A 41,805-nucleotide genomic window follows, 5' to 3' on the forward strand; every position below is an offset into this window, starting at 1 on the left:
GGACTAACCAAGCCCAGAAGGACTATGATCAAAACATAGATTATTTACTTTCAGAATGGTCTGAAAAAGTAGCGCAAAATTTTATTGATCAGGTTAATTTAACTATCCAGCTTCTTACAATAAATCCATATTTATACCAGCAGAGTAATTATCAAAATATTCGAAAAGCATTCATAACTAAACAGATTTTACTTTTCTATAAACCCGAAAATAAAAGGATAGTTCTAATAAGATTTTGGAACAATTCTGGATCAACGGAAAGCCTATTACTCTAACCTGAATCATGCATTAGCTAACAACTGAGTTTGTTACACTGCAAAATAAAAAAGCGCAAATCTATCGATCTGCGCTTTTCAAACTTTTTAGTTTCATTTCATAAAATCTTAAAGCAGGGCTTCTTGGAAAATTCCTTTGAAAAGGTCAGTTAGGGTTATGATTAAATCCCAACTGCCCTTTTTCTTTGCTTATGGTTAGATTTCGAGGTCAATTGTAGTACGGAAAAGTACAATTTTTTCAGTCAAGTATCTGGAATAACCGAAACATTTCCGGTGTGGGCACACTTATCCCATCAAGGTGCTTTGCACTGTTTTTTTAGGCTGCTTTTTGTTCTGGCGGACTTTCCTTTTCTGCCCTTCGTTTGGCTATTTTGACCGCATTTGCTGCCATTATCCCAAAAAATATCATCAGCTTCTCCCGCTTTTCTCCCTTTACCCTGATTTTTCTCAGCCCGTAGTACTCTTTGTGGGTACCGAACACACCCTCCATTACAGTTGCCCGCTGTCTGGATAGTTCAGAACTGAGTATTTTTTCTGACTTATCATGCTTTCTGGGGCCTTTTTTGGGAAAACAGGTGAAAATCTTGTGGTCAGTGCAGAAGCTGCGGTTTTTGTTTGTGGCATAGATCCTGTCTGCGCCGAGCTGTTTGGCAGGGCCGAAAAATCTCTTGTGCTTAGCTACAGAGAGCTTAAGCCTTGTACACTCATTGAAGGCATTGAAATCCAGTTTGTCGATAAAGGTGAGCCCGTCTACCTGAAGGATGTGGGCTTTGGCACCAAACTCTACCGGCCTGTTCTCCTTTCCCCTCACAATAGGCCTCAGATAAGGTTTGTGCAGGGATACTATCCTGTCCTTTAAAGCCGAAGGCGGATTGTCCAATAGAAACTCCTGCTGCCGATGAACCTTTTTTACTACAGCAAACCTTGCAAAATCCGCTGATCCCAGACCTGCCCCCTGAAATCTGTCCAGGATCTGCTGGAGTTGGCCGATCCCTTTTCCAAGAAGATAGACGAGTGCTTTTCCAAGAAGATAGACGAGTGCTTTTCTTCTTCTCAGTGTCTCCTTGAAACTGTTTTTCCTTTTTCTGGAGTAGCCCATCTGGGCAATTTTCTGCTCCCTGTATTTTGAGCGTGGTCTTGCAATGCCCATTTCCTTACATATGCTGAAAAGCTGTTTTTCGAAAACCCACACACAGCTTTCCCACAACAGTTTGACATCGGTCGGAAACCGGATGAATGATTCGTAACAGGAAGCATCCATCAGCAATACATGGCTGTTGTTGACATCCTGCTTCCAGTGGCTGATCAGCACTTCCTGGAAGTTCTCCCATTCACAGTGCTTTTCCAGGTAAGCCCTGATTCTTGTCATGATGGTCATGTCTTTGATCTGCTGGTTTTCAGCCAGTACTTTGCCACAGAAATACTGTAAAGACCAGTCTGTGTTATAGCGCTCCAATAATTGCCTGTCACTGATATTGAGGTAGGACTTCAAAAACATCAGTGCTAACATGCCTTTGCCCCCAAACCAGCTTGGAGCTCCCCTCCCTGAGCGTTCTTCGGGAAGGCAGGCGACTAAAGCATCCCATGGGATGGAATCATGTACCTGACCTAACAATGAATTCTTGAAAAAGTGATATTTTGGAGAATATCCGTCGAAATCTTTGAAAAGAGGAAGCTGGATTTTATCTTTCATCGTATTTTACTTTGCAACCTTAAAATACAAAAAAGTAAACCCCGGAAAAAGCTGGAAATAGCCGATTTCGGGGTTTTTATATTATGATTTTGTTATCAATACAGCTGAATATCAGCTGGTTATAAAGATATCAAGAAGGCCTAAAGCAACCTAAATTTAGCCAAACTCTAAAAATGAAGCTACTTCGGTCATCGGTCTTCGAACTTCGTTCTAAACTTTACTTCACCACTTTCAATATTCCCTGCATGGTATAAAAATGTCCAGGAACAGTACATACATAAGTGTATTCTCCAGGTTCTGTTGGAGCAATGAAATAAATTGTATTTGATTCACTTGGCTGAAGCAATTTGGTATGGACCAGTACTTTACTGGTATTTGGAATATAGTCTTTTTGCTGACCTTCCAACCCAAGTTTCATCGCAGCTTCTCCTACTTCTATGGCCGTTCCTGGCATCACGATTACTAAGTTGTGAAGCATATCATCAACATTCTGGAATACCAGTTTGACTTTGCTGCCAGCCTTTATCTGTACCTGAGCAGGATCGAACTTCAACCCCGGCTTGGTTCCCATATTGATGGTAATATCTGCTTTGCCATTCCAATCAGCCGGCATAGCAGTCACATGCTTACCCATTTTAGGAACAGCCGGCTTGTTGGCTGCCGCCTGCTTCTTTGCTGCCGCAGCCTGAACTTTCGCTTCAGCATCTGCCTGGGCTTTCGCCACGCTATCAGCCGCAGCTTTCATCATCATTTCATGATCATGACGGGCTTTGAACTGAGCCACATCCACTTTTTCACCTTCTCCGAAATTATTGAGTGTATAATAGCCTACGGTATGCAACAGTGGTTTTCCTTCTGTAGACTTTACACCCTCAGCTTTGATCTCATGAATGTATCCAAGACGCAAATTATCGACCACTAAACGAGCTTTCATTCCATCTTCGGACACTACTATTCCGATGATATTGCAATTCTCATTGTTAATCACAGGGCTACCGTAAGCTGCCTGATACTTATATGTAAATCCTGTCACTTGATAATTCGCAGGGTCTTCAGCTAATTCCTTATCTACAGGTTCTGTGAACTCGATCTCAAACCCATCAGGCTTAGACTTGATCGTCTTCATTTCAAAAGGCATTCTTCCTGTCCAGACCAATCGCTGCAGGCTGAACAACTCCTTCCCTGTAGAAGACCAGCCACGGCTTGTCATTCCTACAAACATGGAAGCATCATTTCCCCATACCATTCTCAATATACCTGATGAGAAACCCTCTCTGAATGGAAAAACAACGCCTTGGTAAACTCCATCGATTTTCTCAAAATCAACACGAGCGATATTACTTTGACCTTGATCACCCACAAATACCTGATTGGAAAAGGGACCAAATCCGCCCTCGGTATTATCATTCAAAAATCCTGAAGTAGAAATCCCCAAAATCCCATGAGGTAACCAAATGGCTGGTGCTTTGAGTCCAGGAACCCGCTGAGCCACATCATAGAATGGCTCTCCCGTATTAGGAATATCTTCTTTCTTTAGCGTCACTGGTGATCCCGGTAAATCTGACCAAGCCAAACTCTCTGCATTACCCAGAAAATCTCCTTTCTCTACGTGAGAGATTCTGCCTGATCCTACCCAGTCACCTTGGTTTTCGGTATAGAAGTAGTCTCCTTCAGCATTCATTCCGTACCCGGCTGGAGAGCGCATGCCTGCTGCAAAAGGAATCATTTCACCTTCAGGTGTGATCTCCAAAGCCCAACCTCTCCATGGCACCAAACTCACGCCATGACCTAGACTATTGCTCCAGCCCACATTGAGCGTGACAAGCATATTTCCATTTGGCAGGAATGTAGGTCCATAGGAATACTCATGGTAATTCCCTGATAGAGGCCAAGAGTAGATTTTCTCATAGACATCCGCTTGCCCGTCACCATCGGTATCACGTAAGCGCGTCAATTCACTTCTTTGCGTCACATAGATATCACCGTCTTTATAAGCAAGTCCTAAAGGTTCGTGCAAACCGGTGGCAAATTTCTTATAAACAGGTTGTTCGCTACCGGAAATATTAGGACTGGAAACTATCCAAACCTCTCCCCTTCGTGTGCATATAGCCAAACTACCATCTGGTAAAGTCGCCATCCCTCCTACTTCTAGAATCACATCTTCCGGAACAGGCAAAGAAATTAATTTGTAAAAATCATCCTCTGTCTCCGGCACCATCATAGGCGCGTTATCCTGGGCTTTTAATTCAACTTGTCCAATAAATAGGCAAGTCAAGGCAAAAGCAAATCCTTTTATACTAGTACGTCTCATTAGATTTTTCATGCTGCTTCCTATTTATTACCAAACGATTGAATAAGTAACCATACCCGCTCTATCTTTCAACTTCACAGGCAAAATAAGTTCTTTGGAACCATCTGCTGCATTCCTTACAATCGCTGATGTCTTCCCCTCAAATTCTATATAATAGGATTTGTCATCTATGGCGTAAAGCCCATTTGGCAGTTTTTCGATATTGGCTCCCTGAGCAACCAAACAATAAATTTGTTCAGTATCGCTTTCAGTTACCACACTCAAAGTATGAACCAATTTCTTTCCGAAATCTTTGGTGTCGAGAGTCTGACGAATAGCTACGCCTGGCATGTCATAGTTAATGACAGGAGTACCGCCTTTTTTCAATTCATACCCTTCAAATGTAAAGTCTTCTATTTCATCTGGCCAAGCCGCATCTTGTGAGGATAAAACAGCCAGACTTGGCTTGCCTCCAAATTCTATCACATTACCCAATGGCAACATCAACTGCGTTTCACCACGACCATACCACATAGGAGTAGTTTCGACAAAATCCCCTCTCCATACATTCAAAAGCTCTCCTCTGCTCAAATCAATCGTATAGTTTACTCCTCCAGGCTCTCCAACAGCCACCGTATGTGTACGTTTCTCACCATGATGCATGATAAATCCTCGCTGCATTTCAGCCTTGTCATTCACTCTCACTTCTATCTGCCCTACCGGATCATCAGCCCGTAAAGGAACATTAAGCGCTGTTTTGGCTATTCCATTTCCCTCTACAGTAAGGGTGATATCATTGCTTGGAGCATACCAGTGACCAAATGTTTTAAAGTAATTCAATTTTATTTTATGCACTCCCGCTGTCAATTGGGTAGAACCATTGGCTTTTCCAGTCACACCATCTACATAGACAACTTCTTTTTCATCGATAAACAGCTTGCCCGCTCCGTTGATCCTTCCAGGGGGTGTATCATCTGGAACCCAGGCTAGATTAAGGTTGAAGAAATATTCGCCTGCACTCGGAACCGTTAAAGTCCCTTCGATCGTCCCTGAAAACTCATTTCTTGTAGCTGGAGCTAAATGAGCTAAGACATCAATATTCATTTCTCCTTTTGGATTAGCATTCGCAAAATCATTGATCGTCTTAATGCTATCGTAGTACGTGAGTTTCATATCAGTCAAAGACACATTTTCAGAGCCATAGATCTTATAGCTAATATCCCGAATCGCAACTCCCCCATGATCTCCTTGAATAACCAAAGGTCCTAGCGCCTGCTCATCTTCGAAAAATGTCCCTTGTGTAGGACCAGTCACTTCGATGTTCTTTTGAACCAGTACACCATTTTGATGTACGGAAATAAATTTGGCATTTGAGACTTTTTGGCCTTGAGAATCGAAGCGAGGTGCTCTGAACATAATTCTCATGGATTGCCAAAGCCCAGGTGATCTACTTACATTCACCAATGGCGGATGTCCTTCATATCCTTCTCGTCCATTTCCTCTGCTCGCATCCCATCTTTGATAGATGGCTCCGGCATCTGAAAATTTAGGATCTTGCACAGCCCATGAATCAAACAACTGAATCTCATACCTTCCCTGAAGGTAAATACCTGAATTGCTTCCTTTAGGCATCATGAAATCAAGCTCCAGCTCAATATCTCCATGCTCAAAAGAAGTTTTGATCGCTTGCCCCCCCCCCTTCTGGATGGTATTCAGCAAAATACCAGTACCGTTTGTGATTTTAGATTTTCCTCCATTAAGATCATAGAACACATCTTCGACGATGGTCCAATTCTCGCTGGTAGGTTGGAATTCGCTCAAATTTTGGAGCGGTAGCACATTGTATGGAATAGGGCTCTCCTGTGCTTCAGATGCTATTGCCTTGATCATTAGGCAACAACAAATCAGAAATGTTTTAGTATTCATTTTAGGTTAAATAGGTTATTACCTCCAAAGATAACTTACTAACCATTTTAAAAAAATAGGATTATTTGAAGATAAATTTACTCAACTTGTATATATGCAATAAAAAAGCAGGAGAAAATCTCCTGCCCTTTATTTGAAAACTAAACCAACTATTATTTAACTACCACAATGAATTCAAAAATAATACATTTATAATCAAATCAAAATTCCAAATAAAAATTTGTTGAGATTATTTCTTCTCAGGAAAGTTACCTTGTTTAAATGCAATTCCTAATGCTAATCCTTGGCTAAATTGAATTTTACTATCCTGATCCAAATCGTAAATCATTAAACTAGTCAAACTAACATTAACCAAGTTGGATACTTTAGCAGTTAGTCCAAAGTCTAAGCGATGATCAATCGCATCAAAAGCCAAGGTTTCGTAGTTGGCATACATTTGATATCGCACCATCAGGGATAAGTTTTCAGAAAGCTTTTTGTTGTAGTCAGCCATTAAGCTGAAAGCTAGCCATTCAGTACGGACAGTCTCTCCGATATCTACACCATAATTATTAGGGACATTTAAATACAAATCAGTATCTGTGACGAAAGTCCATCTTGGTGAAAACGGGGAAAGCCTTAAGCTAAAGGAATCATTGGGCTTATATTCCACACCTAGGGAGGTAGTCAGATAAGCTGGATTGGCAAACTTGGAGATCAAAATTTTATTAGCACCCTCAGGGAATTCATAACCAGGTGCAAATTGTGAAAGGAAATTAACTGCGAAGAAGTAATTCCATTTGTCATTGATCTTATACCCAACTTTTGAATCAAGAAAAATACGGTCATTAGATTTACGTCCCTCCTCATCCTTATTTTTCACTACACCATAGATGAAATCCATCGTATTATCCCAAGACCATTTGTCTTTTGCATAATTTGCACGACCATTGAGGTAAACACCCAAAGCAAATGAGTTCACGCCGCCACCTTGCCAATTGCCACTAAAAGCAGCTTGATTGAGATTTAAACCACCGCTTATTTCTTTGAGCCAATAGCTCGTATCTTGAGGAGTTAACACCTCTTCACCTTGGGCAAATACATTCCCATAAAATAAAATAAAGAGGAAAAGTGTAGTAATTCTTTTCATAATTAGTAGATGTTGAAATATTTCAATATAAATAAAAACAATACAAATATGGAAAATGACTTGGAAAGGGAATTAATAATTCGTGATTATTTGGCAAGACAGCGTACAACTCTTGCAAACAATAGGACCCTATTGTCCTTTATTCGTACATCTCTTTACTTTTTGGTATCAGGAACAGCACTTTTTGAAGTGAACGAACTGGACCATGTAAGGGACTTGGGTTACTTGGCATTTGGATTGAGTTTGGTCTTTCTGATCATTGGATTTGTGGATTATTTCCGTATCCGGGTTAAACTTAAAAAGGGTAATTATCTAAAGATGTAAAAAATGACTTTTGAAATAGGTCTTGTTTTTTCAATTATTGGAATCGCGATCATTCTTTTTTTTACAGAGAAATTTACCATCGACACAGTTGCTATTGGTGTAATGGTTGCCTTTCTACTGACAGGGATTCTCAATGTTGAGGAAGGACTAGCTGGATTTTCCAATTCTGCCACTATCACTGTGGCAGCCATGTTTGTAGTTTCTGCGGCTATCTTCAATACAGGCCTTTTGGATAACTTCACACACAAGCTGAGTTCTCAAGCAGGAAAAGGCCATACCCACCTTCTCTTCACTTTAATGATGTCTGCGGGCTTTCTATCAGCATTCATTAGTGATACTGCTGTGGTAGCTTTGCTGATGCCGGCCGTAATACGGCTTAAGAAAACTGACAATATCCCACCATCCAAGCTGCTGATGCCACTCTCATTTGGCGCATTAATGGGTGGGATTTGCACATTATTAGGCACTAGCACCAATATATTAGTCAGTGGAATAGCAGAAAAAGCCGGATTGCCCTCCTTTGGTGTATTTGAAATGAGCTTAATGGGACTAGTTTTTTTCGCTACTGGATTAATCTATATGCTGACCATAGGAAGATGGCTTACACCATCCAGAAAACATAAATCAGAATTGGGTGAAAGTATCCAATTAGGAAATTATCTCTCGGAGATAGTAATTCTGAAAGATTATGGGCAGATAAATGAGCCGCTCTTCAAGCAGGCGCTTTTTGAAAAACTACCCATAAAACCATTGCAAATCATTCGATCAGATGGTAGAAAAGTACGTGTGTATCCAAACACCTCCATTCAGGAGGGTGATATCATCCGTATTAACTGCGACAAAGAAACCATAGAGAAAATTAAATCTACTCATGGTATAGAGCTAAAAGCAGACTTGAAATGGAATGTAGAAAACATCACCGACGAAGAAGAAAGACTCTATGAGGCGCTGGTCACGCCCAATTCATTTCTGATAAACAAGAGTATCAAATCGCTCAATTTTAAAAAATTATATAATCAGGTTTTGGTTATTGGAATCAGACATAGATCAGATATGCTCGAATCCCTTCTGGCCAAAACTGATTTACGAGCTGGTGACATTCTGCTCCTACGAGGTACAGAAGAATCAATCCAAAGTGTAGAAAACAGCGGTGACCTGCTCCTTCTCTCGGAGACTAAAAGCATAGCTTTAAACAAGACAAAAAGTGTTTTAACGCTGGTTGTATTAGCATTGATCATAGGGCTGGCTTCTTTCGAAGTATTCCCTATTGTAGTCACTGCAGTAGCCGGAGCGATTACTTTAATTATGCTGGGATCATTGAATACTGAACAAGCTTATAAGGCAATCGATTGGAAAGTAATTCTCATGCTTGCGGGGGTCTTATCCATGGGTGTAGCACTAGAGAAGACCGGTGGTTCACAACTTATCGGTGCTTCAATAGTAGAAAGTCTGGGACAATTTGGGCCAAGGGCTGTTATGAGCGCGCTTTTCGCGTTGACTTTTCTTATGACAAATGTGATGTCAAATAATGCAACTGCTGCACTCCTTGCCCCTATTGCAATCAGTATAGCTGTTGCCCTGGATGTAGATTCCAGACCTATGCTTATGGCAGTTACTTTTGCCGCAAGCTTGAGCTTTATGACTCCTATGGGTTATCAGACCAACACGATGATCTATACTCCAGGAAATTATCGATTTAGTGATTATATAAAAGTAGGCACTCCTTTGAACATTCTCCTCTGGATAGTAGCTACATTTGGCATTCCTTATTTTTTCCCATTTTAAGGTTGATAGAAGCGCTCTCTTTATCCATTATCAAAATTTCGCCATTTTTATGGCAACACATTTGAACTAAAAAACACTATGAAAATTTTCAGTATAGTATTAATAATTGCTGGCATTTTTATGCTTTTCAGCACTAGTTTTTCTTTCACCACAAAAGAAAAAGTTATCGATGCAGGTCCTATTCAAGTAAGTGCGGACAAGAAACGTGAGGTAAAGTGGCCGACCTATGCAGGTGGAGTTGTGCTTGCGGCCGGGGTGATTATGCTAGTTGTCAGCCAGAAAAAAAAGTAAGGCCCAAGGACACTCCTTTATCCTCAACTAACCCATTAGCTTTTGAAATTAGCCGCAGTAGATATTGGCTCAAACGCCATCAGATTACAAATTACCAGCGTAACTCAATACGAAGGAAAAATCAATTTTAAGAAAATAGAATACCTGCGTTTCCCCTTACGTTTGGGGTTGGATGTTTTTCATCACCACAAGATCTCTGACATCAATAGGAGAAAATTCATCAAATTGATGAAAGCTTTTAAGATTCTTATTGACTTATATGAAGTCGATGATTACATGGCTTGCGCTACTTCTGCGATGCGGGAAAGCGTCAATGGCAAAGAAATAGTCCTTGAAGTGAAGGAGGAAATCGGGCTGAAAATCAATATTATAGATGGAAATAAGGAAGCTGAGCTGATTAATAAATCTCTTAACAAATTCTTCGATGAAAAGACCTATTTGCATATAGATGTAGGTGGCGGTAGTACTGAGTTAAACATTTATAAAAATCAGGAGAAATTAGCTTCTAAATCATTTCAGATTGGTTCTGTTCGTGCCTTGGAAGACAAAGTAGCGACTCCAGTATGGAGCTCCATGGAAAACTTCGTCATTAAGCATTTAGAAAATTCCGCTTTAGTCACTTCTATAGGAACTGGAGGGAACATCAATAAGATTTTTGAACTTTCCCTTCCTCGCAAAAACAAGCGCTACCTAGACTTTGAAAAAATCGAGGAAGTACTGAACCACCTACAGACGCTGACTTTTGAAGAGCGGGTGAATAAGCTAAACTTAAATCATGATCGGGCTGATGTGATTATTCCTGCTGGGAAAATCTATCAACGTGTGATGCAAGCGGCAAAATCTAAAAAAATGATTGTCCCTGACTTGGGCTTAAAAGATGGGATTATTCAGATACTTTACGAGCGTAATAAAACAAAAAAGCCTCTTTAGCAGAGGCTTTTTTGCGTTAGTCTACTAGCTGCACTTGCATTACATTTTCCGCATCTAGATTGAAGAATTCTCGATGAACATTGAATTCAGGTTCATCTCCTACCGGATGCTTAGCTAGGTAGGTTCCATCTTCCTGCATCACATAAGAGTTCACATTGTCTTTGAGGTTGTAAGCAAGAATATTCATCAATTGCTTTTCAAGCAAAGAAGACTCTACTTTGAAGAGCGCCTCTAATCTTTTGTCAAAGCTACGTACCATCATGTCCGCGCTTCCAGCGTAGGTTTTGGTATCGCCATTGTTGTGGAAATAATAGATTCTGGAATGCTCCAAGAAATCACCCACAATAGATAGTACTTCAATATTTTCGCTCAACCCCACTCGACCTGGTCTCAAGCAACAAATTCCGCGAACAATCAATTTAATGGTTACACCAGACTGCGAAGCACGATACAAAGCATAGATCATCTCGGAATCTTCCAATGAATTGACTTTGATGAAAACACCACTTGGAAGACCATTTCTGGCATTTTCTGCCTCCTTCTCTATATACTCTATCAACTGGTTTCTCATATCACGGGGAGCCGTGATCAGATTTTGGTACTGAGATGGCATGGAGTGACCCGTGATTACATTAAAAAACTCTGACACATCATTGGCCAAAATCTCGTTGGTAGTCATCAGACCTATATCAGTATAGAGTCTAGCAGTATCTTCGTTGTAGTTACCAGATCCTAAGTGAACAAATCGCGTAATTTCACCTCCATCCCGTTTCACTATCAAGAGCAGCTTGGTATGGGTTTTCAAATGGGAAATTCCATAAATCACAAAACAACCAGCTTTCTGAAGTTTTTTAGCTTCTCGAATATTATTCTCTTCGTCAAATCTAGCTTTTACCTCAAAAAGTACAGAAACATGCTTTCCATTTTCTGCGGCTTTGAGCAAAGCTTTGGTAATTCTACTTTCCTTTGCTAGCCTGTAAATAGTCATTTTGATAGCCATCACATCTGGATCTTCCGACGCTTTCTCCACTAAATCCAAAATCGAATCTATATTGTTGTATGGATGATGTAGCAGAATATCCTTCTCCTTCAACACATCAAAAATATCTGCTATTCCTTCATCCGGGAAAGAAAGAGGCTTCACTGGATCTGGAATATGTGGTAAGCGTTCACGGAATTTTTTATTCCCCACGATCTGCCAGAGTCCTGTAAAATCAATCAGGCTGGCTCTTTTTATCAGAAATACTGAATCCATTTTCAGATTCCATCTTTCCAAAAGTGAATTCATCATCCACTTACTGTAGCCTTCTTCAATTTCTATCCTTACTACTCGGCCACTTTTTCTTTCCATCAATTTACGCTTCACTTCTTCAAGGAAGTTCGCGTCCATATCTTCACTCTCTTCTAAAGTAAAATCACCGTTTCTAGTAATTCTAAAAAGGCTGATTCCTTCGATTTCGACGTTTCTGAATAGTGAAACGATATTCTCTCTGATAACTTCTTCGATAGGAATAAGTAAAAGAGAGTCTTCACGCTCAATTTCGAAAAAGCGGGGAATATTAGCAGGAATCTGTACAAAACTCATCTTACGCATATCCTGTCTGTCGCCTGGACTGGTAGTTACCACTCCAAAAACCAAAAGTTTATTCATCAGAATCGGGAACGTACGATACCCATCATACACCATCGGAGTGAGCATGGGGTATATGGCTTTGACAAAATAATCATGAACTTTCTCTTGCTCCCTCTCAGTCAGCTTGGAAATATTGCAAAGATTCACTCCTTGTTCCTGAAGCTCCTGCATTACTACCTCAGAGAAATGCTCATGCTGATCAGTGTGAAAGGTATGACTCTCATTCATCAATTTTGCCTTGAAAGGCTCTTCTCTCAACCCTGAGTAATCAACTCTTTCCTTATCGTAATCAAGATAATTATAAAGTGATCCTACTCGAATCATAAAAAATTCATCCAGATTGGAGGCCGTAATTGCAAGAAATTTAAGTTTTTCAAAAACATTCCGATGTGTCTTTTTGGATTGATCCAACACACGCTCATTAAATTTCAACCAACTCAAATCCCTGCTTACCAGGTCACTCTGTTGTATAATCGAATCGTATTTTTCAACAACTGCCAATTTCATCGCATTCAAAGTTAATAGTTAGAAGCAAGATAAGTTTTGCTTGCTTATTTTGGGTTTACCATTGTGTTAACAATTAAAAAAAGGGGCTAAAAAGCCCCTTTGAATGATCAGGTATCGATTTTAGCGTATTTCGCATTTTTCTCGATAAACTCTCTCCGGGGGGCCACTTCATCGCCCATAAGCACGCTGAAGAGATGATCTGCTTCTGCGGCTGACTCAATATTTACCTGTTTGATCGTCCGAACATTTGGATCCATAGTAGTAGTCCAAAGTTGCTCAGGATTCATTTCACCGAGACCTTTGTATCGCTGAATGCCAACACTGTCCTCTTTGCCATCCTTCGCCATATCAGCGGTAAGGATTTTACGCTCTTCTTCAGTCCAGCAATATCTTTCGTCTTTTCCTCTTTTCAATAAATATAATGGAGGCAAGGCAATATATACATAGCCATATTCAATCAATGTCCTCATATATCTAAAGAACAAGGTAAGAATTAAGGTACGAATATGAGATCCATCAATATCAGCATCCGTCATAATGATGATTTTGTGATACCTAAGACTTGAAAGGTCCAATTCCTTATCGTCATTTACTGTACCGATCTTAACTCCAAGTGCGGTAAGAATGTTTTTAATTTCTTCGTTGTCGTAGATTTTGTGCTCATGCGCTTTTTCTACGTTTAGAATTTTACCCTTTAAAGGTAGTATAGCCTGAAAATCACGATCTCTTCCTTGCTTAGCAGATCCACCTGCTGAGTCTCCTTCCACAAGGTACAATTCGCATACAGTAGGATCACTATTCGCACAATCAGCCAATTTCCCCGGAAGACCACCGCCTCCAAGTATATTCTTACGCTGTACCATTTCACGAGCTTTTCTTGCTGCATGCCTGGCTTGCGCTGCCAATATCACTTTGCCTACAATGATTTTTGCTTCCTTAGGATGCTCTTCCAGCCAAGATTGTAAAGCTTCAGAAACAGCGCTATCAACCGCACCAACTACATCAGAGTTACCTAATTTTGATTTCGTCTGACCTTCGAATTGAGGTTCAGCTACCTTCACGGAAATAATCGCAGTGAGACCTTCCCGAAAATCATCCCCGCTAACTTCCAACTTCAGCTTATCCAGCATTCCGGATTTATCAGCGTAAGATTTCAGTGTCCTGGTGAGTGCTCTTCTAAATCCTGAAACGTGACTACCACCTTCGTAGGTATTGATCGTATTCACATAGGAAACCACATTCTCAGAATATGAAGTGTTATAGTTCATAGCAACCTGAACAGGTACTCCATTCTTTTCTGTATCAATAGAAATCGGCGTGTCAATGATTTTCTCACGGCTCACGTCGAGGTATTGCACGAATTCTACCAAACCACCTTCAGAGAAAAATTCGTCAGATTTCACAGATCCGTCGTCTTCAGTCTCTCTTAGATCAGTTAATAAAATCCTGATACCTGCATTCAAAAATGACATTTCACGAAGCCTGTTGGCTATCGTCTCGTATTTATATTCAGTAATAGCAAAAATGCTTGAATCCGGCTTAAAATGGATGGTAGTGCCTCTACGATCAGTAGGCCCTACCTGCTTGGCAGGATATTGAGGCACACCTATCTTAAATTCCTGCTCAGTGATTACTCCATTTCGGTAAACTGTAGCTTTCAAATCTTCTGAAAGTGCGTTCACACAGGAAACACCTACACCGTGTAACCCACCAGAAACTTTATATGTATCCTTGTCGAATTTACCCCCGGCATGCAGTACAGTCAATACCACTTCCAAAGCAGATTTTTTCTCCTTAGTGTGCATTTCAGTGGGAATTCCACGTCCATTATCTTCGACTGTAACTGAATTATCTACATTGACTGTGACTTTGATTGTGTCGCAATGACCTGCAAGCGCCTCATCGATGGAGTTATCTACTACTTCCCAGATCAGGTGATGAAGTCCTTTGACTCCAATATCACCGATGTACATAGCAGGTCTCTTACGAACCGCTTCAAGACCTTCTAATACCTGAATATTACCGGCACCGTATTCGCCTAGATTATTCGCTTTTTCTTCACTCATATGTTTTGGAGAAAACCCTCAAATTGGGTCAAAAAGGGTGATTTTATGTTCTTTTTAAGATGCGGCAAGATAGGAAAAAAAAGTGACTTAACACAGCTTTTACTGATACTCCGTTGCACAAAAAAGGATGTGAAACACAACTGCTCAACAGCTTGATTATCAAGTATTTTAATATTGATTTGCACTCAGCATCACCAAGGTACATGCATGCATTACTTCAATCCCTGCATCTTTGGCTTTCTGAAAAAATACAGGATTCTCGGTTCCGGGATTGAATATGATCCTTCTAGGATGTAGACCAATCAAATATTCGATCCACTCTTCCTGGTGAGCAGTACCAATATAAAGAGTAATTGTATGGATGTTTTGTAAATCTGGTTTACTGCGGAGATCCCGTATTTTCTCCCCAAAAAGCTCACCTGATTTGATTCCAATAGGAATGAAGGGAATCCCAGCATCAGCCAATCTACTAGCCGCAAAGTAAGCATACCTTGAAGGATTAGTTGTAGCCCCAATAATTAATGTAAGTTTATCAGACATCTTTCCTACTTCCAAAAACTCTATCCCGCTCGAAAGTATCCATATGTCTATGTTTTTTGGTTTCATAAATATCAGCCAGAGTGATCAAAATCCCGGTCTCTTCTACTTCACCAAATTCATCATTCAATGCTGTACCGAAAGTCATCATCGTAGGCGATAGATTCATGTAGGTATTGATTAGCGGCGGAATATTCTCTCCATATGTCCGAATCCTTCCATTCAGCAACTTATATCCTTCTTTGTATTCCAAACCCTCAAATGGATTTCCTGCCTTTGGCAGATCTGTTTCGTAGCCCAATTTCAATTCATCTTTGGGCTTGACCAACCCCTCTTTATCAGGAAAATAGTAATTCATGAACATCAACAACAAATCTCTCGCCTCACGGCTGAAGTGTGGGTACATGGTCACTTTTCCAAAAAGGTATTTGACTTCCGGATTCAACAAGACTACTGCTCCAAGCCCATCCCAAAGATTATCAAGGCTAAAAATCCCTTTTCTATTATCAAATGCAGGCTGGTATTTGGGCTGAACAAAGGATCTCCCCAATTCTATGGTGTAAGGAATGTAATCCTTTAAAAACCGCTCTGTAAAATCAAACAAGTGGGTGGTCGATAGATTCAAACTACCGTCTTCCTTGATCGAATTGTTACAGTTTATTAATCTATAGCCGGCTACTATTTCTTCATCTTCAGGATTCCAGGTTATCAATTGCTCGTAGCAATTTTCACAGATGTCATTTTCATCCAAATCAAGTTCAAGACCAGTCCCTCCTCCCGCAGCTCTAAAAGTCAATTCCCGCAATCTTCCAATCTCTCGAAGGACATTAGGGGAGTTATGAAAGTTAACCAAGTAAACTAGGTTGTCTCCATTGTTAGTATATCGTAAAAACCGATCCGGAACCAACTCAGCTTTTAGTAGCTCTTTATCAATTGCCGGAATTATTGCTGCTTCTTTATTCATTCTTTTTTACCCAGTTCGTAAACTAATTCCTTCACATATTCAGCCCATTCTGTATCTGATTTGGAGGAATCTAAGCTTTGATAGGAAATCTGTTCACCTACAGTAATTACCACTTTTTTACCTTGCTGCTTATATAGTTCATCAGCTAGGTAGAACATCTCAATATTGGCTTTTATGCCCAACTTCTTTCTCCAATAACCCAAATTGTAGAAAAATTTAGAGTTTCTACCTCCTATAAAACAAGGTAGTACATCTTTTTTGTATTTCTTCGCTTTGGAAATAAAGCTCTTTTTCCACGGTAAGTCACGGATTCCTGACTCATCTTTTCTCGAAACAAGTCCTGCTGGAAAAATTAAAACTGCATAGGAACCGGAATATGCTTCTTCAATGGCGGCCAATGTGTCTCCCGAATTTTTACCATGCTTATTGATAGGAATAAATAAGGGATGAAAGTTTTTCATAGTCATCAGCAAGTCATTGACCAAAAATCGCATGTCAGTTCTAACTTCTCCAATAGCCTGCATCAACGTAATCCCGTCAATTCCTCCCAGTGGATGATTGGCGGCCAGGATAATTCCTCCAGTTTTGGGAATGTTCTCGGCTCCAACCAGCTCAACTTCAATATTGAGCTCCTTTACAATTCCTATGGCGAAATCTATTCCATGCAGATGGTCAACTTTGTCGAGCACATCATTCATCCAATCCTCATGGGTTACCCGCTTTATGTACTTGAGCAAAAAGCCCGGCATCCACTTTCGAAGATTTGGATTTTTAGAATAAATGGCTTTTTCTACATCGATAAATTTCTTAGACATTTTACTTCCGGGCGGCTATTTGAAGGGTTCTGAACAGAAGAAATAGTTCTTTTTTATTTTTAAAATAAATCTAAAAGTACAAAAAAACAGATTTAACATTCAGAAGCGAGGAGACTATTGGATTACTTCCCTGAGAACCAATCCACTTAATTTGAATTTCGATCGAAATACGATCCCATAATGAAATATTTTCATGATTTTCAGCATCAATAATCGTTTCGGTTCTACCATTGCTCCTCATAATAGCCCTTAATATCTTATTCAAAAGCCCCCTTCCTGCTTGCCTCCAATTAATTCCTTATTTTTGCTCCCTGAAAAACAACTTTCTATGAGCGAATCCATCCTATCACTTTGTCCAGGACCTTGGCAAGATTATGAACTTATTGACACCGGAGGGTTTGAGAAATTGGAGCGATTTGGTGAATTCATTCTCAGCAGACCAGAACCTCAAGCCATTTGGGATAAAACGCTACCTGAAAGTGAATGGAGGAGTCTAGCTCATGCGCATTTTGCCAAGGAAAAAAGTAACCCCGAGAAGGGAAATTGGGAGCAGTTGAAAAAGATGCCGCACAACTGGGCTATTGAATACACTAATCCTGAAGGATTGAACTTGAAATTAAACTTGGCCCAAACTTCATTCAAGCATATCGGGCTCTTTCCTGAACAGGCTGTAAACTGGGATTATCTCTATAAAACCATCAAGCGCTCCCCAGTTGCAAAACCAAAAGTGCTTAACCTTTTCGCGTACACAGGAGCAGCAAGTGTGGCCGCAAAAGCTGCAGGAGCAGATGTTACACACTTGGATTCTGTGAAGCAAGTAGTGACTTGGTCTAGGCATAACATGGAATCTTCCGGCCAATCTGATATCCGCTGGATGGTGGATGATGCAATGAAATTTATTAAAAGAGAAGCACGTAGGGGCAATAAATACCATGGGATAATACTGGATCCACCAGCTTACGGCCGTGGACCAGATGGAGAAAAGTGGGTACTGGAAGAACAAATCAACGAAATGCTAAAAGTCTGTGCGGAAATCCTAGATCCCACTGATCATTTCCTTTTACTCAATATGTATTCGCTGAGCTTTTCCTCACTGATTGCTGCCAACCTGATCAACACCACTTTTAAAAATGTGCAGAACGCCGAACATGGCGAGCTTTACCTACAGGACAACCAGAATAAAAAACTGCCGCTAGGAATCTTCTTCAGGTTTTCAAGCTTTTGAATTAAATATCCGTAATGAATAACCGTCAGCTTTTTCTTCAACACTTAGCCCAAACAACAGATTTCCCTTTGATGATCGAAGTGGAAAAAGCGGAAGGAATTTATTTATTTGGTCCGAACGGAGAAAAATACATCGATCTAATCTCTGGAATCGGGGTAAGCAATGTAGGACATAGACATCCAAAGGTTCTGAAAGCAATTCAAAAGCAATTGGATAAATACCTGCACCTGATGGTTTATGGGGAATATGTTCAAAGCCCTCAGTCATTGTTAGCTAAAGCACTTTGCGATACGCTACCTGAGAAATTAGACAATGTCTATTTGGTAAATAGTGGTAGCGAAGCTATTGAGGGTGCTTTGAAACTTGCCAAGCGATATACCGGCAAACCAAATTTGATTTCCTGCGTCAACGCATATCATGGCAGTTCGCATGGTTCGCTTAGCGTGGGTGGAAATGAGATTTTCAAGCAAGCCTATCGTCCCTTACTTCCTGGAGTTAGCCATATTCATTACGGTGAGATTTCAGATCTTGAGCTTATTGACACCAATACTGCAGCTGTATTGATAGAAACCATACAAGGTGAAGCGGGAATACGTGTGGCCACCACAGAATATTTCCAAGCTTTGCGCAAGCGATGTGATGAAACAGGAACTTTGCTGATTTTGGATGAAGTTCAATGTGGCTTCGGTAGAACTGGTAAATTCTGGGCTTTTGAGCATTTTGGATTTGAGCCGGATATTCTGGTTTGTGCCAAAGGTATGGGGGGCGGTATGCCGATCGGCGCATTCATTGCCAATAAAGAGGTAATGGGTGTATTTAAAAACAACCCGATACTAGGTCACATTACTACTTTTGGTGGGCATCCTGTAAGTGCTGCAGCTTCTCTTGCGACCATACAAATCCTGCAAGAAGAGGAGCTTATTGATGGAGTGGAAGAAAAAGCTAAGTTGATCAAGAGACTTCTTGTACATCCTAAAATCAAAAACATCAGAAATAAAGGGTTGATGATGGCAGTTGAATTCGAATCTTTTGATATTCTAAAGCCTATCATTGATACAGCCATTGAACTGGGAGTGATTACAGATTGGTTTTTATTCTGTAACGACTCGATGCGGATCGCACCTCCACTTACTATTACTACCGCAGAAATTCATGAAGCATGTGAGGTGATTTTGAAGGCAATTGAGCAGGTAGAGCAACAGTAAAACCGCTCATTTTCTTTGCAAGATAGAAACTTCTTTCCCACTCCGTGAGTTAAGAAATACAAGCCATATTCTATGAAAAATCAAGATAAGAAAATCTATCCCATCCAGAAATCAGAAGATGAATACCGCAAAGAACTGGATGCTGATTCCTACCGTGTATTGAGAGAAAAAGGAACTGAAAGAGCATTTACCGGGGAATATTACCTAAATAAGGAAACTGGCATCTATGAATGCAAAGCCTGTGGAAATGAGATTTTTCACTCTTCAAAAAAGTATGACAGTGGATGCGGATGGCCGAGTTTCACAGCCCCTGTAAAACCAGATGCAATCGATATTCATATGGACTATACCCACGGCATGATTCGGGAAGAGATTTTATGTGCCAATTGCGGTTCGCATCTAGGACATCGATTTCCGGATGGACCATCTGACCAAGGTGGAATCAGATATTGCATTAACTCTGTGAGTTTGGGTTTTAATAATGGTCAAAAATGATCATCAGATTTAGTTATATTCGATAAGCAAAACTTTATCAAAAATGTCAAAACAGGAACTAATAAGCAAAACGGTCAACATACTAGAGCAACTACCTGAGGATAAAATAAAGGAAATAACTGAGTTTGCTGACTTTATCCTGAAAAGATTGGATGATAAAATGCTTCAAGACGGAATCAACCAATTGGTTGAGAAAGGGAAACCTTACGATTTTTTAGAAAAAGAAGAGGAAATCTACACAGTTGAGGATCTCAAAGAACGATACAAATGATTAAGGGAGATGTTATTCTTGTTCCCTTTCCATTTACAGATCTTACAGGATTAAAAAACAGGCCAGCTTTAGTTCTTTTGGCTACTGAATATGATATCACTGTTGCATTCATTTCTACCCAGATAAAAGGAGCTTCATCATTAGACCTCCTAATTCATCCGAACATAGAAAATGGATTGAAAAGAGAATCTTTAATTAGGGTTTCAAAAATTGTCACCTTAGACAAAAAAATAGTCTTAGGTAGATTAGGCAGAATTTCAGACAACGATATAAAATCTATTGACTCAAAATTAATTCAGGCTTTTTCGATTAAAACCTGAAGTTATTTATCAATAAATCCCTTCTGTGGATGCCTTCTTGTCATAGTTATTCCACAGCCTTTTAGCTTCACAATTTGTGATTTATATTCCCATCTAGATAGGTAGAAAAGCCTATTTCAATATTTTATTCTTAAACCTCTTCAATTTTCAAAATAACGAAAGCCAACTCATCATCAATATTTTCATACATCCAGATATTCCCATCTTTCACAAAGTGGGTCATTGAAAGTGATGTGAGTTTAGGTAATTGTGCTTCCGAAATTAGTTTGAAATCCTTATCAAAAATACTTAGGTATACATCAGATCCAGTAGAAATATAACTCCCAAATTCATTCTTATCAATTCCAAATTTCTTCTTTTCTGAAAATCTTAAGTATCTCTCATTTTTATCATCCCATAAGAAGTTTTTGTAAGAGATATCTTCATCAGACTTTTTTGAAACCTCACTGAATTCGTCTTTAAAGCCTTCAACTTCTTTTGGGGGTACATATGATCTTTTGCTTCCCAATAGCGGTGTGTCCCACTTAATACTGAACAAACTATCAGTTAAAATATCAAAAACCTGAACTTCATTAAATGCATTACTACTTAAAAGAATTTTCCCACCACCTATAGAATGTTGCATTTGCCCTCCATATCCACCTATATCTTTTCCATCTTGGTTTATTTGCACTCTGTACTGTTTATATTTTTCTGATTCGGGTAAATCAATTTTTCTGAATGATTGATTAGTCAAATCAAAATCGAATAAAAAATAGGTAAAGCTTTCCCAATTTAGAATAAGACAAATAAACCTATTTGGATTTTGTTTATCCTCAAAAATAGAGGTAACATAATTGTCAAAACCATCTAAATATTCCTTGGCGATTTCATCCAATTTCAAATCCTTTATCAAACCAGCACTTTGATCGAATTCCTTGAAAATTTTGTAATTAAAAAAAAATAGGTTTCCGTTTTGTAAAATTAAAAACCTGGGATTATCAGTGTTAATGCCATATGGACCTTCTTTCTCAAATTTGATCTTCCTGTCTAGGCTTAAATTATTCAGGTTTATTTTTTCAAGAAAAAAACCCTTTCGGTCAAAATTGAAAAAATAATCACCTCCATGAGAAAGTGAAGAATTCGATAAAAAATCCTGTAAATAGAGAAATTCATCTCCTGTATCCACCATCACAGTATCCAAAGAAACTCTGATTTGATCCGAAACTGTCTGTTTGTTTTCCTCCTTTGAGGCACAGGAACTAATTAGTATAAAAAAAGCAATCGCAATACCTAATCTCATAAAACCATAGTTAAAGGCCCTCTTAAAAATTACTTCCGAAGTGAAAGTTAATTGAAGAGTAGCTAGTTATGAACTTAATTATTATTATAAAAAGTTAAATTCAAAAGCTTAATTATAGAATCCCCTTCTCAGGATGCCTTGCCGTCACGGTTCTTCCGAATACTTTTAGCTCTTCGATTTGTGCATCCATATTCCCGTCTGGATAGATACAAGGGCCGATCCCAGCTACTTTTTTCTTATAGTCAAGATAGCCTACAATTATAGGGACATTTGCTCCAAGTGCTATCTGATAAAATCCTGATTTCCATTTTTTTACCTGACTTCTAGTTCCTTCCGGCGTTACCATGACTACTAGCTCATCACGCTCTTTCAGCATAGAAACCATAGATTCTGTGTAGGTCTGTTTCCTACCTCCCGGAATACGTTTTCTATCTATAGCGATAGCACCAAGTCCTCGAAGCAACCAGCCTAAAGGCCCTACCATGACTTCTTTTTTGATGGTAAATCGCACAGGAATATCCATCAAAAAAAAAGCAGCCCTGGCATAAAGAATATCCCAATTAGAAGTATGAGGAATAGCGATAAGTACAGCTTTCTTTAATCCCTCGGGCCAGCTATTATTCAAAGACCAGCCTGAAACCCAAAACACAATACGCGACAGAAACTTCATCATGCTTTAACAGATTTATTACTTTTCCGAGCTAATTCCAAAATCGAAGGATTGTTTTCAATATAATTCATCGTGTGATCATACCCCACACCAAATAATTCAGAAGCCTTTTTAATATCAAAAACGCCATATCTTCCCAATCCTGGAGGCTCGATAAAATAGTCACATTTAGATTTTCGGCTGTACACGTTATAATTCATCGCCATGATTACTGACCTCTCGATCAGCTTTTTCATATTGCTTATATTGGTTTCTTCTGGAAGTTGATTGCAATTCACACCAATCACAAAATCGCAAATCCCGTCCAGCGGCTCAACAGGTAAATTGTTAAGCACTCCTCCATCTACCAGGTATCTGTTTCCTATGACTACAGGGTCAAACATCCCAGGAATGCAGGAAGAAGCCATTATTGGCCGAATCAATTCCCCTTCTGAATAATAACGGACTTTGCCTTTTTTAATATCTGTGGCAGCTACAGTCAAAGGAATCTGCAAGTTTGAAAAATTATCGTGATCCAGGTAGAGCTTAAATAGACTACCTACAGAATCCATTTTCAGAAATCCCGTCAAAGAAATTGCAGGCCTCAAAAACTTGAAGTAATTCGTCTCTACAATGATTTTAAGGATTTCTTCAGGCGTATAACCTTGACAGAACATTGCTCCTACTATAGCGCCAGCTGACGTTCCTGAGATATTTGTAGGATAAATACCTGACTCCGTGAGCGCTTTCAAAACACCCAAATGAGCAATCCCTCGCACACCTCCACCCGAAAGTGCTATTCCTATTTTCAACTTAGATTTCATCCAGCCTGAATGTTTGATCCAACCGAACTCCTTTGTCAGTCATTTTCACGGTGCAACACTCATTCACTGGATCATGCTCTAGAAATAAAATATATTCCTCACGAGCTGCTTCCTCCAAGAACTTGGCTTTTTCATCCATCGTAAGAAGTGGACGAGTATCATAACCCATCACATAAGGCAAGGGAATATGTCCCACAGATGGTAGTAAATCGGCTACAAATACCACGGTTTTTCCTTTATACTGGATCTTGGGAAGCATTTGCTTATCTGTATGCCCGTCAACTGTAATGAAGTCAAAACCTTGAAGAAATGATTTCTTATCTAAATCCAAATATTCCAATTGACCCAGTTCCTGCATGGGAAGAATATTCTCTTCCAGAAAAGAAGCTTTCTCTCTTGGGTTAGGGACAGTTGCCCATTGCCAATGATCTTTGTTTGACCAATACTTAGCTCTTGGGAAAGTCATTTCATATTGTCCGTGTGAACCATACTTCACTCCGCCTCCACAGTGGTCAAAATGCAAATGCGTTAGAAAGTTATCAGTAATCTGATGAGTGCTAACCCCTAGGTTCTTCAAACTTTTCTCTAATGAAGCATCTCCGTGAAGATAGTAGTGGGAGAAAAACTTTGCATCCTGCTTATCTCCTATTCCATTGTCAATTAATACGATTCTATTCCCTTCTACTGCGAGCAGAGATCTCATTGCCCATATACAAAGGTTGTTTTCGTCTGCCTGATTTGTACGGGACCAAAGCGTTTTGGGCACAACTCCAAACATGGCTCCTCCGTCCAGTTTGAAAAACCCAGTATTGACAATGTGTAATTCCATGATTTGAAAGAAAAATCCCGGACTTTGTAAGAAATCCGGGCTTAAAATATTTTACTCAACTACTACACCCATCGAGCAAAACTTGTCGATGCGTTGTTCTATTCTTTTCTCCGGTTTGATTTTATCTAATTCTTTCAAGGCTTGTAGAATTGCTTCCTTAAGAGTAATAGCCATTTTTTTCATATTTCTATGCGCTCCTCCCAGTGGTTCTGGAATAATCCCATCTACCAATCCATTGCCTTTCATGTCAATGGCAGTCAACTTCAATGACTCTGCAGCCTGCTCTTTGTAATCCCAGCTTCTCCAAAGAATAGTAGAACAATTTTCCGGAGAGATAACTGAATACCAGGAATTCTCCAGCATCATCACACGATCACCTATCGCAATACCCAAAGCTCCTCCTGAAGCACCTTCACCAATGATGATGCAGATCACAGGCACTTTGAGCATAAACATATCGCGAATGTTTCGGGCAATTGCTTCACCTTGGCCTCTTTCCTCTGCTTCCAAACCTGGAAACGCACCTGGAGTATCAATCAATGTAACAATTGGCTTACCAAACTTCTCGGCCATTTTCATAAGGCGAAGAGCCTTTCTATAGCCTTCAGGATTTGCCATCCCAAAGTTTCTCAGTTGGCGTTGTTTGGTGTTTCTACCTTTCTGCTGCCCAACAAACATCACTGATCGTCCGTCCAAATCTCCTAAACCTCCTACCATCGCCTTGTCATCTGCTACATTTCTGTCTCCATGCAATTCGACAAAATCATTTGTCATCTCATAGATATAATCCAGCGCATAAGGTCTGTCGGCATGCCGAGAAAGCTGAACTCGCTGCCAGCGGGTCAGATTTTGAAAAGTTTCTTTTTTCAAAGCAAGAATTTTATCTTCAAGGGATTCAATATCTGAACTTAAATCGATATTTCTGCCGGTAGCCAACTCCTTCATTTCCTGAAGTTTTTGTTCTAAATCAGCTATAGGTTTTTCGAATTCTAATACCATTCTGGTGATTTTTGGGAAAAACAAAGATAAGCATATACCCTTGGTAATGAAAATATTTAATGAGGAGCCTAATGTATAAATATTGATGAACTCAGAAAACACCTAAAACAAAAGTCCTGAATTTCTTCGATCAGAAGACTCGCAAAAAAGGACCTATTCATTAAGTTCCAAACTTTTATTCAACGCTTATCATTCAGTCTACTTGAGAATTTACGGCTTCGCTAAGCTTACAGCAATATTTCCGCTCGCTTAAACCACAGATTTCACAAGGCCTAATAAAAACTGGTGAAAATTAAGCCTCCTCAAGCCCATTAGAAGCATTGTGACGCATAACTGGTTGAATAAGAACCGGCTTTAGTCGTACAAATTGAATTTGGAATCAGACTACTGAATCCCATTATTTTAATTCCCGCAATGGGATAAAAATTCCCCAATAAGCTCTGGATATCTGGTGAATTTTTCAGTAAAGAGCCTTATCCAATTCCTTAGGGGGTTTTTGGCTAGATGGCATTAGGATTGAATTTCGGCGCTAATATTATATCAAACATTCAAATCCATTAAACCACTAAAATCATGAGTTCAATATTATATCTAATAGCGGTAATTCTTTTAATAAGCTGGGTAGTCGGCGTCTTTATCTACAGTGTAACAGGCCTTATACATATACTTTTAGTTTTTGCTCTAGTAGCTATTATTTTCAAACTGATTGGTGGTAGATAGAGCTTTTAGTTTGCACTTCCTTGGTATATCATAATCCACAATTGGAGACACCTTAAAACCAGATATTTAGCTGAGTTAGGGTATTTTCCATCACCAATGATTACCGCTCTCGGTATTCCTACCTTTGCAAATATTTCAGGATTCGCATAAAAGGAAAAATCACTCGAAATTACTGATCCTGTCTTGATTTTGATCAAGCGAAGTATGAATCAATTTGCGGGCAAGCCCCTTACTCTGCAACCAATAATCAAGATCCTTTGCTTCAGAATTCTCAAGCAGTTGTTTTGCTTTCCAATATTCTTTCACAAGTAGCTTTTGATCAAAGCTTACTTTTTCGAGTATAGTTTTATAGTAATTCAGAAAAGAACTCTTATTCATCTTTACACTACTTTTCGTTACAAATCATTCACACAAACTTTCGCCTACAATAGGGATGTTCCCCTGAAACTTTATAAAGACCTACTTTTAAAGTAGGCTTAGATGGCATAAAACACATCTTTTCTAGGATACACTAGTGTGGGTATCACTCACTCTGGAAAGTTTAATCTAAAAGGTATTTAAAAAAAGTACAGGCAACCGGCTTAAAGGCTGCCCGCACTTAGTTAGTGAATTTGAATTGTCCTAATAGGTTTTTTCTTTGCTTCTTCCCGCTTTGGAATTACCAGCCGGAGAATACCATCTTGATACTTTGCCTCAATTTTGTCATTCTCCACTGTATTTGGCAAGTAAAAAGATCTTGTAAAGGCACGATAGCTGAACTCTTTGCGAGTATAGCCTACACTTTCGTGATTATGATCCTCCGAATTTTCGGATACTTCAGCTTGAATGGTTAAGGTGTTATTATCGAGCTCCACCTTAAAATCTTCTTTTTTCATACCGGGAACTGCCATTTCTACCCGGAAATCATTCCCTGTTTCTGATATGTTTACCCGGGGTAACGTGTAGCTATCAGTTGTTCGTCCTATGCCGGAAGTATCAAGCCAATCAAACAAACCTCTGCCCGGAAAATCTTCGAACAAGGTCATGGCCGGGCTCAAACTGCTTTTTTTCATTAATGTGTTCATTGCTTTACATTTTTAATAGTTAAACAAGTAAACGCCCTGTTTCAAACATCCTGATTTTATTCAAGACTTTCGAATCAGGCTACTAACAAAAGAATCGCGATTCTAAGAGGCATAAAACAAGTCAAATGCCAATTCGAATTCATGTGAATTTTGTCAGTTTATCACTGAAAAAATGTTAGTTTTAAGAATCACTCCTTAAAAGAATGTTCTTTTTTTATGCTGAGGAGTTTGTTCTGATTCTTCCGGTAAATGATAATTGCTTTTTTAATTATCATGTCAAATAAATATAGATGACTGTAATTAGGTTAGCGCCAGTCATAATTAATTGAGGCAATTTAAGCCGTTCGAAGGAACACCAACGGCGACCAAACAAAGTCTGAGATTTACGCTAGATAGTCAACTCTATATTTTTTTGCCAAGATGATATCAACTCCCACTTCAGCAAATATACTAGTCGTGAAAAATACTTCTGTCAAAGAGGGATTATGAGTAGATGACTCAGTCTAAAAATGCTTACAGATTAATGTTTTTATACTGCTATGGGTAAACTTACAATACCCCCTGGCCCCTTTCTTAATTTCCTTTATTCTCAAAGGCACTAGTTATTCCTCAATTTGCAAGTGTGTACTTACGGCAATTCTGTTCCAGGCATTAATCGTGACAATAGTCATAATGAGGTCAGCAAGCTGGACTTCAGTGAATAGCCTCGATGCTTTATCATAAGTCTCTTCAGTTAATCCTTGATGATAAATTTGGGTGATTTCCTCGACCATCTCCAAAACAGTTTGCTCTTCCTCAGAGAAATAACCTACAGCTTCTCTCCAGGCACTGATAAGAAATATCCTATTGGCAGTCTCGCCGTTTTTAAGAGCTTCTTTCGTATGCATTGCTATACAGTAAGCACAGTTGCTTATTTGGGATGCCCGGATTTAATCAGATCTTTTAATGATTTTGAAATCTCAGTTTTAGCCAAATAGCCTTCTAGTCCAAGCATAGCCTTATATGCCTGTGGTGCTATTTCATTGATGTTGATTCGTTTTTCCATTACTTTTAGGTTTAAATTTTGATAACCCAAAGTTGAGATTCAGAAACCCGTCAAAAATTAATCTGGTTTAAGAAATACTTTTTCTCCTGATTTCGCTTAGATATTCGGGAGTAAAATTCAGATAGGATGCAATCAGATATTGGGGAACCCGCTGTAAAAATTCAGGTTGGCTTTTACTGAAATGATGGTAAAGTTCTTCCCTAGAATAGTCATACAGAAACTTAATCCTCATTTGACTTGCTGCAAAGGCTTTTTGGTAAACACAGCGAAAGTATTTCTCCAGTTTTGGATGAGCCTCTAAGAGTTTATCATAGTCATCTCGGTAAATTACCATCACTTCGACATTTTCCACTGCCTGAATGTAAAAATTAGTTTTAGTCTCATTCAAATAAGAAAAAGTATCCGTCAGCCACCAGTTTTCAATAGCAAATTCTGTAGTCTGTTCCACACCCTTTTCGTTGACAAAAAATTTGCGCAGAATCCCCTTACACACAAAAAAATTGGATTTACATGCCTGTCCTTCCCTTAAGAGATTTTTTTTTGGAAACGAAAAGCACTTTAAAATAGGACGATATTTCCAGAAATTCTTCATCCGTAATCAAAATAAATTTATCTAAATGGGCTTTTAATAGGTCGTTCATAGCAGTTTATCAAATCGCTGTTTTTCCCTTTGATTAAAATCTCGGAACTGGAACCAAGCAGTTCTGGGGGAGCCATCATATAAAGATGCATGGCTCTTCTAAATTGATCTATAGTACTTCTGCTCATCTACATCACCTTACTAGCCAGATATTTCTGCACTTCGTACACATCGATGCTTTTATTGAAACGCTTACTGACGGAAGGTATATTCTCGCTGGAAATCCAGATCTTTAATTCGGCATCTAAATCAAAAGTCCCTGCTGTCTCCAGAGAAAATCTAGAAATGCTCTTATAAGGCATAGACTTGTACTCCACTTTGCTTCCCGTGAGTCCCTGCACATCGATCACAATGAGGCGTTTATTGGTAAACATAAATGTATCCCGGATCAATTTAAACCCCAATTCGATCTGCTCTCCCTCAGCAAGCAATCTTCCATACTTCTCTGTCAACTTCTCTACAGAGACCTCACTAGCATTTCCCAGTATTTTATTGATTAAGCCCATTTGAATAATATTTTTGATTAATTGATTATATAAGATTGCGTAGCAAATTGTCTCCCTTGCTGCGTTTATTTTTAACCTAAGTTGTGAACCCAGAGTGGTCACAGTTTTATCTCTATTTAACAGCTTCTTTTATTAGAATTCCCTTGTCCACACTTTCATTGATCAAATTCTCTGCGTAGTTCCAAATTGATGTCGAACCATTTTTAATAGCTTTTTTCTTGTCATATACTTTTTGATACGGTACGTTAAATTCAGACCAAGTCCCACCATTATTTGAAGTATTTTGTAGAAGTGGCTCAAATCTGTCCATGGATTTTGCAAACTTCGCTTCATCAGTGATACCATTTTCAAATTCTTTCCAAATTGCTATAAATTCCTCTGCTTGTTCTGAGGGTAAAAGCCCAAAAATTCGTTTGGCTGCAATAAGTTCTTCATCGGTATTTGAATGGTTTTTTGTAGCGTCGTAAATGAATGTGTCACCTGCATCAATTTCCACAATGTCGTGGATTAAAACCATTTTCAAGACTTTGAGAATATCTATGGGTTTGTCCGAATGTTCAGCCAAAACAATTGTCATCATCGCTAAATGCCAACTATGTTCCGCATCATTTTCGTGTCTCTCGCTGTTGAATAGTTTAGTTTTCCGTTGAATGTACTTGAGCTTGTCAATTTCTTTTATGAAAGCTATTTGTTTGATTAAAATGTCAGTCTGCATTCTTCTATAATTTTTTAAGAAATTGAATCCTTATACGACCATCAAAATAGCCTTTTTAATCAATCTCCACTAGGATTAACCCATTTGGTTTTAGATCAGGTAGCCTATTTCTTAGCCTCAAGGAATGGGAACATAAATTCGCCAATTTCTATTGGATTTTGAACATTTCGAAGTGTGTATTTGGCTTCTATGCTATGCTATGTTTTGCACAAAATCATTCCAATACTGAAGTGTGCTGCATGTGATAATCGATCCCGAGAAAACAAAGTTGGCAATCGGTTACTTCTACTCCAGAGAAAGAATTGTTTCCCTAGATCTTTCTCCTGTCTTTTTTCTAATTTGAGTGGAAAGACAAATCCCATTTCTATGGACCTTTTTCCGCAATCATCCTCCGAGATTCAAGAATTTTTGAAAACCGGCATTTCAGACTCCGAAGCCCGTCAAAGGATGGAAGAGTTTGGGCCCAATGCATTAACCGAGAAAAAGAAAAAACCTGCCTGGCTTCTCTTTCTTTATCAGTTTAAAGACTTTATGATCGGAGTATTGATGGCCGCAGCCATTATCTCCGGGATCGCCGGGGAATGGACAGATGCAATTATTATCCTGGTAATTGTGGTATTGAATGCTGTTTTGGGTTTCACTCAGGAATTCAGAGCCGAAAAAGCCATGGAGTCACTCAAAAAAATGAGTGAAATCCAGGCTCAGGTAAAAAGAAAAGGGGAAATAAAAAAAATCCCGTCTCATGAACTGGTTCCGGGAGACCTTGTTTATCTCGAAGCAGGCAGTATGATTCCTGCTGATATGCAGCTACTGGAGGAGGTAGCACTCACAGTAGATGAAGCTAGCCTCACGGGGGAATCGGTTCCTGTGGAAAAGACCTCCCTACCCCAGCAAATCGATTTGGATTTGGAGCTAGAAAAGTCCCATCATCTATTCAAGGGCACGTTGGCCACCCATGGACGGGCTACAGCTATCGTTCTCAAAACCGGAATGGAAACCCAGCTCGGAAAAATTGCCGATATGCTCCAGGGAGAAATTCCTAAAACTCCCCTTCAGCAAAAGATGGAGAAATTTGGAAAGACCATTTCCTACCTGATACTGCTAATTTGCGGGATTATTTTTGGTTTGGGTTTACTGCGGGGAGAGGAAGCGGTTCCCTTATTGTTGCTCTCTGTGAGTTTGGCTGTGGCAGCGATTCCCGAGGCACTTCCAGCTTTGATTACCATAGCCCTTTCCTTGGGTGCGGCTAGACTTGCCAAACAAGAGTCCCTCATCCGGAAGCTTCCTGCTGTGGAAAGTCTGGGTTCCATTACCTATATCTGTACAGACAAGACCGGTACGTTGACCAAAAACCAAATGACGGTCATTCAGACAGAATCTGACTCTGAAAATCAATTTTCTCCAGATCAGACCGATTTGGATGTGGCTATGGCGCTTAACCATGATGCCAAAAAAGACCAGGAGGGAGATTTTGTCGGAGAAGCCACAGAACTGGCGTTAGTTCATTGGATCTGGGAAAAATTAGGCGAATCCAGCTACCGAAAACTCGAGGAACAATTTCCTAGGATAGGTGAAATCCCATTCGATTCGGAAAGAAAGCGAATGAGTACATTTCATCAGTTTGGGGATGAGGTACTGATTCTTTGCAAAGGTGCTTTTGAAGCTGTAGACGATTGTTTGACTAAGGAAAACCATCTGGAAAAAATCCCCCAATTGGTGGAGGATTGGGCAAGCCAAGGTCAACGGGTTTTAGCTTTTGCAGGAAAAGTAATCCCTACCTTACCTCCCAAGAGTAGCTGGAACCAACTGGAGCAGGACTTGGACTTTTTAGGGATCTGCGGAATGATAGATCCCCCTAGAGAGGAAGCCATTCAGGCCATACAAGAATGTAGAAATGCCGGAATCACTCCGGTCATGATCACAGGTGACCACCCCGAAACTGCAAAAGCCATTGCCAGACAAGTGGGAATTCTAGAAAAAGAAAGAAAAGCCATCACCGGTACTGAACTAAAGGAATTGTCCGATGTGGAATTTGAAAATCAGGTCGAGTCCATCGCTGTCTATGCGCGTGTCTCTCCAGATCAAAAGCTCAAAATCGTACAGGCCCTACTGGGAAAAGGACACTATGTAGCCATGACTGGAGATGGGGTTAATGACGCTCCATCTTTGCGAAGCAGTACTATCGGAGTGGCAATGGGAATCACGGGAACCGACGTGAGCAAAGAAGCTGCTGCGATGATTTTGCTGGATGACAACTTTGCCACCATCGTCAAGGCCATCCGGGAAGGTCGTAGAATTTTTGACAATATCCGGAAGTTTGTCAAGTATATCATGACCTGCAATGGCGCCGAAATATGTATTATAGCCATTGCTCCATTTTTGGGTTTACCGGTTCCACTTTTGCCTATCCATATCCTCTGGATCAATTTGGTAACTGATGGTGTCCCGGCTTTGGCTCTGGCTGGAGAAAAAGCAGAAAAGGACATTATGAACCGTCCTCCCAGACCACCCCAACAAAACCTGTTTGCCGACGGGGTCGGTTTTCATATCATTTGGGTCGGAATTTTGATGGCTGCCGTAGCCTTGTTTACTCAATATTGGGCAATCAGAAACGACTGGCATTGGCAGACCATGGTATTTACTGTGCTGGCATTTTCCCAACTTGGACATGTGATGGGAATTCGAAGCGATAGATGGTTCTTATTCCAAATAGGGATATTCAGCAATCCCACTTTGGTGATTTCCATTCTGATTACGCTGCTATTGCAGTTGGCAGTGATCTATGTTCCTTTTCTCAATGAAATGTTCCACACTTCTCCTTTGACCTGGGCCGAACTAGGTTTTAGCATAGGAATGGGATTAGTGGTATTCCATGCGGTAGAGGCTGAAAAATGGGTGAAGAAAATGCTGAAATAGACCTTAGACAGAAGCGGATAACCGACACACATGAATCATTACTTAGTTTGGTGAAAATTGAGGTTATAAGTCATCTAGCATTGATCAAAGTGCATACGTGCAGTTAGTATTCTTAAATTAATTGAAGCACCTTTTAAAAAAACTGTAAAAAAATATTTTTTAAGCTTTCTCTTCTTCATATTCGCATTCTCTCAATCGAAGCAATAACAATATGGCAACTACAAAATCATCGAATTTGTGGACAGTGAAGATTAGGTGAAGAATGAAGATGACAAACCTTCAAAAATCCGTTTAATGAGTTGACTCCCCAGACATAGAACGGAAAAGGCTTACCGAAAAGCAACTTCGCGGAAAATTCACATCGGAATATGTGCAAAATCTGCAGAATGAAAAGAAAGTCTTGCTAGAATATGATGTATAAAAAAAACCTATATGCAAAGGCTTTCACGTACGTTTATCTGGAGAATAGTTTCTTTCAGAATGCTTGTTTATAAAAATTAAATATCATGAAAAGCTGTTGTTTTGGTTATATATTTTAGAGAAGTGATTTGTATGGATGTTTGTTGTTTAGTATTAGTGGTAATTTATTGTTCAATACAGGAATAACCTCTGTCACTTATGCTTTTCAATTCACTTGACTTTGCAGTCTTCCTACCAATAGTATTTCTTTTATATTGGTTTGTCTTTAGAAATAGCCTGAAGTCCCAAAATTTTTTAATTGTATTAGCTAGTTATTTTTTTTATGGCTGGTGGGATTGGAGGTTTTTGGCTCTGATAGCTTTCAGTACTTTAGTTGACTATATTGTAGGGATACAATTGAATGAAGTTGAAGATCACTTCAAACGCAAGAATCTTTTGGTTTTTAGTCTTCTAGTTAATATTGGTTTCCTTGGTTTTTTTAAATACTATAATTTCTTTCTAGATAATTTTATCACTGCTTTCACATTTATGGGTATGCCGATACAAGCAAATACCCTGAATATTATTTTGCCTGTTGGAATTAGCTTTTATACATTCCAAACTATGAGTTACTCTATAGATGTATATAGAAAAAAAATTAGGGCTACGAAGGATTTGGTAGCGTTTTCAGCTTTCGTTAGTTTTTTTCCTCAGCTTGTTGCTGGGCCGATAGAGAGAGCAACCAATTTACTTCCCCAGTTTTTTGAACGGAGAAAGTTTGATTATTTACAAGCTACCGATGGATTGCGACAGATTTTATGGGGATTATTTAAGAAAATTGTGATTGCAGATAATTGCGCAGAATTCGCAAATACAATATTCAATAACTCTTCTGATTATGAAGGAAGTACTTTATTGCTAGGAGCAGTATTTTTTGCTTTTCAGATTTATGGAGATTTTTCTGGCTATTCTGATATCGCAATTGGAACTTCAAGGTTATTTGGATTCAGTTTAATGCAGAATTTTGCATTTCCTTATTTCTCTAGGGATATGGCGGAATTTTGGCGCCGTTGGCATATTTCTCTTTCTACCTGGTTTAGAGATTATTTATACATCCCATTGGGCGGTAGTAAAGGAAGTAAAGGACAACAAATAAGAAACGTTTTCATCATATTCCTGATCAGTGGTTTTTGGCATGGTGCAAACTGGACTTTTATAGTTTGGGGTGCTCTGAATGCTATTTATTTTATTCCTTTATTGTTGAGAGGTAAAAACAGAAAACATCTCGAGACAGTAGCATTGGAGGAAAAATTTCCGAGTTTCAGGGAATTGTTTTCTATTCTAGGGACTTTTTCATTAACCGTATTTGCTTGGATATTTTTTAGGGCTGAGAATATGAGCCATGCATTAAGCTACATTGTTGGGATTTTTTCGAAAAAGTTATTTGAATTCCCTGATTTCTCAATATTCCCTGGAGCAATTACCTTATTGATATTACTAATTGGCTTTATTATGGTAGAATGGAAAGGTAGATTTGGTCAATATGGGATTTCTGGTGTACACTCAATCCCGAGTAAAGCATACAGGTGGTCCATTTATTCCTTGATTATCTTGATGATCAATATATTCGGGAATACTTCTGAAGAAATCGAATTTATTTATTTCCAATTTTAATAGTATGATGATAAAGCTGTTTCTCAAACAAGTTTCTGTTTTTCTTTTATTATTATTGGCGCTAAATTTTTTATTATTCTTTTTGATTAGAGGTTTTTATATAAAAGATTATGATGAAGTTGATTTAGGATATTCAGAATACTTACTTGCGGATTCTCATGGCACCCCTCTGGGTGATTTTACTGAAATCCATGATGTTCATAATTTCTCAGGTCAAAGCGATTCTTATCTTGATATGGAACGTAAGCTGAAATATCTTATACGAAATACCACTGTGAAAAAAATCTATATCAGTGTAGATGACCACACACTTTCACCAACAAGAGAAAATCAAAACAATTTGGATAGATCAGCATATTATACTGAAAAAGGAGATTTCCCAAGCTATCAAGAATTCATTCATGATAAGTACCTTCAATACTATTGCGTTTTTTTGAATGATAGGTACAGTTTGGTTATAAAGAATTTCATACAGTATGAATTGTTTAATTTTTCAAAGTGGGGTGGTGTTAGATCTAAAAGTTCTTGGGAGGATTTGTCCTTTGTAGAACAAGTAGAAATAAGTCAAGATCGAATAGATAATTACTTTGAATTTTCTTTTCCCTCAGTAAAAATGTCAAATTCCTTACGCAGGATTATATCTATTTGTAAGGCAGAAGATATTGAGTTAATAGGACTTAGGTTTCCATTGACCAAAACTTATGTTGATATTTTGGACAATGAAAGCTATGATGCAGATAGTGTATTGATAAACAATAATCTACCTATTGTTGATTTCGATAGTCTTTTCCTGGAACAGGATTACTTGTTTAGAGACATGGATCATTTAGATAGAGATGGCGGAGAAAAATTTGCAAAAATTTTGTTCGATAGTTTGGAAGATAAAGTTGTTCTTTGAAAATAGAGTCTTACCGACGTATGGGATGTTGAAGCTTAGTATCTGATTCTAAAGTGGTTTCAGTCCGCAGTAAGTATCTATTTCGGGGGTGTTAGCTTCAAAGCTATGGTTCATTAACCTTCTCTCTTTACTAGTCCCCATTTTTGCTAAATATGCGCTCGCTAAAATCAATCCTGAAGAATTTTAGTTTCAAATCCATCAATACTTACCCTATTTTTATTGTCCCAATAGTTTTCAATCCCCTCAGTTCCTTGCTTAGAAGACCATGCATTTAAGGTATTTCTCTCTTCCTTGAAATCCATGAATGGCACAGCAAAACCGCAGGAAGTTTGAACCAAGTCCACCTCCATCTCTATGATTTGGCGCGAACCGGTATTTTCAGGGAACAAATCTATGTACTCGTGAAACCTCATGTCTCGCTTATGATAGATTTGTGCCTGACCGTATAATCGTAGAATTAGTGGCTTGCCTTCAAATGCACAGAACATAACAGTCATTCTATTATTTCTAAGTAAATGTGCTGCAGTCTCATTTCCGCTTCCAGTCAAATTGAGCCAAATTATTTTATTAGTGTCAACAACCCGAAATGAGTCCGTACCCTTCGGGGAAATATTTACTCTACCTTCATCGGCAGCAGTACCTACAAAGAAGATTTTTTGGTTTTCTATAAATTCCTTCAATTCCTGCGTTATGGAATCCAGTTTTTTCCCCATTTGAGTTATAGTTTAATTGATCTTGCTGAATAGCTGTAAATTATCGTTTAAAATGGATATAATCAGAACTAATAGGTTCCATACCCAATTTCCGCATCAATAGGGCAATCTGTCCACGGTGATAGGTGGAATGATTAACCAGATGAATCAACACATCCAGGATCTTGCTTTCAAACCTGACTCCGGCAAAATTCTGATATGAAATTATTTCCTCTACATCCTTACTTTCTAACACCTTCTTGACTTCTTCATTGAGTCTCTCATTTCTTTCCGAAAAGGATGCAATTGGAAAATCGTCCCAAGGCTTTATTTGAGTTTTGTACTGATTGATCCGGTCTATCCAGACTTGTTGGGCATTTAAGATATGATTGGCAAGTCTGCAAAGCTCAGGGTCCAGCTGATAATCATACGACTTAAACTGCTTATCCAATTCCTTGTTTATCTGATAATTGTATTCGAAAAACTCCTTTAAAAATTCTTTCATAACTACATCTACTATATAATTTCATTCCAACCGTAACGGTCAGGAGCAAGCCCTGTTCTGATGTCCTGCAATTGTTTTTTCAAGGTAATAAAAAGACTGTTATTCTGAACCGAAGGGAAATAATCATGACCAATAATCCCAATCTTTTCTATGGGAGAAAATACTGCCGCAGTCCCTACTCCGAATGCTTCGATTTTCTTCCCCTCTTCAAAAGCAGCAATCAACTCCCGGTAACTGATTTTCCGCTCTTCTACAGGAATACCCAAGTCCCGTGCTATGGTCAAGATCGAATCCCGGGTAATCCCTTCCAGAATACTTCCTGACAAAGAAGGCGTGACCAGTGTTCCATCAATTACAAACATAAGATTCATCGTGCCGGATTCCTCCATGTATTCATGATGAATTCCATCTGTCCAGATCAATTGATCATACCCCTGTTGATTTGCTAGCTGGGTCGGAAGGATCGCCGCTGCATAATTCCCTCCGCATTTGGCATCTCCGGTTCCTCCTTCTACTGCCCGCACAAATCCAGTCTCTACTTTGACGCTGACATTTCCCTCGTAGTATTTGCCCATAGGCATACACACCACCATAAAGCGGTATTCTTTGGATCCTTTCACTCCCAGTCTGGGCTCAGAAGCAAATACAAAGGGACGGATATAGAGTGAAGTATCATTCAGGGATGGAATCCAGTCTTTTTCCAAATCAACCAACTGCCGGATTCCCTGCATAAACAGAGTTGCCGGAAGCTCAGGCATCCCCATACGAATTAGCGAGCGGTTGATTCGCTGATAGTGCTTATCCATTCTGAATATACTGATGTCTCCATTTGGCTGACGATAAGCTTTGAATCCTTCGAAAACCGTCTGTCCATAATGCAGACAGAGTGCCAAGGGACTTAGGGAAATCGTAGAAAAGGGCACAATTTCAGCATCGATCCATTCTGAATTGCTATAAATCGCCTGAAGCATATGGTCAGTGGGATTTTGGCCAAATACGATGTGGTCAAAATCAACTGCGCCAAGGCCTGAGTTTGGATTTTCTGTTACAGGTAATGAAGTAAAATCAATCATTGTTCTAGTGGTTTTGATGTAGAACAAATCTGAAAAAAGATTAGCAATGAATACAGATACAATTTTATTATTTTTGATAAGTACAGTTTAAATTTCAGACGTATGTCACAGCAATTTATCTATCAAGGCATAGCCCAGACCATAGAGCATAAAATCAAAAATCAAGTGTTTAAAATCGGAGACAAACTCCCTTCTGTCCGTGAAATCTGCAGAGAACAGGGGGTCAGCATGAATACTGCTTTGAATGCCTATTATCTATTGGAATCAAAAGGTCTGATAGCCTCCCGTCCCCAGAGTGGATATTATGTAACATATTCGCATCATAAATTCCCCGAAATACCCGAAATCAGCCAGCCTGTTCATGACGAAGGGGCGGACAAAACGGAGCAATTGATTGCCGATGTTTTTTCGGTTTTGGGAACGGAAACGAATGTGAACTTTTCGCTCGGAGTACCTACGCCAAAACTCCTTCCAATTGCAAAAATCAACAAGTCGCTTACCCGGGCAATCCGCGAAATGCCTCATAGCGGAATAATGTACGATAGCATCCAAGGGAATCAAAAATTAAGGAACCAGATAGCCAAAGGTTCTATCTCCTGGGAAGGCACCTTGACTGAAGACAATCTGATCACCACTCCCGGATGCATGGGAGCATTATCCTACAGCCTGATGTCTATTACGAAGAAAGGAGATGTACTACTGACAGAAAGCCCGGTATACTTTGGCGTTTTGCAGCTAGCCCAAAGTCTTGGCCTGCAAGTGGTGGAACTCCCTACCCATCCTGATACAGGAATTGATATTGACATACTAGAAGAAACACTGAAAAAGCAAAAGGCAGCAGCCTGCTTGCTGGTCAGCAACTTTAATAACCCCACAGGAAGTTGTATGCCTGATTCCCATAAAGAAGCAGTGGTTAGAATGCTGGAGCACCATCATGTCCCACTGATAGAAGATGATTTGTACGGGGACGTTTATTTTGGAAACAAGCGCCCAAAATCCTGTAAGAGCTATGATAAAAGCGGGAATGTACTCTGGTGCGGATCATTATCCAAAACGCTGGTACCGGGCTATAGAGTTGGCTGGATAGCCCCCGGAAGATTCAAGGAAAAAATAATCAGCACCAAACTCTACCAGTCCGTATCTTCTACCACCCTTGTTCAGGAAGCTGTCGGGAACTTTCTGGAAACAGGAAGATATGAAAACCATTTAAGGAAACTGAGACAGACGTTGCATGCCAATTCCATCCAATACCTAAAAGCCATAGGAAACTATTTCCCTGACGGCACCAAAGTGAGCAGACCCACGGGAGGTTTTTTGATCTGGATTCAACTGGATACCAAAGTAGATACGGCTATCCTGTTTCAGCAGGCTCTTAACTATAAAATCTCAATCGCACCGGGAAGAATGTTTACCCTACAAAATCAATACAGTAACTGTATCCGCCTGAGTTATGGGATGACTTGGGATGAGCGGATTGATCTTGCCTTAAAAACTCTGGGAGATCTTGCAAAACAAATGATTCTAAATAAATAGCATCATAGTCCTAAAGCTCCTCTTCATCTGCAAAGGAGAAGTACATATTTGAGAATTTCAGTCCGCCACTATAGATCAATGGATAAAAGTTATGTCTTCAAGATCATCCGCTTTCAATGGTTTGACCAAAAAGGAGGATACTTGGTTATAATTTTTTGATTTCATTTTATCTTCTGGGTCTACAGAAGAAGTTACTATATGCACTTGGAGATCTATATCTTTGGCTTCCAAGGATATCGCTTCTAAAAATCCCCATCCGTCCAACTCCGGCATATTCAGATCTAAAAAAATCAGATAAGAATTCATTGGGTTGCTTTTTAAATGGGACATAGCTTTAAGTCCATTTTCAAAAATCAATAATGGGGTATCAGGTAACTTCCTCCGGACTATTTTGGAATGTACGAAGTTAATCACCGGGTCATCATCAATAAGCAGAATTTGATCTACCATCTTTTACAGCCTCCGTCTTGTTAATTATTTCAAGAATTACATTGTCCAACTCTTCTGCTGAAGCAGAAATCAAGTCAAAAATTTCCCCTGTTGATTTGCCGCCACCCTCATGTTCCTTCATTAGATAAATTAAACTCAAAATTCTGGCAAGTGGTGCCCTGATCACATGGGATTGAAGCCAGGCAATTTCCCGAAGCTTCTCATTCTGTTTTTTGATTTTTTCCAGCTGTTCACGGGATGCCGTCACATCCAAAACCGATCCAACTGATCGTAAGGGTCTCCCCTTTTGGTCTCTGACTATAAAACATCGATCCACAAAATATGCGGTTGAACCATTTTCGGTAAGTACTTTATACTCTTTTGACCAAAAGGTTTCTTTCTTATTGTTCAAAGCTTCCTGAAATGAATTCCAAACATCTTCCACTTCTTGGAAAGTCATCCCACTGTACCAGGAATTTTCCTTTGAAAAAGGCTCATTGGCGTTGTAATTGATTAATTTACAATAACCGGGACTTCGGTTTATCATTTGGTTCTGGTGGTTTATTTCCCAGATCATTTCATTGCTGGCCTTNAAGGCTCATTGGCGTTGTAATTGATTAATTTACAATAACCGGGACTTCGGTTTATCATTTGGTTCTGGTGGTTTATTTCCCAGATCATTTCATTGCTGGCCTTTATAGCTAATTGAAAACGTTCATTGCTGAGAGCCAATTGCAATTCATATTCTTTTCTCTCAGTAATATCCTGAATTGTACCCTCAACCCTAATTGGATTCTGATTTTCATCTGTCAGCATTCGGATTTCCTGGTGAACCCACTTGATTTCGTTTGAGGCTGTGATTATTCGATTCTCAAAGCTTTGGACTTTACCAGGCTCAAGTTTATCGCTAGGATCACCTTCGATAAGATATCTATCATCGGGATGGAAAGTTTGAGTCACATTGTCCAAAGTAGGGACAAAATTGTCTGGGGTATATCCATAGATATGATATGTTTCTTCACTCCACTCTGAGAGATCAGTGGTAAAGTCTCTATACCAATAGCCAAGTTTTGCTATTTTTTGCGCAGTTTTTAGTTTTTTGTTGGAGGTGCAAAGTTCAATTTCTACCTTTTTTTGTTCAGTAATATCTTTGGCTACAGCAATGATGATCTTGGATTCTTGTATCACGGTCCCATTCCATACAAGCCATTTTATGTTGCCGTCCTTTGTCAAGAATCTAGCCTCAAACGGTTTAGGAGCTGCTCCACCAATCAATTCCTTAATTCTTGCCTGTGCCTTGGCCTTATCCTCTTCATGTAAAAAATGGAAAATTGATTTGCTAAATAATTCTGTCTTTTCATAATCTAAAAGCTTGGCAAACGCATTGTTTATTTTCTTAAGATATCCGTCAAAACCAAGTAACCCATGTGGGTCAGGTGAAATATTAAATAAACTACGATACTGTTCTTCGATGATCTTTTGCTTCACCACAGCTCCTATCTGCACACCTACATTGGTAAGCAATTTTATCTGAGCCAAAAGATCTTTTTTCTGACTGGAGCAAAGGCAGACAATACAGCCTAAGAATTCTTCATTATTCAAAATCGGAATTCCTATTGCTGTTTGGAGGTTGGCCAAATCGGCTAGTTTAGCCCTTAGAAAACTATCGTTATTTTTCAGATTTTCCAAAACACAGGTTTCCTGAATCTCCCATACCTGTCCGGGTAGTCCT

42 protein-coding genes (1 of these 42 running past the window's edge) are annotated in these 41,805 nt (G+C 39.3%); 15 read left to right on the forward strand and 27 right to left on the reverse strand.

Annotated elements, in window-relative coordinates; genetic code table 11:
* Window positions 1-275, forward strand: partial view of a type II toxin-antitoxin system RelE/ParE family toxin gene (locus SYJ56_RS25925; RefSeq protein ID WP_416377793.1) — the 3' portion only. The gene continues 13 nt to the left of window position 1, outside the view; 275 of the gene's 288 nt are visible here — the last part of the coding sequence; its start codon lies beyond the left edge, outside the window; the stop codon is at window positions 273-275.
* 316 nt (window positions 276-591) lie between these two features.
* On the opposite strand, the gene SYJ56_RS09460 is transcribed toward SYJ56_RS25925, so the two are convergent.
* The 4 genes from SYJ56_RS09460 to SYJ56_RS09475 form a co-directional block, all read right to left on the reverse strand.
* The gene (locus tag SYJ56_RS09460; RefSeq protein WP_323833765.1) at window positions 592-1,968 is read right to left on the reverse strand and encodes a transposase; all 1,377 of its coding nucleotides are present in this window, start codon (window positions 1,966-1,968) and stop codon (window positions 592-594) included.
* A gap of 217 nt (window positions 1,969-2,185) precedes the next feature.
* Complete coding sequence (locus SYJ56_RS09465) at window positions 2,186-4,291, reverse strand: plastocyanin/azurin family copper-binding protein (RefSeq protein ID WP_323833766.1); 2,106 nt, start codon at window positions 4,289-4,291, stop codon at window positions 2,186-2,188.
* Window positions 4,292-4,306: 15 nt separating this feature from the next.
* Window positions 4,307-6,184 carry a 3-keto-alpha-glucoside-1,2-lyase-like domain-containing protein gene (locus tag SYJ56_RS09470; RefSeq protein ID WP_323833768.1) on the reverse strand — a complete coding sequence of 626 codons (1,878 nt, stop codon included), beginning with the start codon at window positions 6,182-6,184 and terminating at the stop codon, window positions 4,307-4,309.
* A 229-nt stretch (window positions 6,185-6,413) separates the two neighbouring features.
* Window positions 6,414-7,313: a DUF3078 domain-containing protein gene (locus SYJ56_RS09475; protein ID WP_323833770.1), complete on the reverse strand. Its 900-nt coding sequence runs from the start codon at window positions 7,311-7,313 to the stop codon at window positions 6,414-6,416.
* 48 nt (window positions 7,314-7,361) lie between these two features.
* On the opposite strand from SYJ56_RS09475, the gene SYJ56_RS09480 reads away from it, so the two are divergent.
* The 4 genes from SYJ56_RS09480 to SYJ56_RS09495 all read left to right on the forward strand — a co-directional run bounded on the left by SYJ56_RS09480 (window position 7,362) and on the right by SYJ56_RS09495 (window position 10,643).
* Window positions 7,362-7,637: a DUF202 domain-containing protein gene (locus tag SYJ56_RS09480; RefSeq protein ID WP_323833772.1), complete on the forward strand. Its 276-nt coding sequence runs from the start codon at window positions 7,362-7,364 to the stop codon at window positions 7,635-7,637.
* A 3-nt stretch (window positions 7,638-7,640) separates the two neighbouring features.
* Window positions 7,641-9,422, forward strand: coding sequence for an SLC13 family permease (locus SYJ56_RS09485; protein WP_323833774.1), 1,782 nt, complete (start codon window positions 7,641-7,643; stop codon window positions 9,420-9,422).
* Window positions 9,423-9,500: 78 nt separating this feature from the next.
* Window positions 9,501-9,713 (forward strand): hypothetical protein, encoded by a 213-nt coding sequence (locus SYJ56_RS09490; protein WP_323833776.1) that lies wholly within the window; start codon window positions 9,501-9,503, stop codon window positions 9,711-9,713.
* Window positions 9,714-9,755: 42 nt separating this feature from the next.
* Window positions 9,756-10,643 (forward strand): Ppx/GppA phosphatase family protein, encoded by an 888-nt coding sequence (locus tag SYJ56_RS09495; protein ID WP_323833777.1) that lies wholly within the window; start codon window positions 9,756-9,758, stop codon window positions 10,641-10,643.
* Window positions 10,644-10,659: 16 nt separating this feature from the next.
* On the opposite strand, the gene ppk1 is transcribed toward SYJ56_RS09495, so the two are convergent.
* The 5 genes from ppk1 to SYJ56_RS09520 form a co-directional block, all read right to left on the reverse strand.
* A complete protein-coding gene (ppk1, locus tag SYJ56_RS09500) occupies window positions 10,660-12,783 on the reverse strand; it encodes a polyphosphate kinase 1 (RefSeq protein ID WP_323833779.1) in 2,124 nt (707 codons plus the stop codon).
* A gap of 107 nt (window positions 12,784-12,890) precedes the next feature.
* Entirely contained in the window at window positions 12,891-14,849 is a 1,959-nt protein-coding gene (gene gyrB / locus SYJ56_RS09505; RefSeq protein ID WP_323833781.1) for a DNA topoisomerase (ATP-hydrolyzing) subunit B, read from the reverse strand.
* Between the two features lie 168 nt (window positions 14,850-15,017).
* Complete coding sequence (locus SYJ56_RS09510) at window positions 15,018-15,389, reverse strand: CoA-binding protein (RefSeq protein WP_323833783.1); 372 nt, start codon at window positions 15,387-15,389, stop codon at window positions 15,018-15,020.
* Complete coding sequence (locus tag SYJ56_RS09515) at window positions 15,382-16,350, reverse strand: GNAT family N-acetyltransferase (protein WP_323833785.1); 969 nt, start codon at window positions 16,348-16,350, stop codon at window positions 15,382-15,384. Before SYJ56_RS09515 ends, SYJ56_RS09510 begins: the two co-directional genes overlap by 8 nt.
* Complete coding sequence (locus tag SYJ56_RS09520; protein WP_323833786.1) at window positions 16,347-17,165, reverse strand: 1-acyl-sn-glycerol-3-phosphate acyltransferase; 819 nt, start codon at window positions 17,163-17,165, stop codon at window positions 16,347-16,349. Before SYJ56_RS09520 ends, SYJ56_RS09515 begins: the two co-directional genes overlap by 4 nt.
* Before the next feature lie 328 nt (window positions 17,166-17,493).
* Between SYJ56_RS09520 and SYJ56_RS09525 the strand changes: the two genes are divergently transcribed.
* The 5 genes from SYJ56_RS09525 to SYJ56_RS09545 all read left to right on the forward strand — a co-directional run bounded on the left by SYJ56_RS09525 (window position 17,494) and on the right by SYJ56_RS09545 (window position 20,681).
* Window positions 17,494-18,390: a class I SAM-dependent methyltransferase gene (locus SYJ56_RS09525; RefSeq protein ID WP_323833788.1), complete on the forward strand. Its 897-nt coding sequence runs from the start codon at window positions 17,494-17,496 to the stop codon at window positions 18,388-18,390.
* A 14-nt stretch (window positions 18,391-18,404) separates the two neighbouring features.
* Window positions 18,405-19,595: an aspartate aminotransferase family protein gene (locus tag SYJ56_RS09530; protein WP_323833790.1), complete on the forward strand. Its 1,191-nt coding sequence runs from the start codon at window positions 18,405-18,407 to the stop codon at window positions 19,593-19,595.
* A 72-nt stretch (window positions 19,596-19,667) separates the two neighbouring features.
* Window positions 19,668-20,090, forward strand: a complete 423-nt coding sequence (gene msrB, locus SYJ56_RS09535; protein ID WP_323833791.1) for a peptide-methionine (R)-S-oxide reductase MsrB — start codon at window positions 19,668-19,670, stop codon at window positions 20,088-20,090.
* 43 nt (window positions 20,091-20,133) lie between these two features.
* Window positions 20,134-20,361 (forward strand): hypothetical protein, encoded by a 228-nt coding sequence (locus tag SYJ56_RS09540; RefSeq protein WP_323833792.1) that lies wholly within the window; start codon window positions 20,134-20,136, stop codon window positions 20,359-20,361.
* Window positions 20,358-20,681 carry a type II toxin-antitoxin system PemK/MazF family toxin gene (locus tag SYJ56_RS09545; protein ID WP_323833794.1) on the forward strand — a complete coding sequence of 108 codons (324 nt, stop codon included), beginning with the start codon at window positions 20,358-20,360 and terminating at the stop codon, window positions 20,679-20,681. Before SYJ56_RS09540 ends, SYJ56_RS09545 begins: the two co-directional genes overlap by 4 nt.
* Window positions 20,682-20,811: 130 nt before the next feature.
* On the opposite strand, the gene SYJ56_RS09550 is transcribed toward SYJ56_RS09545, so the two are convergent.
* The 5 genes from SYJ56_RS09550 to SYJ56_RS09570 all read right to left on the reverse strand — a co-directional run bounded on the left by SYJ56_RS09550 (window position 20,812) and on the right by SYJ56_RS09570 (window position 25,264).
* Entirely contained in the window at window positions 20,812-21,963 is a 1,152-nt protein-coding gene (locus tag SYJ56_RS09550; protein ID WP_323833796.1) for a DUF4221 family protein, read from the reverse strand.
* A 112-nt stretch (window positions 21,964-22,075) separates the two neighbouring features.
* Window positions 22,076-22,636, reverse strand: a complete 561-nt coding sequence (locus SYJ56_RS09555; RefSeq protein WP_323833797.1) for a 1-acyl-sn-glycerol-3-phosphate acyltransferase — start codon at window positions 22,634-22,636, stop codon at window positions 22,076-22,078.
* The gene (locus tag SYJ56_RS09560; RefSeq protein WP_323833799.1) at window positions 22,633-23,436 is read right to left on the reverse strand and encodes a patatin-like phospholipase family protein; all 804 of its coding nucleotides are present in this window, start codon (window positions 23,434-23,436) and stop codon (window positions 22,633-22,635) included. The genes SYJ56_RS09555 and SYJ56_RS09560 overlap by 4 nt, the downstream gene beginning before the upstream one ends.
* Window positions 23,426-24,265: an MBL fold metallo-hydrolase gene (locus tag SYJ56_RS09565; RefSeq protein WP_323833801.1), complete on the reverse strand. Its 840-nt coding sequence runs from the start codon at window positions 24,263-24,265 to the stop codon at window positions 23,426-23,428. Before SYJ56_RS09565 ends, SYJ56_RS09560 begins: the two co-directional genes overlap by 11 nt.
* A gap of 51 nt (window positions 24,266-24,316) precedes the next feature.
* Window positions 24,317-25,264 (reverse strand): acetyl-CoA carboxylase carboxyltransferase subunit alpha, encoded by a 948-nt coding sequence (locus SYJ56_RS09570; RefSeq protein ID WP_323833803.1) that lies wholly within the window; start codon window positions 25,262-25,264, stop codon window positions 24,317-24,319.
* Window positions 25,265-25,837: 573 nt separating this feature from the next.
* On the opposite strand from SYJ56_RS09570, the gene SYJ56_RS09575 reads away from it, so the two are divergent.
* The gene (locus tag SYJ56_RS09575; protein WP_323833805.1) at window positions 25,838-25,984 is read left to right on the forward strand and encodes a lmo0937 family membrane protein; all 147 of its coding nucleotides are present in this window, start codon (window positions 25,838-25,840) and stop codon (window positions 25,982-25,984) included.
* Window positions 25,985-26,143: 159 nt separating this feature from the next.
* Here SYJ56_RS09575 and SYJ56_RS09580 read toward each other — a convergent pair whose 3' ends face one another.
* From SYJ56_RS09580 to SYJ56_RS09610, 7 genes are all read right to left on the reverse strand, one after another.
* Window positions 26,144-26,362 carry a hypothetical protein gene (locus SYJ56_RS09580; protein WP_323833806.1) on the reverse strand — a complete coding sequence of 73 codons (219 nt, stop codon included), beginning with the start codon at window positions 26,360-26,362 and terminating at the stop codon, window positions 26,144-26,146.
* Window positions 26,363-26,586: 224 nt separating this feature from the next.
* Complete coding sequence (locus SYJ56_RS09585) at window positions 26,587-27,036, reverse strand: Hsp20/alpha crystallin family protein (protein WP_323833808.1); 450 nt, start codon at window positions 27,034-27,036, stop codon at window positions 26,587-26,589.
* 614 nt (window positions 27,037-27,650) lie between these two features.
* Entirely contained in the window at window positions 27,651-27,935 is a 285-nt protein-coding gene (locus SYJ56_RS09590) for a carboxymuconolactone decarboxylase family protein (protein ID WP_323833810.1), read from the reverse strand.
* Between the two features lie 23 nt (window positions 27,936-27,958).
* Window positions 27,959-28,093, reverse strand: a complete 135-nt coding sequence (locus tag SYJ56_RS09595; protein WP_323833812.1) for a hypothetical protein — start codon at window positions 28,091-28,093, stop codon at window positions 27,959-27,961.
* A gap of 67 nt (window positions 28,094-28,160) precedes the next feature.
* Window positions 28,161-28,586 (reverse strand): Crp/Fnr family transcriptional regulator, encoded by a 426-nt coding sequence (locus tag SYJ56_RS09600; protein ID WP_323833813.1) that lies wholly within the window; start codon window positions 28,584-28,586, stop codon window positions 28,161-28,163.
* A gap of 275 nt (window positions 28,587-28,861) precedes the next feature.
* The gene (locus tag SYJ56_RS09605) at window positions 28,862-29,239 is read right to left on the reverse strand and encodes a PH domain-containing protein (RefSeq protein ID WP_323833815.1); all 378 of its coding nucleotides are present in this window, start codon (window positions 29,237-29,239) and stop codon (window positions 28,862-28,864) included.
* Window positions 29,240-29,351: 112 nt separating this feature from the next.
* Window positions 29,352-29,954 carry an HD domain-containing protein gene (locus SYJ56_RS09610; protein ID WP_323833817.1) on the reverse strand — a complete coding sequence of 201 codons (603 nt, stop codon included), beginning with the start codon at window positions 29,952-29,954 and terminating at the stop codon, window positions 29,352-29,354.
* A gap of 366 nt (window positions 29,955-30,320) precedes the next feature.
* Between SYJ56_RS09610 and SYJ56_RS09615 the strand changes: the two genes are divergently transcribed.
* The 3 genes from SYJ56_RS09615 (at window position 30,321) to SYJ56_RS09625 (ending at window position 35,841) form a co-directional block, all read left to right on the forward strand.
* Window positions 30,321-32,870 carry a cation-translocating P-type ATPase gene (locus tag SYJ56_RS09615; RefSeq protein ID WP_323833819.1) on the forward strand — a complete coding sequence of 850 codons (2,550 nt, stop codon included), beginning with the start codon at window positions 30,321-30,323 and terminating at the stop codon, window positions 32,868-32,870.
* 618 nt (window positions 32,871-33,488) lie between these two features.
* Window positions 33,489-34,943, forward strand: a complete 1,455-nt coding sequence (locus SYJ56_RS09620; RefSeq protein ID WP_323833821.1) for an MBOAT family O-acyltransferase — start codon at window positions 33,489-33,491, stop codon at window positions 34,941-34,943.
* A gap of 82 nt (window positions 34,944-35,025) precedes the next feature.
* Window positions 35,026-35,841 carry a hypothetical protein gene (locus SYJ56_RS09625; RefSeq protein ID WP_323833823.1) on the forward strand — a complete coding sequence of 272 codons (816 nt, stop codon included), beginning with the start codon at window positions 35,026-35,028 and terminating at the stop codon, window positions 35,839-35,841.
* A gap of 167 nt (window positions 35,842-36,008) precedes the next feature.
* On the opposite strand, the gene SYJ56_RS09630 is transcribed toward SYJ56_RS09625, so the two are convergent.
* From SYJ56_RS09630 to SYJ56_RS09640, 3 genes are read right to left on the reverse strand one after another with little or no spacing between them, the layout of a single operon-like run.
* Entirely contained in the window at window positions 36,009-36,554 is a 546-nt protein-coding gene (locus SYJ56_RS09630) for a pyridoxamine 5'-phosphate oxidase family protein (RefSeq protein ID WP_323833825.1), read from the reverse strand.
* Window positions 36,555-36,594: 40 nt separating this feature from the next.
* Window positions 36,595-37,038, reverse strand: coding sequence for a DinB family protein (locus SYJ56_RS09635; RefSeq protein WP_323833827.1), 444 nt, complete (start codon window positions 37,036-37,038; stop codon window positions 36,595-36,597).
* 11 nt (window positions 37,039-37,049) lie between these two features.
* On the reverse strand, window positions 37,050-38,111 hold the full coding sequence (locus SYJ56_RS09640; RefSeq protein WP_323833829.1) for a branched-chain amino acid aminotransferase: 1,062 nt from the start codon (window positions 38,109-38,111) through the stop codon (window positions 37,050-37,052).
* Between the two features lie 102 nt (window positions 38,112-38,213).
* Between SYJ56_RS09640 and SYJ56_RS09645 the strand changes: the two genes are divergently transcribed.
* On the forward strand, window positions 38,214-39,644 hold the full coding sequence (locus SYJ56_RS09645; protein WP_323833831.1) for an aminotransferase-like domain-containing protein: 1,431 nt from the start codon (window positions 38,214-38,216) through the stop codon (window positions 39,642-39,644).
* Window positions 39,645-39,719: 75 nt separating this feature from the next.
* On the opposite strand, the gene SYJ56_RS09650 is transcribed toward SYJ56_RS09645, so the two are convergent.
* From SYJ56_RS09650 to SYJ56_RS09660, 3 genes are read right to left on the reverse strand one after another with little or no spacing between them, the layout of a single operon-like run.
* On the reverse strand, window positions 39,720-40,094 hold the full coding sequence (locus SYJ56_RS09650) for a response regulator (protein ID WP_323833832.1): 375 nt from the start codon (window positions 40,092-40,094) through the stop codon (window positions 39,720-39,722).
* Complete coding sequence (locus SYJ56_RS09655; protein ID WP_323833833.1) at window positions 40,069-40,620, reverse strand: PAS domain-containing protein; 552 nt, start codon at window positions 40,618-40,620, stop codon at window positions 40,069-40,071. Before SYJ56_RS09655 ends, SYJ56_RS09650 begins: the two co-directional genes overlap by 26 nt.
* Before the next feature lie 26 nt (window positions 40,621-40,646).
* Complete coding sequence (locus SYJ56_RS09660) at window positions 40,647-41,579, reverse strand: PAS domain-containing protein (RefSeq protein ID WP_465038391.1); 933 nt, start codon at window positions 41,577-41,579, stop codon at window positions 40,647-40,649.
* Between the last annotated feature and the right edge of the window lie 226 nt (window positions 41,580-41,805).

Origin of the sequence: Algoriphagus aurantiacus, assembly GCF_035156405.1 — a bacterium.
GTDB classification, from domain to species: Bacteria; Bacteroidota; Bacteroidia; order Cytophagales; family Cyclobacteriaceae; genus Algoriphagus; species Algoriphagus aurantiacus.

Excerpts from the sequence above, each read along its gene's own strand:
- SYJ56_RS09460 (WP_323833765.1), bottom strand. The coding sequence starts at position 1,968 with ATGAAAGATAAAATCCAGCTTCCTCTTTTCAAAGATTTCGACGGATAT.
- SYJ56_RS09465 (WP_323833766.1), bottom strand. The coding sequence starts at position 4,291 with ATGAAAAATCTAATGAGACGTACTAGTATAAAAGGATTTGCTTTTGCC.
- SYJ56_RS09470 (WP_323833768.1), bottom strand. The coding sequence starts at position 6,184 with ATGAATACTAAAACATTTCTGATTTGTTGTTGCCTAATGATCAAGGCA.
- SYJ56_RS09475 (WP_323833770.1), bottom strand. The coding sequence starts at position 7,313 with ATGAAAAGAATTACTACACTTTTCCTCTTTATTTTATTTTATGGGAAT.
- SYJ56_RS09480 (WP_323833772.1), top strand. The coding sequence starts at position 7,362 with ATGGAAAATGACTTGGAAAGGGAATTAATAATTCGTGATTATTTGGCA.
- SYJ56_RS09485 (WP_323833774.1), top strand. The coding sequence starts at position 7,641 with ATGACTTTTGAAATAGGTCTTGTTTTTTCAATTATTGGAATCGCGATC.
- SYJ56_RS09490 (WP_323833776.1), top strand. The coding sequence starts at position 9,501 with ATGAAAATTTTCAGTATAGTATTAATAATTGCTGGCATTTTTATGCTT.
- ppk1 (WP_323833779.1), bottom strand. The coding sequence starts at position 12,783 with ATGAAATTGGCAGTTGTTGAAAAATACGATTCGATTATACAACAGAGT.
- gyrB (WP_323833781.1), bottom strand. The coding sequence starts at position 14,849 with ATGAGTGAAGAAAAAGCGAATAATCTAGGCGAATACGGTGCCGGTAAT.
- SYJ56_RS09510 (WP_323833783.1), bottom strand. The coding sequence starts at position 15,389 with ATGTCTGATAAACTTACATTAATTATTGGGGCTACAACTAATCCTTCA.
- SYJ56_RS09515 (WP_323833785.1), bottom strand. The coding sequence starts at position 16,350 with ATGAATAAAGAAGCAGCAATAATTCCGGCAATTGATAAAGAGCTACTA.
- SYJ56_RS09520 (WP_323833786.1), bottom strand. The coding sequence starts at position 17,165 with ATGTCTAAGAAATTTATCGATGTAGAAAAAGCCATTTATTCTAAAAAT.
- SYJ56_RS09525 (WP_323833788.1), top strand. The coding sequence starts at position 17,494 with ATGAGCGAATCCATCCTATCACTTTGTCCAGGACCTTGGCAAGATTAT.
- SYJ56_RS09530 (WP_323833790.1), top strand. The coding sequence starts at position 18,405 with ATGAATAACCGTCAGCTTTTTCTTCAACACTTAGCCCAAACAACAGAT.
- msrB (WP_323833791.1), top strand. The coding sequence starts at position 19,668 with ATGAAAAATCAAGATAAGAAAATCTATCCCATCCAGAAATCAGAAGAT.
- SYJ56_RS09540 (WP_323833792.1), top strand. The coding sequence starts at position 20,134 with ATGTCAAAACAGGAACTAATAAGCAAAACGGTCAACATACTAGAGCAA.
- SYJ56_RS09545 (WP_323833794.1), top strand. The coding sequence starts at position 20,358 with ATGATTAAGGGAGATGTTATTCTTGTTCCCTTTCCATTTACAGATCTT.
- SYJ56_RS09550 (WP_323833796.1), bottom strand. The coding sequence starts at position 21,963 with ATGAGATTAGGTATTGCGATTGCTTTTTTTATACTAATTAGTTCCTGT.
- SYJ56_RS09555 (WP_323833797.1), bottom strand. The coding sequence starts at position 22,636 with ATGATGAAGTTTCTGTCGCGTATTGTGTTTTGGGTTTCAGGCTGGTCT.
- SYJ56_RS09560 (WP_323833799.1), bottom strand. The coding sequence starts at position 23,436 with ATGAAATCTAAGTTGAAAATAGGAATAGCACTTTCGGGTGGAGGTGTG.
- SYJ56_RS09565 (WP_323833801.1), bottom strand. The coding sequence starts at position 24,265 with ATGGAATTACACATTGTCAATACTGGGTTTTTCAAACTGGACGGAGGA.
- SYJ56_RS09570 (WP_323833803.1), bottom strand. The coding sequence starts at position 25,264 with ATGGTATTAGAATTCGAAAAACCTATAGCTGATTTAGAACAAAAACTT.
- SYJ56_RS09575 (WP_323833805.1), top strand. The coding sequence starts at position 25,838 with ATGAGTTCAATATTATATCTAATAGCGGTAATTCTTTTAATAAGCTGG.
- SYJ56_RS09580 (WP_323833806.1), bottom strand. The coding sequence starts at position 26,362 with ATGAATAAGAGTTCTTTTCTGAATTACTATAAAACTATACTCGAAAAA.
- SYJ56_RS09585 (WP_323833808.1), bottom strand. The coding sequence starts at position 27,036 with ATGAAAAAAAGCAGTTTGAGCCCGGCCATGACCTTGTTCGAAGATTTT.
- SYJ56_RS09590 (WP_323833810.1), bottom strand. The coding sequence starts at position 27,935 with ATGCATACGAAAGAAGCTCTTAAAAACGGCGAGACTGCCAATAGGATA.
- SYJ56_RS09595 (WP_323833812.1), bottom strand. The coding sequence starts at position 28,093 with ATGGAAAAACGAATCAACATCAATGAAATAGCACCACAGGCATATAAG.
- SYJ56_RS09605 (WP_323833815.1), bottom strand. The coding sequence starts at position 29,239 with ATGGGCTTAATCAATAAAATACTGGGAAATGCTAGTGAGGTCTCTGTA.
- SYJ56_RS09610 (WP_323833817.1), bottom strand. The coding sequence starts at position 29,954 with ATGCAGACTGACATTTTAATCAAACAAATAGCTTTCATAAAAGAAATT.
- SYJ56_RS09615 (WP_323833819.1), top strand. The coding sequence starts at position 30,321 with ATGGACCTTTTTCCGCAATCATCCTCCGAGATTCAAGAATTTTTGAAA.
- SYJ56_RS09620 (WP_323833821.1), top strand. The coding sequence starts at position 33,489 with ATGCTTTTCAATTCACTTGACTTTGCAGTCTTCCTACCAATAGTATTT.
- SYJ56_RS09630 (WP_323833825.1), bottom strand. The coding sequence starts at position 36,554 with ATGGGGAAAAAACTGGATTCCATAACGCAGGAATTGAAGGAATTTATA.
- SYJ56_RS09635 (WP_323833827.1), bottom strand. The coding sequence starts at position 37,038 with ATGAAAGAATTTTTAAAGGAGTTTTTCGAATACAATTATCAGATAAAC.
- SYJ56_RS09640 (WP_323833829.1), bottom strand. The coding sequence starts at position 38,111 with ATGATTGATTTTACTTCATTACCTGTAACAGAAAATCCAAACTCAGGC.
- SYJ56_RS09645 (WP_323833831.1), top strand. The coding sequence starts at position 38,214 with ATGTCACAGCAATTTATCTATCAAGGCATAGCCCAGACCATAGAGCAT.
- SYJ56_RS09650 (WP_323833832.1), bottom strand. The coding sequence starts at position 40,094 with ATGGTAGATCAAATTCTGCTTATTGATGATGACCCGGTGATTAACTTC.
- SYJ56_RS09655 (WP_323833833.1), bottom strand. The coding sequence starts at position 40,620 with ATGATAAACCGAAGTCCCGGTTATTGTAAATTAATCAATTACAACGCC.